This window comes from Pelotomaculum sp. FP, from assembly GCF_004369245.1.
Classification (GTDB): Bacteria; Bacillota; Desulfotomaculia; order Desulfotomaculales; family Pelotomaculaceae; genus Pelotomaculum_C; species Pelotomaculum_C schinkii.
The window spans coordinates 1-57,671 of the sequence record NZ_QFGB01000019.1; the positions used below are offsets into that span (position 1 = coordinate 1).

At 48.7% G+C, this 57,671-nt stretch carries 56 protein-coding genes and 1 riboswitch (1 of these 57 running past the window's edge); of the genes, 13 read left to right on the top strand and 43 right to left on the bottom strand.

Annotation, left to right across the window (positions count from 1 at the left end; genetic code table 11):
• The 14 genes from nifJ to Psfp_RS09425 all read right to left on the bottom strand — a co-directional run.
• Nucleotides 1–1,990 (bottom strand): pyruvate:ferredoxin (flavodoxin) oxidoreductase (nifJ, locus tag Psfp_RS09360; protein ID WP_134218282.1); only part of this gene is annotated, 1,990 nt, incomplete at its 3' end.
• A 241-nt stretch (nucleotides 1,991–2,231) separates the two neighbouring features.
• Complete coding sequence (locus Psfp_RS09365) at nucleotides 2,232–3,635, bottom strand: pyruvate carboxylase subunit B (protein ID WP_134218283.1); 1,404 nt, start codon at nucleotides 3,633–3,635, stop codon at nucleotides 2,232–2,234.
• Between the two features lie 46 nt (nucleotides 3,636–3,681).
• Nucleotides 3,682–4,611 carry a malate dehydrogenase gene (gene mdh, locus Psfp_RS09370; RefSeq protein ID WP_134218333.1) on the bottom strand — a complete coding sequence of 310 codons (930 nt, stop codon included), beginning with the start codon at nucleotides 4,609–4,611 and terminating at the stop codon, nucleotides 3,682–3,684.
• Between the two features lie 100 nt (nucleotides 4,612–4,711).
• Complete coding sequence (locus Psfp_RS09375) at nucleotides 4,712–5,128, bottom strand: biotin/lipoyl-containing protein (RefSeq protein ID WP_134218284.1); 417 nt, start codon at nucleotides 5,126–5,128, stop codon at nucleotides 4,712–4,714.
• Between the two features lie 46 nt (nucleotides 5,129–5,174).
• Nucleotides 5,175–5,372, bottom strand: coding sequence for a hypothetical protein (locus Psfp_RS09380; RefSeq protein ID WP_134218285.1), 198 nt, complete (start codon nucleotides 5,370–5,372; stop codon nucleotides 5,175–5,177).
• A 33-nt stretch (nucleotides 5,373–5,405) separates the two neighbouring features.
• A complete protein-coding gene (locus Psfp_RS09385) occupies nucleotides 5,406–6,944 on the bottom strand; it encodes a carboxyl transferase domain-containing protein (protein ID WP_134218286.1) in 1,539 nt (512 codons plus the stop codon).
• A 15-nt stretch (nucleotides 6,945–6,959) separates the two neighbouring features.
• Nucleotides 6,960–7,361 (bottom strand): methylmalonyl-CoA epimerase, encoded by a 402-nt coding sequence (gene mce, locus Psfp_RS09390; protein ID WP_134218287.1) that lies wholly within the window; start codon nucleotides 7,359–7,361, stop codon nucleotides 6,960–6,962.
• Nucleotides 7,362–7,484: 123 nt separating this feature from the next.
• Nucleotides 7,485–7,877 (bottom strand): cobalamin B12-binding domain-containing protein, encoded by a 393-nt coding sequence (locus tag Psfp_RS09395; protein ID WP_134218288.1) that lies wholly within the window; start codon nucleotides 7,875–7,877, stop codon nucleotides 7,485–7,487.
• A 16-nt stretch (nucleotides 7,878–7,893) separates the two neighbouring features.
• Nucleotides 7,894–9,564: a methylmalonyl-CoA mutase family protein gene (locus Psfp_RS09400; protein ID WP_134218289.1), complete on the bottom strand. Its 1,671-nt coding sequence runs from the start codon at nucleotides 9,562–9,564 to the stop codon at nucleotides 7,894–7,896.
• A 25-nt stretch (nucleotides 9,565–9,589) separates the two neighbouring features.
• Nucleotides 9,590–10,459: a succinate--CoA ligase subunit alpha gene (gene sucD, locus Psfp_RS09405; RefSeq protein WP_134218290.1), complete on the bottom strand. Its 870-nt coding sequence runs from the start codon at nucleotides 10,457–10,459 to the stop codon at nucleotides 9,590–9,592.
• A gap of 81 nt (nucleotides 10,460–10,540) precedes the next feature.
• Nucleotides 10,541–11,659, bottom strand: a complete 1,119-nt coding sequence (gene sucC / locus Psfp_RS09410; protein ID WP_134218291.1) for an ADP-forming succinate--CoA ligase subunit beta — start codon at nucleotides 11,657–11,659, stop codon at nucleotides 10,541–10,543.
• 537 nt (nucleotides 11,660–12,196) lie between these two features.
• Nucleotides 12,197–12,751 (bottom strand): Fe-S-containing hydro-lyase, encoded by a 555-nt coding sequence (locus Psfp_RS09415; RefSeq protein ID WP_134218292.1) that lies wholly within the window; start codon nucleotides 12,749–12,751, stop codon nucleotides 12,197–12,199.
• Nucleotides 12,752–12,806: 55 nt separating this feature from the next.
• The gene (locus tag Psfp_RS09420) at nucleotides 12,807–13,649 is read right to left on the bottom strand and encodes a fumarate hydratase (protein ID WP_282434333.1); all 843 of its coding nucleotides are present in this window, start codon (nucleotides 13,647–13,649) and stop codon (nucleotides 12,807–12,809) included.
• A 273-nt stretch (nucleotides 13,650–13,922) separates the two neighbouring features.
• On the bottom strand, nucleotides 13,923–15,629 hold the full coding sequence (locus tag Psfp_RS09425) for a sigma 54-interacting transcriptional regulator (RefSeq protein WP_134218294.1): 1,707 nt from the start codon (nucleotides 15,627–15,629) through the stop codon (nucleotides 13,923–13,925).
• Nucleotides 15,630–15,816: 187 nt separating this feature from the next.
• Between Psfp_RS09425 and lexA the strand changes: the two genes are divergently transcribed.
• Nucleotides 15,817–16,422: a transcriptional repressor LexA gene (gene lexA / locus Psfp_RS09430; RefSeq protein ID WP_134218295.1), complete on the top strand. Its 606-nt coding sequence runs from the start codon at nucleotides 15,817–15,819 to the stop codon at nucleotides 16,420–16,422.
• An 8-nt stretch (nucleotides 16,423–16,430) separates the two neighbouring features.
• On the opposite strand, the gene Psfp_RS09435 is transcribed toward lexA, so the two are convergent.
• The 15 genes from Psfp_RS09435 to miaB form a co-directional block, all read right to left on the bottom strand.
• Nucleotides 16,431–17,465 (bottom strand): DctP family TRAP transporter solute-binding subunit, encoded by a 1,035-nt coding sequence (locus Psfp_RS09435; RefSeq protein ID WP_243120562.1) that lies wholly within the window; start codon nucleotides 17,463–17,465, stop codon nucleotides 16,431–16,433.
• A 99-nt stretch (nucleotides 17,466–17,564) separates the two neighbouring features.
• Nucleotides 17,565–18,242, bottom strand: coding sequence for a response regulator (locus Psfp_RS09440; RefSeq protein ID WP_134218296.1), 678 nt, complete (start codon nucleotides 18,240–18,242; stop codon nucleotides 17,565–17,567).
• A complete protein-coding gene (locus Psfp_RS09445; protein WP_348981128.1) occupies nucleotides 18,242–19,810 on the bottom strand; it encodes a sensor histidine kinase in 1,569 nt (522 codons plus the stop codon). Before Psfp_RS09445 ends, Psfp_RS09440 begins: the two co-directional genes overlap by 1 nt.
• Nucleotides 19,811–19,990: 180 nt before the next feature.
• Nucleotides 19,991–20,905 carry a selenium metabolism-associated LysR family transcriptional regulator gene (locus Psfp_RS09450; RefSeq protein WP_134218298.1) on the bottom strand — a complete coding sequence of 305 codons (915 nt, stop codon included), beginning with the start codon at nucleotides 20,903–20,905 and terminating at the stop codon, nucleotides 19,991–19,993.
• 96 nt (nucleotides 20,906–21,001) lie between these two features.
• Nucleotides 21,002–22,285 (bottom strand): methionine gamma-lyase family protein, encoded by a 1,284-nt coding sequence (locus tag Psfp_RS09455; RefSeq protein WP_134218299.1) that lies wholly within the window; start codon nucleotides 22,283–22,285, stop codon nucleotides 21,002–21,004.
• Nucleotides 22,286–22,311: 26 nt separating this feature from the next.
• Complete coding sequence (locus Psfp_RS09460) at nucleotides 22,312–23,175, bottom strand: AAA family ATPase (RefSeq protein ID WP_243120568.1); 864 nt, start codon at nucleotides 23,173–23,175, stop codon at nucleotides 22,312–22,314.
• Between the two features lie 209 nt (nucleotides 23,176–23,384).
• Nucleotides 23,385–23,627 carry an RNA chaperone Hfq gene (hfq, locus tag Psfp_RS09465; RefSeq protein ID WP_134218300.1) on the bottom strand — a complete coding sequence of 81 codons (243 nt, stop codon included), beginning with the start codon at nucleotides 23,625–23,627 and terminating at the stop codon, nucleotides 23,385–23,387.
• Nucleotides 23,628–23,676: 49 nt separating this feature from the next.
• Complete coding sequence (gene miaA, locus Psfp_RS09470) at nucleotides 23,677–24,633, bottom strand: tRNA (adenosine(37)-N6)-dimethylallyltransferase MiaA (RefSeq protein ID WP_134218301.1); 957 nt, start codon at nucleotides 24,631–24,633, stop codon at nucleotides 23,677–23,679.
• Nucleotides 24,630–25,451 (bottom strand): class I SAM-dependent methyltransferase, encoded by an 822-nt coding sequence (locus Psfp_RS09475; protein ID WP_243120563.1) that lies wholly within the window; start codon nucleotides 25,449–25,451, stop codon nucleotides 24,630–24,632. Before Psfp_RS09475 ends, miaA begins: the two co-directional genes overlap by 4 nt.
• A gap of 35 nt (nucleotides 25,452–25,486) precedes the next feature.
• Nucleotides 25,487–27,298, bottom strand: coding sequence for a DNA mismatch repair endonuclease MutL (mutL, locus tag Psfp_RS09480; protein ID WP_192895351.1), 1,812 nt, complete (start codon nucleotides 27,296–27,298; stop codon nucleotides 25,487–25,489).
• A gap of 16 nt (nucleotides 27,299–27,314) precedes the next feature.
• Nucleotides 27,315–28,667 (bottom strand): histone deacetylase, encoded by a 1,353-nt coding sequence (locus tag Psfp_RS09485; protein WP_134218337.1) that lies wholly within the window; start codon nucleotides 28,665–28,667, stop codon nucleotides 27,315–27,317.
• Nucleotides 28,668–28,672: 5 nt separating this feature from the next.
• Complete coding sequence (locus Psfp_RS09490; RefSeq protein ID WP_134218303.1) at nucleotides 28,673–30,349, bottom strand: hydantoinase/oxoprolinase family protein; 1,677 nt, start codon at nucleotides 30,347–30,349, stop codon at nucleotides 28,673–28,675.
• Nucleotides 30,350–30,379: 30 nt separating this feature from the next.
• Nucleotides 30,380–32,959, bottom strand: a complete 2,580-nt coding sequence (gene mutS, locus Psfp_RS09495; protein ID WP_134218338.1) for a DNA mismatch repair protein MutS — start codon at nucleotides 32,957–32,959, stop codon at nucleotides 30,380–30,382.
• Between the two features lie 159 nt (nucleotides 32,960–33,118).
• Entirely contained in the window at nucleotides 33,119–33,514 is a 396-nt protein-coding gene (locus tag Psfp_RS09500; RefSeq protein ID WP_134218304.1) for a YlbF family regulator, read from the bottom strand.
• A gap of 255 nt (nucleotides 33,515–33,769) precedes the next feature.
• Nucleotides 33,770–35,092 (bottom strand): tRNA (N6-isopentenyl adenosine(37)-C2)-methylthiotransferase MiaB, encoded by a 1,323-nt coding sequence (gene miaB, locus Psfp_RS09505; RefSeq protein WP_134218305.1) that lies wholly within the window; start codon nucleotides 35,090–35,092, stop codon nucleotides 33,770–33,772.
• 194 nt (nucleotides 35,093–35,286) lie between these two features.
• Here miaB and Psfp_RS09510 point away from each other — a divergent pair, with 194 nt between their 5' ends.
• The gene (locus Psfp_RS09510) at nucleotides 35,287–35,640 is read left to right on the top strand and encodes a hypothetical protein (protein WP_134218306.1); all 354 of its coding nucleotides are present in this window, start codon (nucleotides 35,287–35,289) and stop codon (nucleotides 35,638–35,640) included.
• A 27-nt stretch (nucleotides 35,641–35,667) separates the two neighbouring features.
• Here Psfp_RS09510 and Psfp_RS21600 read toward each other — a convergent pair whose 3' ends face one another.
• Entirely contained in the window at nucleotides 35,668–35,811 is a 144-nt protein-coding gene (locus tag Psfp_RS21600; RefSeq protein ID WP_190238964.1) for a hypothetical protein, read from the bottom strand.
• A 92-nt stretch (nucleotides 35,812–35,903) separates the two neighbouring features.
• Between Psfp_RS21600 and Psfp_RS09515 the strand changes: the two genes are divergently transcribed.
• Both Psfp_RS09515 and Psfp_RS09520 read left to right on the top strand, forming a co-directional pair.
• Complete coding sequence (locus Psfp_RS09515) at nucleotides 35,904–36,098, top strand: hypothetical protein (RefSeq protein ID WP_134218307.1); 195 nt, start codon at nucleotides 35,904–35,906, stop codon at nucleotides 36,096–36,098.
• Nucleotides 36,099–36,242: 144 nt separating this feature from the next.
• Nucleotides 36,243–36,875, top strand: coding sequence for a hypothetical protein (locus Psfp_RS09520; RefSeq protein WP_134218308.1), 633 nt, complete (start codon nucleotides 36,243–36,245; stop codon nucleotides 36,873–36,875).
• A gap of 5 nt (nucleotides 36,876–36,880) precedes the next feature.
• On the opposite strand, the gene Psfp_RS09525 is transcribed toward Psfp_RS09520, so the two are convergent.
• Both Psfp_RS09525 and Psfp_RS09530 read right to left on the bottom strand, forming a co-directional pair.
• A complete protein-coding gene (locus Psfp_RS09525; RefSeq protein WP_134218309.1) occupies nucleotides 36,881–37,312 on the bottom strand; it encodes a universal stress protein in 432 nt (143 codons plus the stop codon).
• Nucleotides 37,313–37,421: 109 nt separating this feature from the next.
• Nucleotides 37,422–38,297, bottom strand: a complete 876-nt coding sequence (locus Psfp_RS09530) for a CoA ester lyase (RefSeq protein WP_134218310.1) — start codon at nucleotides 38,295–38,297, stop codon at nucleotides 37,422–37,424.
• A gap of 151 nt (nucleotides 38,298–38,448) precedes the next feature.
• On the opposite strand from Psfp_RS09530, the gene Psfp_RS09535 reads away from it, so the two are divergent.
• Nucleotides 38,449–38,850, top strand: coding sequence for an Asp23/Gls24 family envelope stress response protein (locus Psfp_RS09535; protein ID WP_134218311.1), 402 nt, complete (start codon nucleotides 38,449–38,451; stop codon nucleotides 38,848–38,850).
• 133 nt (nucleotides 38,851–38,983) lie between these two features.
• The gene (locus tag Psfp_RS09540; RefSeq protein ID WP_243120564.1) at nucleotides 38,984–40,114 is read left to right on the top strand and encodes a DUF362 domain-containing protein; all 1,131 of its coding nucleotides are present in this window, start codon (nucleotides 38,984–38,986) and stop codon (nucleotides 40,112–40,114) included.
• A gap of 223 nt (nucleotides 40,115–40,337) precedes the next feature.
• Here the strand turns inward: Psfp_RS09540 and Psfp_RS09545 are convergent, their stop codons facing one another.
• From Psfp_RS09545 to galT, 3 genes are all read right to left on the bottom strand, one after another.
• The gene (locus tag Psfp_RS09545) at nucleotides 40,338–40,634 is read right to left on the bottom strand and encodes a (deoxy)nucleoside triphosphate pyrophosphohydrolase (RefSeq protein ID WP_205079531.1); all 297 of its coding nucleotides are present in this window, start codon (nucleotides 40,632–40,634) and stop codon (nucleotides 40,338–40,340) included.
• 573 nt (nucleotides 40,635–41,207) lie between these two features.
• The gene (glgA, locus tag Psfp_RS09550) at nucleotides 41,208–42,701 is read right to left on the bottom strand and encodes a glycogen synthase GlgA (protein ID WP_134218312.1); all 1,494 of its coding nucleotides are present in this window, start codon (nucleotides 42,699–42,701) and stop codon (nucleotides 41,208–41,210) included.
• Nucleotides 42,694–43,743, bottom strand: coding sequence for a galactose-1-phosphate uridylyltransferase (gene galT, locus Psfp_RS09555; protein WP_134218313.1), 1,050 nt, complete (start codon nucleotides 43,741–43,743; stop codon nucleotides 42,694–42,696). Before galT ends, glgA begins: the two co-directional genes overlap by 8 nt.
• Before the next feature lie 287 nt (nucleotides 43,744–44,030).
• Here galT and minC point away from each other — a divergent pair, with 287 nt between their 5' ends.
• Nucleotides 44,031–44,660, top strand: coding sequence for a septum site-determining protein MinC (gene minC / locus Psfp_RS09560; protein ID WP_134218314.1), 630 nt, complete (start codon nucleotides 44,031–44,033; stop codon nucleotides 44,658–44,660).
• Nucleotides 44,661–44,719: 59 nt separating this feature from the next.
• On the opposite strand, the gene Psfp_RS09565 is transcribed toward minC, so the two are convergent.
• Nucleotides 44,720–45,286 (bottom strand): NUDIX hydrolase, encoded by a 567-nt coding sequence (locus Psfp_RS09565; protein ID WP_243120565.1) that lies wholly within the window; start codon nucleotides 45,284–45,286, stop codon nucleotides 44,720–44,722.
• Between the two features lie 182 nt (nucleotides 45,287–45,468).
• On the opposite strand from Psfp_RS09565, the gene Psfp_RS09570 reads away from it, so the two are divergent.
• The 4 genes from Psfp_RS09570 (at nucleotide 45,469) to Psfp_RS09585 (ending at nucleotide 49,169) form a co-directional block, all read left to right on the top strand.
• A complete protein-coding gene (locus Psfp_RS09570) occupies nucleotides 45,469–45,912 on the top strand; it encodes an Hsp20/alpha crystallin family protein (protein WP_134218315.1) in 444 nt (147 codons plus the stop codon).
• A gap of 179 nt (nucleotides 45,913–46,091) precedes the next feature.
• Complete coding sequence (locus Psfp_RS09575; RefSeq protein WP_243120566.1) at nucleotides 46,092–47,102, top strand: acyl-CoA dehydratase activase-related protein; 1,011 nt, start codon at nucleotides 46,092–46,094, stop codon at nucleotides 47,100–47,102.
• A complete protein-coding gene (locus Psfp_RS09580; protein ID WP_134218317.1) occupies nucleotides 47,090–48,193 on the top strand; it encodes a CoA protein activase in 1,104 nt (367 codons plus the stop codon). Before Psfp_RS09575 ends, Psfp_RS09580 begins: the two co-directional genes overlap by 13 nt.
• A 22-nt stretch (nucleotides 48,194–48,215) precedes the next feature.
• Nucleotides 48,216–49,169 (top strand): acyl-CoA dehydratase activase, encoded by a 954-nt coding sequence (locus Psfp_RS09585; RefSeq protein ID WP_134218318.1) that lies wholly within the window; start codon nucleotides 48,216–48,218, stop codon nucleotides 49,167–49,169.
• Nucleotides 49,170–49,224: 55 nt separating this feature from the next.
• On the opposite strand, the gene Psfp_RS09590 is transcribed toward Psfp_RS09585, so the two are convergent.
• The 4 genes from Psfp_RS09590 to Psfp_RS09605 form a co-directional block, all read right to left on the bottom strand.
• Nucleotides 49,225–50,409, bottom strand: coding sequence for an aminotransferase class V-fold PLP-dependent enzyme (locus tag Psfp_RS09590; RefSeq protein WP_134218319.1), 1,185 nt, complete (start codon nucleotides 50,407–50,409; stop codon nucleotides 49,225–49,227).
• A 210-nt stretch (nucleotides 50,410–50,619) separates the two neighbouring features.
• On the bottom strand, nucleotides 50,620–51,366 hold the full coding sequence (locus Psfp_RS21605) for a CAP domain-containing protein (RefSeq protein ID WP_192895352.1): 747 nt from the start codon (nucleotides 51,364–51,366) through the stop codon (nucleotides 50,620–50,622).
• Between the two features lie 6 nt (nucleotides 51,367–51,372).
• Nucleotides 51,373–51,606, bottom strand: a riboswitch (cyclic di-AMP (ydaO/yuaA leader).
• Between the two features lie 215 nt (nucleotides 51,607–51,821).
• The gene (locus Psfp_RS09600) at nucleotides 51,822–52,037 is read right to left on the bottom strand and encodes a hypothetical protein (protein WP_134218321.1); all 216 of its coding nucleotides are present in this window, start codon (nucleotides 52,035–52,037) and stop codon (nucleotides 51,822–51,824) included.
• Nucleotides 52,038–52,099: 62 nt separating this feature from the next.
• A complete protein-coding gene (locus Psfp_RS09605) occupies nucleotides 52,100–52,678 on the bottom strand; it encodes a hypothetical protein (protein WP_134218322.1) in 579 nt (192 codons plus the stop codon).
• A 176-nt stretch (nucleotides 52,679–52,854) separates the two neighbouring features.
• Between Psfp_RS09605 and Psfp_RS09610 the strand changes: the two genes are divergently transcribed.
• Complete coding sequence (locus Psfp_RS09610; RefSeq protein WP_134218323.1) at nucleotides 52,855–53,307, top strand: hypothetical protein; 453 nt, start codon at nucleotides 52,855–52,857, stop codon at nucleotides 53,305–53,307.
• A gap of 87 nt (nucleotides 53,308–53,394) precedes the next feature.
• Here Psfp_RS09610 and Psfp_RS09615 read toward each other — a convergent pair whose 3' ends face one another.
• Nucleotides 53,395–53,859 carry a CAP domain-containing protein gene (locus Psfp_RS09615; RefSeq protein WP_190238945.1) on the bottom strand — a complete coding sequence of 155 codons (465 nt, stop codon included), beginning with the start codon at nucleotides 53,857–53,859 and terminating at the stop codon, nucleotides 53,395–53,397.
• A 177-nt stretch (nucleotides 53,860–54,036) separates the two neighbouring features.
• Nucleotides 54,037–55,437 (bottom strand): phage-shock protein, encoded by a 1,401-nt coding sequence (locus Psfp_RS09620; protein ID WP_134218325.1) that lies wholly within the window; start codon nucleotides 55,435–55,437, stop codon nucleotides 54,037–54,039.
• Between the two features lie 288 nt (nucleotides 55,438–55,725).
• On the opposite strand from Psfp_RS09620, the gene Psfp_RS09625 reads away from it, so the two are divergent.
• Entirely contained in the window at nucleotides 55,726–56,352 is a 627-nt protein-coding gene (locus Psfp_RS09625) for a GNAT family N-acetyltransferase (protein ID WP_134218326.1), read from the top strand.
• 39 nt (nucleotides 56,353–56,391) lie between these two features.
• On the opposite strand, the gene guaB is transcribed toward Psfp_RS09625, so the two are convergent.
• Nucleotides 56,392–57,671, bottom strand: the 3' portion of a protein-coding gene (gene guaB / locus Psfp_RS09630; protein WP_134218327.1) for an IMP dehydrogenase. Its footprint extends 184 nt past the window's final position; 1,280 of the gene's 1,464 nt are visible here — the last part of the coding sequence; the start codon falls outside the window, past its right edge — the gene reads right to left on this strand; the stop codon is at nucleotides 56,392–56,394.

Consider the following 57,671-nt stretch of genomic DNA (forward strand, 5'->3'; position numbering starts at 1 on the left):
CTTCCACACCTTTAAAGGCGCTGACGGGAAGCGTATCTCCCTCGTTCCTGGCCATGATCCGCAAGACGTTCTTAATGAAATCGGGCTCGTCTTTTTCTACAACCGGCTCATCAGGAGCGTCAGCCCAGGCGGCGGGAATATCAATTTTCACCAGGCTGCTGATACCGGCATCAACAGAAGCATTGTTCATGTTGACGATCTTATCGCCTTTTTTGCCGTAAGCTTTCATGATCTGGTCTTTCATGTAACCAACAGCTTCGTCAATAGGAATGACTCTTGCCAGTTTGAAGAAAGCCGCCTGCATGATCATATTGGTACGGTTGCCCAATCCAAGTTCCCTGGCGATTTCCACAGCGTTGATTGTAAAGAAGTTAATTTTGTTTTTAGCAAGATATCTCTTAATCTTTGCCGGCAGTTTTTCTTCCAACTCTTCCGGTGACCAGACACAGTTGAGCAGGAAGGCGCCGCCAGGTTTGAGACCTGCAGTTAAATCATAAACGTTCACATAAGACTGGTTGCTGCAGGAAATGAAGTCAGCTGTGTTAATCAGGTAAGGCGCCTTAATGGGCTTTTTGCCAAAGCGCAGGTGGGAAACGGTGATGCCGCCTGACTTTTTGGAGTCATAGGCAAAATAGGCTTGCGCAAAAAGGTCGGTGTGGTCACCAATAATTTCGACAGCCTGTTTGTTGGCGCCGACTGTACCGTCAGAACCTAACCCCCAGAATTTGCACTGGATGGTCCCTTCCGGAGCAACGTCGATATCCTCTCCCCTTTCCAGGGATGTAAAGGATACGTCGTCGATAATGCTGATGGTGAAATTATTCTTTGGTTCATCCGCTTTCAGGTTTTCATATACAGCTACGATATCGGAGGGCAGGGTGTCTTTAGAGCCCAGACCGTAACGTCCGCCAACAACAAGCGGTTTTTCAACATCTGAGTTGAAGAATAAGTTGCAAATGTCGTTATACAGAGGTTCTCCGGGGGAACCCGGGGTCTTAATCCGGTCAAGTACGGCAATTCTCTTGACAGTCTTCGGGTATACGTCAAAGAAGTATTTCGCTGAGAAAGGTCTGTACAGGTGTACTTTGATCATACCTACCTTTTCTCCCTTGGCCATCAGGTAGTTGATGGTCTCTTCAGCGGTATCGCAGACAGATCCCATGGCCACGATGATGTTTTCGGCGTCCGGATCTCCGTAATAATCAAACGGTTTATATTCCCGGCCGGTGATCTTGCCGATTTCCTGCATATACTCATTTACGATATCGGGGACTGGCTCGAAGAACGGGCTGCAAGCCTCTCGGGCCTGGAAGAAAATATCCGGGTTCTGGTTGGAGCCCCTGATAACCGGGCGGTCAGGATTCAAGCTGTTGTCCCGGAATGCCTTGACAGCGTCCATGTCAACCAGTTTGGCAAAATCATCATAATCGATGACCTCTACCTTCTGCTGCTCGTGGGAAGTTCTGAAACCATCATAGAAGTGCAGGAAAGGTACCCTGGACTTGATGGCGGCCAGGTGGGCGACGCCACCGATATCAATAACTTCCTGAACACTGTTGGAGCACAGTAAAGCAAAGCCCGTTTGGACAGTTGACATTACATCGGAGTGGTCACCGAAAATGTTCAACGCATGGGTTGCGATGCTGCGGGCTGTTACGTGCAGCACGCCGGGGAGAAGTTCGCCGGCTATTTTGTACATGCTGGGGATCATCAAGAGCAAGCCTTGTGACGCTGTATAGCTTGTTGTTAACGCGCCCGCGCATAAAGCGCCGTGCATGGCTGCGGCAGCGCCTGCTTCAGATTGCATTTCCGTAACGTCCACCGTTTGACCGAAAATATTTTTCAGCCCCTGTGCGCTCCACTCGTCAACATATTCTGCCATTGGAGAGGATGGAGTGATGGGGAAAATGCAGGCGCATTCGGTAAAAGCATAGGAGACATATGCCGCCGCCTTAGTACCGTCCATCGTCTTCATCTTGTCTTTTGCCATTAATTAGTTAACCTCCTTTGAGTTCCGGGTTCAAGCCAATATAAGCCCAGGAAAATAAAACTTTTGCAATTTCGGCATAGAATTAATACATTTAGTATCTTACCACATGTCAAGGCTGTTGGAACACTATAAATTTTAAACAGTTCGTTTATTCGTTATTTTGAAAAAGTTTTTGCGGACCGCTATACTGGCGGTCCGTCAACCTCCCGTCAGTCTATTGTATATATTCACGAAATTCAAACTAAACAGGATAGAATTCAGAGCTTCTCTTGGCTAGTTCAACATCAACGTTGAGCTTTTTGGACATCCTTTCTTCCAGGAACTTGGGCGCTACCTGCGGGTAAATGGCGCAGGAAATGATATCTTCCTCTTTCTCCATGACCGGAGCGATCATTTCCTTGGCCTTGGGCAGTTCCGGTTCCAGCATGTCGGCGGGGCGGCAGGTAATCGGCTGTTCATCACCAATGATCATCTTGCGTGCTTCTTCATTGATGGGAGCCGGAGGACGGCCGTAATAACCGCGCATGTACTGTTTGACTTCGTTGGTGCACATCTTATAGCGGCCCATGAGGACGTTCAGCACCGCCTGAGAGCCAACGATCTGGCTGGACGGGGTTACCAGAGGCGGCCAACCGAAGTCTTCCTGCACTCTGGGCATTTCCTCAAGCACCTCGGGCAGCCGGTGCAGAGCGTTAGCCTGCTGCAGCTGGGAGAGGAAGTTGGACATCATGCCGCCGGGCACCTGGGATACCAGGATGCCGGCGTCCGGGTATTTCTGCGCCAGATCGAACGCAGCGTAAAGCGGCCGGATGTTCTTCCAATAATCTGCAAGTTCAATCATGGGTTTAAGGTCTAAACCAGGATCATACTCAGTACCTTCAAAAGCTGCACACATGACTTCAATGGATGGCTGCGAAGTCTGTACAGACATAGGCGATATGGCACAGTCAATGATATTGGCGCCTGCTTCTATACCTTTCATATAGGCCATGGCGCCCATGCCGCTGGTATAGTGGCAGTGAATTTGGATCGGTACGGTTATTCCGGCATCCCTCATCCCTTTTACAATATTGTAAGTTATATAAGGTGCAATAATGCCGGCCATATCCTTGATCGCAATTGAATGGACCCCCATCGATTCCAGTTCTTTAGCCAATTTTACATAATATTCAACTGTATGCACCGGGCTGATGGCGTAGCAGATGGTGCCCTGCGCGTGTGCGCCCTCGTCAATAACAGTTTTGATTGCTACTTCCAGGTTGCGGTAGTCGTTTAATGCGTCGAAGCAGCGGAAGATATCCATGCCGTTAAAAACGGCTTTTTTGATGAATTCAATTAGAACGTCATCAGCATAGTTCCGGTAACCGACGATGTTCTGCCCTCTCAAAAGCATTTGAGTCTTGGTCTTTTTAAGGTGACGCCTGATTACACGTAGACGTTCCCAGGGATCATCACCACAAAAGCGCATACAGGTATCGAAGGTGGCCCCACCCCACATTTCCATGGAATAGAAGCCGATTTCATCGTGTTTTTCCGCGATGGGAATCATGTGCTCGGTTTTCATCCGGGTCGCCAACAGCGACTGGTGGGCATCCCGGAATGTTGTATCGGTTATCAAAGCAGCTTTTGGGCCTTTAGTTGCCATCTTATTATCCTCCCCTTTTCTCGCTGGCTGGACTTTAGTCAAGGTACTACAGCCCAACTACCTTCATCAGGTCGCGAACGGCCTGGATGGAATTATCCAGGGCGGCTTTTTCTTCCGCAGTCAAATCAAGTTCATATATCTTTTCTACACCATTGCCGCCGATCAATGCAGGCACACCGGTATAAAGGTCTTTGGCGCCATATTCACCATTCAGATAGCAGGCTACGGGCATAATACGTTTTTTATCTTTAAGCACCGCTTCAGCCATCTGCACGCAGGCAGCAGAAGGAGCATAGTAAGCGCTGCCGGTCTTAAGGAAGCTCACAATCTCCGCGCCGCCGTGAGCGGTTCTCTTGACGATCTCAGCAAGCCGTTCGGCTGGTATTAATTGTGTAATAGGGATACCCCCCGCAAAGGAATGGCTTAGTACGGGCACCATGGTATCCCCGTGTCCGCCAAGCACCATGGCGCTGACATCTTCAAAGGAAACACCAAGTTCCAGCGCCAGGAAGGTGCGGAAACGGGCCGAATCGAGCACGCCGGCCTGGCCGAAAACGCGGTTGGCCGGGAAGCCGGTAGCCTTATAGGCAGCATAGACCATGACATCGAGCGGGTTGGATACGACAATAATCGTGCAGTTCGGTGAATAGCGGGCAATGTTCTCCGCACACGAGACGACAATCTTGTAGTTGATATTCAAGAGGTCGTCCCGGCTCATCCCGGGCTTACGGGCAATACCGGCGGTAATGATGGCCACGTCTGAATCAGCTGTGTCCTCATAGTTATTGGTCCCGGTAATGATGCTGTCATAGCGATAAATTGGAGCAGCTTGCATCAGGTCGAGGGCTTTACCCTGGGGAACCCCTTCGACAACGTCAACCAGAACAACATCGCCCAGTTCCCTTGCCGCTGCCCAGTGAGCACATGTTGCGCCGACGTTACCTGCGCCAACGACGGTAATCTTTTTTCTTTTCATCATAAAATATCCCTCCCAACCTAAAATAAATAGTATTACATTTATCTTGCCGGTGATGCTCCGGCAGAGGCGCCATAGCAGCGCCTCCGACCTTTAAGTTTTAGCCGATTATGATCAGTTGATCTCCACCGTTAACAGCCTGTCCCTTGGTTACCTTGACTTCTTTAATTGTCCCGGCTTTGTCGGCCTGGAGCTCATTTTCCATCTTCATGGCTTCCAGGATCAGCAACACATCGCCAACCTTAACAGCATCGCCCACTTTGACTCTAACATCAAGAATGGTGCCGGGCATAGGGGCGCATAAAGCGCCGCCACCGCCACCACCTGCGGCAGGTTTGGGGGCCGCGGTTGGCGCCGGGGCTGCCGCGGGAGCGGCCGGGGCCGGCGCCGCCGGGGGAGCCGCAACAGGAGCAGGCGGCGGAGCTACCGGGGCTGGCGCTGCTGCTGCGCTTCCACCAATTGCTTCAACTTCAACTTCATAAACTTCGCCATTTACCGTAATCTTAAACTTTTGCATACAGTTTCCCTCCTAAATGGTAGGCCTGTTCTAACTGCCGTATTAATTACATATAGTCCCTGTTTAAATCACGACCTAGCATAATCTCAGTTATGCCGGCTTTTCTCCAGGGGCTCATGCCCTTGGTGACTTTCCTGACCTGATAACCTTCTTGCGCTGAGAAGCCGTAAAGGGCAATTGCCGCTGTTATAGCGGCCAGTACTTCGGGTTTGATACCGGCCTTTGTTTTAGTGGCTGCAGACATGTGTTATTCCTCCTCCTTGCCGGTACTCCAACACTACATGGGAATGTTACCGTGTTTTTTCCGGGGCCTGCTCTCACGTTTGGTTGACAGGTTATGCAGGGCTTCAATAATGTTGGCTCTGGTTTCACGCGGGTCGATTACATCCTGAATGAAGCCTCTGGCACTGGCAATATAGGGGTTGGCAAAGCGGTCACGGTAATCCTGCACCAGCTGTTTGCGCGTTTCAACCGGGTTTTCAGCCGCGGCAATTTCCTTGCGGTTAATGACGTTAACCGCCCCTTCCGGGCCCATCACGGCGATTTCAGCGCTGGGCCAGGCAAATGTGGAGTCAGCCCGCAGTGAGGCTGCGCACATGGCCAGATAGGCTCCCCCATAAGCCTTACGGGTAATAATCGTGATCTTGGGGACCGTCGCCTCGGAGTAGGCGTACAGCATCTTGGCGCCGTGCCGGATAATCCCGCCGTATTCCTGTTGCACACCGGGGAGGAAGCCCGGCACATCCATGAAAGTAATAATGGGAATGTTGAAGCAGTCGCAGAAACGAATCTGACGCGCGATTTTGTCTGAAACGTTGATGTCCAGGCAGCCTGCCAGGACCCTCGGCTGGTTGGCTATAATTCCTACCGATTGACCGTTGATCCTGGCGAAGCCTACGACACCGTTTATTGCATAGAATTGGTGTACTTCCAGTAAAGAACCGGCGTCCACCACGGCATTGATCAGGTTGCGGACGTCATAACCTTTGTTGGCGTCATCAGGAATAACGCTAAGCAAAGTCTCTTTGTCCAAGGCGGGTTCAACTGCCGGGAATACCGGCGGGTCTTCCAGGTTGTTTAAGGGAAGGTAACTGATTAGGGATTTGATTTGGGCCAGGCATTCCTCTTCACTGTTGGCCAGGAAGTGCGCCACGCCGCTAACCTGGTTGTGCGTGGAGGCTCCGCCCAAGGCCTCCTGGCTTACATCCTCACCGGTTGTTGCTTTGATCACCAGCGGGCCGGTAATAAACATCTGGCTGGTTCCGGAAACCATCATAATGAAGTCGGTCAGAGCCGGGGAGTACACAGCGCCCCCTGCGCAGGGTCCCATAATTACTGAAATCTGGGGGATTACACCGGAAGCGACAGTATTGCGGAAGAAGATCTGCCCATATCCGTCAAGAGCGTCTACACCTTCCTGGATCCTGGCGCCGCCGGAATCACAGATGCCGATTACCGGCGCCCCTACTGTCATGGCCATATCGAGTACCTTGCAAATCTTCGCGGCGTGAACGCGTCCAAGTGAGCCCCCTACTACGGTGAAGTCCTGGGCGAAGATATAAACCCTGCGGCCGCCGATGGTCCCGTAGCCGCCGACAACACCTTCACCGGGGTTCTTCACCTTTTTGTATTCAATCTCTGTGTTGGCAAATACGTCGATTTCTTTAAAGGAGCCCGGGTCAAACAATTCGTTGATCCGCTCGCGGGCGGTCTTTTTGCCCCCTTCATGCTGCTTGTCGATCCTTTTCTGGCCACCGCCAGCTTCGACGTCTGCCCTTAGTTTATTAAGCAGATCCAGTTTATCCTGCATACTCATGTGATTACCTCCAATCTAGTCGCGCTCACACAGTTCGATAAGGACACCGAAGGTGGATTTTGGGTGCAGGAACGCTATATTTGCCCCGCCCGCGCCGCGCCTCGGTTTCTGATCAATCAGCCGGACGCCTTTTTCTTTTAGTTCAGCCAATCTTTGCTCCAGGTTGTCCACCCGGAAAGCTATGTGCTGGATCCCTTCACCGTTCTTTTCAATGAACTTGGCGATGGCGCCGTCGGGGGACGTTGATTCCAGTAACTCGACTTCACTGTCGCCGGTGGGTAAAAAGGCTACCTTCACCTTTTGATCTTCCACCACTTCAGTTTCGACTGATTTAAGGCCAAGCATACCTTCGTAAAATGCTAACGTTGCTGCAAGGTCCTTAACCGCAATCCCGATATGGTCCACTTTTTTAATCATCGAGATCCCTCCAAATTTTAGTGGATTTCCTATCCCCTCTATCTCACTCCCAATTCTCCACGGGTCCGGCGGCCGGCATATCGCCGGCCGACCCGCGTTTTATTTTTAATAAATAATAGTAATCTATACGTGTTCCTGAATGTACTTAACCACGTTTTCAAGTGGTGTGCCGGGTCCAAACACTTCAGCCACACCGGCTTCTTTCAATGCCGGGATGTCGTCTTCGGGTATGATCCCGCCGCCAATAACCAGGATGTCACCAGCGCCCTTTTCCCTGAGAAGGTTGACTACCTCAGGGAATAGGGTTCCGTGCGCCCCTGAAAGAATGCTCATGCCTACGACGTTGACGTCTTCCTGCAGCGCTGCCGAGACAATCTGCTCCGGCGTCTGGCGCAATCCGGTATAAACAACTTCCATCCCGGCGTCGCGCAATGCCTGGGCGATAACCTTGGCGCCGCGGTCGTGCCCGTCAAGGCCAGGCTTGGCTACCAATACACGTATGCGTTTTTCACTCATCTGCCTTCCTCCTCCCCTAGAATACGATTTGCTGCTTGTATTCGCCGAAAACGTCTCTCAGGACGCCGCAGATCTCGCCCAAAGTAACGTATTCTTTAACCGCATCGACAAAGACCGGCATCAGGTTGGCGTCGCTCTGTGCTGCTTCCCTGACTGTTTGCAGAAGGGCTGCGACCCTGGCCTGGTCTCTTTCCGCTTTCATTTTCGTAAGTTTCGCCACCTGGCGTTCTCCAACGGAAAGGTCGACTTTCAGCAAGCCCTCGACCGGTTTTTCTTCCATTTGGAACCTGTTGAGGCCGACAACGGTTTTCTTCTTGTTGTCAATAGCCAGCTGGTACTGGTATGCCGCGTTGTGGATTTCTTTCTGCATGTAATCGATGGCTTTTACAGCGCCGCCCAGGGCGTCGATCTTGCCGATATAATCCATGGCTTTTTCTTCCAGCGCATTGGTCAGGCTTTCAATATAGTATGAGCCGCCCAGTGGGTCAACTACATCGCAAACACCGATTTCGTAGCCGATGATTTGCTGGGTGCGCAGGGCGATCATAACCGACTCGTTGCTCGGCAGCGCCAGGGCTTCATCGTAGGAGTTGGTATGCAGGGACTGGGTGCCTCCCAGAACAGCTGAGAGGGCCTCATAGGCAGTCCGCATGATGTTTACCATGGGCTGCTGGGCTGTCAGGCTGACACCGGCCGTCTGCGTGTGGAAGCGCAGAGACATTGATTTCGGGCTCTTGGCGCCAAAACGCTCTTTCATAATCCTTGCCCACAGACGGCGAGCCGCCCGGAACTTAGAGACTTCCTCCAGGAAGTTCAGGTGGGCGTTGAAGAAGAAGGACAGGCGCGGTGCAAAATCGTCGACATTTAAGCCGGCTTTAATAGCTGCGTCGACGTAAGCGATACCGTCCGCCAGGGTGAAGGCAATCTCTTGCGCGGCGGTTGCGCCGGCTTCACGGATGTGATAGCCGCTGATGCTGATCGTGTTCCAGGTCGGGACTTCCTTGGAGCAGTATTCAAAGATGTTGGAAATCAGGCGCATTGAGGGCTCCGGCGGCAGGATATAAGTGCCCCGGCAAATATATTCCTTGATGACGTCGTTTTGGATGGTACCGTTAATTTGCGCTTTGGTAAAACCTTGTTTTTCCGCGCATGCGATATACATGGCCAGCAAAACGCCTGCCGGGGCGTTGATGGTCATCGATGTGCTGACCTTGCCCAGCGGGATCTGGTCAAAGAGGGTTTCCATATCCGCTAAGGAGTCGATGGCCACACCAACTTTGCCGATTTCGCCCCGTGCCAGCGGGTGGTCGGAGTCGTAACCGATCTGGGTAGGCAGGTCAAAGGCGCAACTCAAACCTGTCTGCCCCTGTTCCAGGAGGTAACGGAAGCGCTGGTTGGTCTCTTCAGCTGACCCGAAACCGGCATATTGGCGCATGGTCCAGAGACGGCCGCGGTACATGTTGGGTTGAACGCCCCGGGTATAGGGGAATTCTCCAGGCAACCCGAGGTCCTGTTCGTAGCTCATGCCGGCCAGATTATTTGGGGTATAAACGGTGTCAATTTCAAACCCCGAGTCGGTAGCGAACTTGGCTTCTCTTTCAGGCCGTTTTTTTGTGGTTGCTGCCAGTTTTGCCGCCCAGGCTTCTTTTGTTGCGGCAATTTTATCGAGTTCATCTTTTATAAACAAGATATCTCCTCCTTTCGATCAACAATTACATGCCGAGCATTTCTTTAATCAGACCAGGTACTTCAAAAGGAAGGGTCGCCACTTTGGCCCCGGCGGCTGTTAGAGCCTCCACCTTACCCTGGAATGTTCCTTTGCCCCGCTCAATAATGGCGCCGGCATGTCCCATCCGTTTGCCGGGAGGCGCGCTCTTGCCCGCGATGTAGCCAACTACCGGTTTGCTCATCGTTTTGATATATTCAGAAGCTGTTTCCTCAGCGTTGCCGCCGATTTCACCAATCAGTACGACTGCCTTGGTAAGCGGGTCTTTTTCAAACATTTGTAAAACATCGATAAAGGTTGTGCCTACCACCCGGTCGCCGCCCATGCCTACAACGGTGGTCTGGCCAAGCCCGTTAGCGGTAAGGTTGCCTACGATCTCATAGGTCAAGGTCCCGGAGCGGGCTACTACGCCGACAGGACCTTCCACAAAGTATTTGTTGGGGGGAATACCCATTTTACATTTGCCGGAAGACACGATCCCGAAAGTATTCGGGCCTAGAACGATGGTCCCTCTGCGCTTGGCATAGGCAACCATCTCAATCTCATCATGTACCGGAACTCCTTCGGTGACAACCACAACTACGCCAATGCCGGCCTCAATGGATTCAAGAGCGGCGTCTTTTGTTCCAGCAGCGGGAACAAATATCACTGAAGCGTCAATTTTGTGGTTTGCACAGGCTTCACGGACGCTGTTGTATGCCGGTATCCCTTCAACAATAGCTCCGCCTTTCCCAGGGCTGGTGCCGGCTACAATTTTGGTGCCATAGTCAAGCATTTGCTTGGTGTGAAAGGTACCTTGCCTGCCGGTCATTCCCATGACTAGTACATTCGTATTTTCATCAATGATAATGGCCAATTTAACAATTCCTCCTTGTCAAAGCTTTTCATAAGCCTGCGATTTGCCTTTTAAGGGCAAATTTAGCTCCAGATATTTGTGCTAGCCCTGGGCGGCAAGTTCAACTGCTTTTTTAGCGGCGTCCTGCATGAAATCGAATGCCTCAACACCGACTTCAGCAAGAATTTCCCGGCCCAAATCCTGGTTGGTGCCGACCAGCCGGATCACCACTGGGCAAGGAAATCCTACTGATTCCTTAATATCTTTAAATGCGAGAGCAACTTGATCGCAACGGGTAATGCCACCGAAAATGTTGATGATCATGGACTTGGGATTCTTGGCGATAAGTAGTTTCAACGCCTCCGCTGTTGCTTCCCGTCCGGTTCCGCCGCCACAGTCGAGGAAGTTGGCGGCAGCCCCACCGTAATACTGGAGGGTATCCAGCGTGCCCATGGTAATGCCCGCGCCGTTGGCCATAACAGCGATATTGCCGTCCAGGTCGACAAAGGAAAGGCCCAGGTCTTTGGCGGCTTTTTCAGTAGCGGAGCGCTCTTCAACGTAAGGCAGATCTTTCTGACGGAAAAGGGCGTCGTCGTCGATGGTTACTTTGGAGTCGGCTGCGATTACTTTATCGTCGCTGAATACCAGCGGGTTTATTTCAACCAGTTCGGCGTCTTTCTGTTTAAATATCCTGTAAAGGGTCTGTATAATCTTGACGATTTCTTTGCCGTGAGGACCGCTTAAAGGTATGCCCATCCTTCTTACCACATCACGTGCGATAAAGGGATGCATACCGAGTTCAGGGTCAATGTGCTGCTTAATGATAAACTCCTCGTCAACTTCCTCGATATCCATGCCGCCGTGCGCAGAGGCGATAAGAACAGGCATTTTAGCTGCGCCGTCTACAGTGATGGACATATAGAGTTCTTTATCTATTTTTAATTTCTCTTCAATCAAAAGCCTTTCTACCGGCAGGCCCTGGATGGTCATCCCGAAAATTTCCTTTGCGGCTGTCACAGCCTGCTCAGGAGTGTCGGCAAACTTGATTCCCCCGGCTTTACCCCTTTTACCTGACAGAACCTGTGATTTAATAACTACTGGTTTTCCGATTTCCGCTGCAACAGCGGCTGCTTCTTCCGGGTTGGTGATCATTCTGCCGCTCGGGACTGGAAGGCCGAATTTGGCAAAAAGCTCCTTACCCATATACTCAAACATTTTCACTGGCTGAATCTCTCCCCTCTGGTCATTTATAACCGTGAATACGCTAATCTTTGTCGTTTGGGGTTATGTTGCAATAAGCATAGCTATAATCTCTATTCCCATTCAATAATCACGATAAAGATTTAAAACATAGTTCTGATATTGACAGCTGTTGGTTTCCATATCTCCTTTGGACTTGTTTACAATTCTGCCGCCTTTTCACTCCTTTCCACCGCCTCAAGCAAAGAAATTATATAAATGGCTAAAAGAATAGTGATTGGGGCGGTAAGTTAATTTGTTTTACAAAGATCCTGTGGCCGGGTTATCAAGTCTGTTAATTGTGTATAGCCAGAGTTGCAGCTATAAGCTTTTTAGAAAACAACCTAGCCCAACCTGCTATTCCTTACCGGTCGGGCACTTGTCATAATCCAGGTTTCCTGCTCACAAGTCAGGTTTGCCTGGTACACTATAGCACCATTGGTGCAGTAAAAATATTTTCTAATGCTACCGGGGTAAATTATAGTTATCTTCCTTTAGCAGTTTTTGTTCTACCTACCCCTACTTGGCTGCGTAAATTTTGATGCCCTCGTCATAGAGGTCTCCCCCCAGTGTATCGTTAACAACAATAACTGGGAAATCCTCCACGACCAGTTCATGGATCGCCTCAGCCCCCAGATCCGGATAAGCGATCACCTTGCAGGACTTAATGCTCCTGGAAATTAAGGCAGCTGCTCCGCCAACCGCAGCAAAATATACACCCTTATTTTGCTTCAGAGCGTTGATCACACCTTCCGACCGGCGTCCTTTGCCGATGCTTGCCTTAAGGCCTAACTCATAAAGCTTTGGAGCATAGGGATCCATCCTGTAACTGGTTGTAGGCCCTGCTGAACCGATAACAGCTCCCGGTTTCGCCGGCGTTGGCCCCACATAATAAATGACCTGCCCCTTGGGATCAAAAGGTAATTCCTTTCCCTCCGCAATCAGTTCTACCAACCTTTTATGAGCAGCGTCACGTCCCGTATAGATTGTCCCATTTAAGGAAACCCGTTGACCAATTCTCAGTTTCTCAACATCTTCATCAGTTAACGGAGTTGTTAACCTGATTTGGGTCAATCGTTTCACCTCCCCTTTTTAGTGGTAACATTATGGTGCGAAAACAAAAATATAGTTAGAAAACGGTTTCCTTATGTCGTGCTGCATGGCAGTTAAGGTTAACCGCCACAGGCAGGCTGGCTATGTGAGCGGCATAGATTTCAATATTGACGGCGAGTGCTGTTGTTTTACCACCTAAGCCCTGCGGTCCAATCCCCAGCTTGTTGATTTCTTCTAAAAGTTCTTGTTCCAGTTTAGCTATATCGGGATACTTGCTCTTCTCGCCCAGTTCTCTTAAAAGGGCTTCTTTGGCCAGTTGAGCGCACTTCTCAAATGTACCGCCTATCCCCACTCCCACAACTATTGGCGGGCAGGGGTTGGGCCCGGCCGATCTAACAGTGTCGATGACGAATTTTCTGACGCCTTCTATGCCGTCAGCCGGTTTTAACATCTTGATCTGGCTCATGTTCTCGCTGCCGCCGCCTTTAGGGGCGATAATAATCCGTAGCGTTTCACCGGGCACAATCTTGGTGTGAATTACAGCCGGGGTGTTATCTCCGGTGTTTTTACGCTCCAATGGGTGGCTTACAATGGATTTTCTGAGGTAGCCTTCGGTATAACCCCTCCTCACTCCCTCATGAATCGCCTCGTAGAAGTCGCCGCCTTCAATCCTGACATCCTGTCCGAGCTCCACAAAAATAACAGCATAGCCGGTGTCCTGGCACATCGGAACCAGCTCTTCGCGCGCTATTTTTGCGTTTTCAATCAGTTGCTGGAGTATTTCTTTCCCTGTTACGGAAATCTCCTCATCCAGCGCTTTTTGGAACCCCTCAAGAACGTCTTGCCCGAGGTAATAGTTTGCCTCCTGACTCATCCTTGCCACGGCTTCAGTTATAGCAGTGGTATTAACAGTTTTAATTTTAATTCCCCCCCCTTGCTGTATGGTAGCTACCACTTTTCCTGTTGAATAAAAAAGCAAGATCCATACCATCGCGGTAATGACCTTGTCAAGAGCGTCTTATTTGCGTTTGGTTCTTGTGTAATCCTTTAATAATACAGCATCTTGGTCATGCCGGCTTGAATTATGGCGTGTATCTTATAGATGTGACAAAATATAGAATATTCTAAATTGTAGAATCAACCGGGACTTATCCCTTGAGACAAGCGGTATTTCTTAAATCTATAATAAATTCTAATAATTGTAATTAGTCAGTTTAATCTTTTTTAATTTATTATAGAGGGTTGCCAGAGATATATTCAGAGTCTGTGAGGCTCTTCGCTTACCCTCCACCGTGTTGCCGTACTTGGCCATAGCTTTGCGGATGAGCATTTCCTCCATCTGGTCAATGGGCATCAGGTCAACGTCGCGTTCAGGGAAGATACGCGCCTGATTGACATGTGGGAGAAGATTTTTCTTAACCAGAATTTCCTCATCAGCCGTTACCATTACTCTCTCGATAACGTTTTCGAGCTCACGGACATTGCCTGGCCAGTCGTAACTGTAGAGCACTTCCAGGGCGTCTTTGGAAAGGCTCTTGACCTTTTTACCAAGTTTCCTGTTGAATTTAGTAATGAGGTGGATAACCAGCTCAGGAAGATCTTCCTTGTGCACTCTGAGCGGGGGAATGGTTATTTCCACCACATTCAGACGGTAATACAGGTCTTCTCTAAAAATGCCCTGCCGGATTAGCTCCCTTAAGTTGCGGTTGGTGGCCGCAATGACTCTGACGTCAACTTTGATGGTCTGGTTGCCGCCCACACGCTCAAACTCCATTTCTTGTAAAACACGCAAAAGCTTGCCCTGCAGCAGGAGATTCATATCACCGATCTCATCCAGGAAGATAGTTCCTCCGTTGGCTAATTCAAATTTTCCTATTTTTGATTTAACCGCTCCAGTAAACGCCCCCTTAGCGTAGCCAAAGAATTCACTTTCCAGTAGTGTTTCAGGTATAGCAGCGCAGTTTACCTTAACAAATGGATTCTCGCGCCGCATGGAAGCTCCATGGATGGAGTGGGCAAATAATTCCTTACCTGTACCGCTTTCACCCAAAAGGAGAACTGTAGAATTACTGTGGGCTGATTTTTCAGCCAGGTTGATGCACCGGTTTATTTCCACGCTGTTACCCAGAATGTCATCAAAAGAGTATTTACTGGTGGTTACCAAACCTAATTTGTCAGTAAGGTTCTCAATGATGGTAGTGCTTTTTTTTAGCTCTTCGATCATTTTCATGATATCGGTAAAATGCTGAAATACTACAACCCCCCCCTCCATTTTTCCGTCAATAATAATCGGCGCGGCGTTTGCCACAACTTCAGCTGCGCTTCCACCCACTTTAGTTTTCTGTCCGGACATAATTTTACCTGTTTTTAAAAGGTTGGCGAGTGCTCCATCTGGTGATGCCTGAAAAATGTTCTGGCCGATCCTTTCTTGTTCAGTAATACCGGTTATACGGCAAAAGGCAGGGTTTACGTATTTAATAGTGCCGTTAATATCGGCAACTTCAATAGCTTCCTGCATCGAGTTTAAAATTGTTGAGAGTTCTCCCTGGATTCTTGTCAGCTCCAATAGTTCTTCTTTTTCTCTAAGGACGGTCATCATCAGGTTGGCTGCCTGCGCTTCCATTACTGCGGTGCTGTTAGGTTTAATTTTGAGCAGGACTTCCTGCACCTCTTGGACTCCGGTCGCCTCAATAATCACGTCCAGATCAGGTATCTTAACTATCTCACGGTAATCGTCAGAGACAAAAATACCGTCCTTGGAACCAGCTGCGATGCCTGGAGCCGCAGGATTTATGTCGGCCAGACCAGTAATTTCCACTTCTTCCATCGACTTGAGCATTCTGTAAATTGCAAAACCTCCTTGGCCGGCTCCTACAATTGCCACCTTAAACTTTTGCAACAGATCTGCCCCTTTCCGATTTATTGTTGCTGAAATAAGTATTTCTACAAAAATTAACCAGCTTCCTTCTAAATATTAAAAATAATAAACAAAAATTTCCGGTCAAGCTCGAACAAGTGTTTTACCTTAAAGGTTTTTATGTTATACTAAGATTATAGCAAACCTAATCGAAAGGCTGGTGCAACAAATGGAGGCGGATTTGACTCCAAAGCAGGCGGAGATCCTGAAGGTGATAAAAGATAATCTACGACATAAGGGATACCCTCCTTCTGTACGGGAAATTGGCCAGGCTGTTGGTCTAAGTTCAAGTTCTACCGTCCACGGTTACCTTAGAAAGCTTGAGAAAAAGGGGTACTTGAGAAGGGATCCGACAAAGCCGAGAGCCATAGAGGTTTTGGACCCGGAAGGTGAAACGGTGAAATGTATCAATGTTCCACTGGTCGGACGCGTAGCGGCGGGGTTGCCGCTCCTTGCTGTTGAAAACAGAGAGGAATTATTTACTTTGCCTACTCATTTTACCGGCACTGGAGAATTCTTCATGCTGAGGGTTCAGGGCCAAAGTATGATCGAAGCAGGCATTCTGAACGAGGATATGGTTGTAGTCAGACGCCAGCAAGACGCGAATAACGGCGATATCGTGGTTGCCCTGCTTGAGGAAGAAGCTACGGTAAAAAGGTTTTTTAAAGAAAAAGAAAGGGTCCGTTTGCAGCCGGAAAACAGAGCGATGGAACCAATATATGCGAAGGAGCTTCAAATTCTTGGTAAAGTCATCGGACTTGTACGTAAAATTTAAATATGGATTTACTGCGAATGCATTTTTTCAAGATAGTCTATCATGTCGTTTCCGATGAGATTTTTGAATTCCGAATAAACAGGCTTCAACATAATTGACCATAGTTTCTTTTCGGCCTCCGTCTGTTGGTGGACCTGTACCAGACCTGAATCTACAATTTTTTCCAGGCTTTGTTTGTCCAATATGAAGGCTTGCTCGTGTTCCCATTCAGTGACTTCCACCAGTGTGCTTTCCAGCACATCTCTCACTTCTTCCGGCAGTCCTGTCCAGAATTGTTGATTGGTCAGGACTACGTAACCCATGTAGCCGTGGTTCGATAAAGTCAGGTAAGGCTGTACCTTATATAGATTTTTAGAATATATATTTGACATGGTATTTTCCTGGCCGTCTACTTCATGGGAATCCAGTACCCGGTAGAGGTCGTTAAAAGGACCTTCTACGGCACGGGCGTTTAATCTTTCAAACTCTTTTTTTAAGACCTGGCTGTTTATCATTACCCTGAATGAGAGCCCTTGAAAATCAGCTGGATTGACCAGAGGCCGCTGGCTGTTGGTCATTTGTTTAAAGCCGTTGTCCCAGAAGGCCAGAGCCTGCATGTTGTTCTGTTTTAAGCTATCACACAACCGGTTTCCGATATAACCAGACATTGCTTCGTGTACGGCGTTTACATCCTCAAAGGCATAAGGAAGGTCGAGAACTTGCCATTGGGGATACATTCCGGAAAGTTTTGAGGTGGCTGGAGCAATCATTTGCACAAGCCCATTCTGCAGAGCTTGTATCTCCTCACCATCTTTATATAAGGTGGAGTTCGGAAACACCTGCACCTCGACCCTGCCATGTGTGCGTTCCTTGACCAGTGTCGCAAAACGCTGTGCTGCCAATCCCTTGGGGGTATTTTCAGCAACTACGTGCGAAAACTTAATTACAATTTTTTCTTCCGGGCTTACCTGCTCCAAATCTACAACCCTTTTCCCGCATCCGGTGATGGTTAATAATGAAATGATAAGCAGGAACAGAGTTAACCGGATTTTAATTTTTACCACCACTTCCAGAACAATTGCTGTATACAGCTACAAAAACTTATATGATTGTTGGTCCAGGGCAATGATTGGTTTTATTGGTGATATCTTTGATATGCAATATTACTCAATAGTACGATACCGGTTGACCGGACGGCCAACAGACCCATACTGGAGTTCTAATACAACACGGTTTGACTTTTCCAGAAAATCCAGATAACGCCTCGCCGTTACTCTGGCCAGACCTACTCCTTCCGCTACCTCTTCGGCTGAGAGCGCTCCCCCTTCCTTCAATAAATGAAGGTATACCTGCTTTAAGGTTATTTCGTTTAACCCTTTGGGAACACCTTCATCAAGCTGTTGCCCCCGGCTTAAGGCAAGACTGTCGATTTCGTTCTGATTCATCTGTGTGTGCCGGCGGAATTTACTGTGCAGCGTGGCGTAGGAATTCAAGGCGGTTTTTAAGCGTGCGAACTTAAATGGCTTTACAATATAGTCTATAGCGCCGTAGCGGAACACGTTTTGAATCGTTTCAGCATCATGCGCGGCAGTTACAATAATTACGTCTGTAGGCAAACCAAGTCGTCTAATCTCCTGAAGCGTTGTTACACCGTCCATATCGGGCAAATAAATATCCAGAAGAGCAAGGTCCGGCGTTATCTCTTTAATAATTTCCACAGCTTCCCGGCCGGATGACGCCACCCCCGCGACCCTGAATCCGGGCACAGCGTTGATGAATCCCCGGTTAACTTCAACTACCATGGGGTCATCCTCAACAATTACCACGTCTATTTGGAGCATTATTTTTCACCTTCTTGCTCGCTATTTGTGATATTTACGTCCTCTTTCTTGGGGATATATATATTAAACTCTACTCCACCATCGACAAGATTTTTAAGGGTTATGGAGCCTCCTGCCAGGTGAACGTAGCGCTTTACAAGGAAAAGACCCAAACCTCGGTTTGACGAACCCTTGGTGGAAAAGCCTTGCTGGAAAATGAGCTCATGTTTTTCCTCGGGGATACCGGGTCCCATGTCCCTGACTATTATCGAAAGTGAGTCGTGCTGGTCATACATCGAAAAATAGACCTTACGCCGGGCCGGTTCAACCAACCGGACGGCATCCAGGGCGTTTTCTATGAGGTTGCCGACAATAATTGCCAGGTCACCGGTCTCCAGCCGCGACGGCAACTCTCTTAACCTGGTCTTGTGGTCAATAATTAATTCAGCTCTAAGCTCCTTGGCCCGGGTGTATTTCCCCAACAGGAGGCCTGCTATGCTGTGGTCAAAGATGTTTTTCGTTAAAAGCCCCGTGATTTCCTGCTGCTCTTCAGTGAGGTCATAGATGTAGTCCAGCGCTCTTTCGTATTTTTCCAACTGGATTAGTCCAGCGATGGTATGCAGCTTGTTCATGTGCTCGTGGTTTTGCACCCGCAGAGCCTCAATGAAAGCTTTAACCCCGGTTAACTCCTCGGCCAACCGGTTAGCTTCTGTTTTATCCTGAAACGTGGCCACGGCGCCGACGATTTCCTCCTTAAAGCGGATCGGAACGCGGTTAACCAAAACAGCGGTATCATTGATATACATTTGACTGTTGATTTGGGCTTTGCCTGTACTTAAGACCTCCGGCAGGTTTGAGTTGGGGATCAATTCCATGATGTTGCGCCCTACAATCTCTTCGTTGGTTTTATTAAGGAGATGTTGGACTTCCTTATTGGCTACGGTAATGCGGCTGTTCGTATCAATAGCGATGATGCCCTCGCTCATAGCTTGAAATATAGCCACCCTCTCTTCAAGTAACCGGGCGATTTCCTCGGGTTCCAGACTGAACATACCGCTTTTAATCTTTCTGGCCATGAAAATGGATCCCAGCAGGCCGACCAACAACCCTATGCCTAGCGAGTAGTAGAGCTCGGTTTGAATGGTCCTGAGCAGGAAACTAATAGTGGGAGTCAGAATACCCACCACAACAACACCGACCTGTCTGGTCCCTTCATTTACTTTAACCGGTACAAAGGCCCGGACTGACGGTCCCAGCACCCCTTCGGCACGTGAGATGTACTCATTATTGGCAAGGGCCGGTACCAGATCGCTTTCATTAAATCTCTTGCCGATCCGGTCCTCAACAGGGTGAGAGTAGCGAATACCATCCATATCCACCACAACAATATACTCCACTCCGGTGGCCAACCTGGTACGTTCGGCCAGCGGCTGGATGTAGGATGTTCCGTCAGGTGTCCCGATATTATTTTGGATTTCATCGGATTGAGCCAGGGTCCGGGCGATAGCCATAGCCCTTAAGCCCGTTTCATCTTCAATTGTGGAGGATATTTTCTCCACCACAATTATTCCGCCGGTGGTGATCGCCAATAAAACTGAGCAAAAAGAGAGGATCGCCATTTTTGTGCGGAGAGTATAGAATTTAGGATTTAATAGAAATAATTTTTTTAAGGAAGACAGCATGGAGGTTATTTAGACAAAATACTTTGAATATCCTGCAAGAAGAGAACTAAATCAACATTTTGTTGCGTAAAAAGCAAAAAGCATTTCCTATTTTATTAGGAAACGCTTGCATATTTCACCATTATTAATAAAATTGCAGAAAGCCTCAACAGCGAAGCCACCTATACTCTGATTTTGTTTAATCAAATAAAGGGAGCGGTTGAGATCAAGCCCCTGCACTTTGACTTCAGATATCCTTTTTAATTCCAGAGCGTCCTTTACCGCGCACCGGGAGACAATACTTACCCCCAAACCAGCCTCCACGGCCGTAATAACAGCCCTGGTACTGCCAAGCTCCATCCCATGGGGAATATCTTCCAAAGATAACCCTTTTGTCTCCAATTTTTTTTCAAGGGTCCGCCTTGTCCCTGAGCCTTGCTCGCGAAAGATCATAACTGATGTTTTAAGTTCGGAAATATCAATAGCACCTGATTTGACCCACGGGTGGCTGGGGTTGACAATAAGTACCATCTCATCCTGCATCCAGGGTGAGCATTCTATTCCATCTCCTTCAACCGGAACCCCGGTTATCCCTAAGTCTATCTCTCTCTCACGCACCCACCTCGTTACCAGCCCGCTTCCGGCAACTTTTAAAGTAACTCGAATTCCAGGGTAAGCTTCCTTAAAGCCTCCGATCAAAAGGGGTAAAACATACTCCCCCGGGATGGTGCTTGCGCCTACCACGAGGGTCCCTGTTTTAAGACCTCTCAGGTCGTCAAGACCTGCTTTAATTTTATGATAATGCCGCAGCATCTTTTTTGCCTCAGGATACAATAGACGACCGGCTTCGGTAAGGATTACCTTCTTGTCGCCACGCTGGAACAAATCAGCCTCCAGGTCTTCCTCCAGCGCCTTAATTTGAAAGCTGACGGCAGGCTGGCTCATATACAGTTGCCGGGCAGCTTTCGTAAAGCTCTGCATTTCAGCTACCCACAAAAAGGCCTCAATTTGTTTAAAATTCATGACACCACCATGCTTTCCACGGTGTTTAATAAGTTATTATTATTATTTCGATAAAAATATTAAAAAACCTTTCTTTGACATGAAAATTATAAAATTCTAATAACCGGGGTTGTCACTACTGTCAGGTAGGACCGTGTTCATTATTTCTCTGGCTGCCGATATAATGGCCAGCCTCACATATTCCTTGGAAAGGCCTCCCTGTACATAAACGTTGTAGGGTTCCCGCAGCGGCCCGTCTGCCGACAATTCAAGAGAAGCGCCCTGAACAAAAGTTCCCGCCGCCATTACCACCGGGTCTCCGTAACCAGGCATGGGCTGCGCTTCCGGGCGTACATATGAGTCAACCGGCGAGGCTGCCTGAAGGCCTCGGCAAAAAGCTAAGACTTTTTCCTGGGTGCCAAGCTTGATCAATTGTACCAAGTCATACCGTTGTTCATTAAACATGGGAAGAACCTCATATCCCAGTTTCTCAAAAAATCTGGCTGTAAAAATACTCCCCTTGATTGCTTCGGCAACGATGTGTGGCGCCAGGTATAATCCCTGGAAAAACAGACGCTGGTTATCTGCGGAAGGCCCGACCTCCGAACCTATACCCGGCGCGCTCCACCGGTTGGCGGCCATGTTCACGTATTTTTCCCGGCCGACCACATAACCCCCGGTTGGGGCGACACCACCACCTGGATTCTTAATCAGTGAGCCGGCGGCAAGGTCTGCTCCAGCGTCGATGGGCTCTTCTTCCTCAACAAACTCACCATAGCAGTTATCAACAAATATCACCGTTTCAGGGTTTCGCTGCCTGATATATTCAATAATTCCTTTCAGTTCCTTAATACTAAGTGGCTTACCGGCTCCGTAACCGCACGAACGTTGCAGGAGCACCATCTTGGTTTTGTCGCACAGTGCCTGGTCGACTCTGTCATAGTCGATACCACCTTCAGGTGTGGGTTCGACCTGTTTGTACGATACCATCAAGTCTTTTAGGGAACCGCTTGCATTATCTCTGATTCCTATAATGGCTCCCAGCGTATCATAAGGCTGACCCTGCACAGCCAGGAGCTCATCTCCGGGTCGCAACACCCCATAGAGGCAAAGGGCTATGGCATGGGTGCCGGAGACGATCTGGTTTCGCACAAGCGCCTTTTCAGCATGGAATACCCTGGCGTACACTTCTTCCAGCGCCTCTCTGCCGGCGTCGCCATAGCCGTAGCCGGTGGAGCCTTTCAGGTGGTATTCACTTACTCTGGCCGCTCTGAAGGCATCAAGCACCTTGCCGTGATTAGCGAGCGCTATTTTATCAATTTGTCTGTAGAAAACTTGAACCTCCTCTTCAACTTCATCTGATAGGAGTTCAAGATCATATAGCTTATTCACCAGCCGCATTTACATCTCCTAATTATTAATATAACTTAAATATCATTTGCTTCTCCGATCAGGTCTTCCCTTTTTAGGAGCATCAAATCATCTCGTGTCATTTTATTCCCGGGCTTTAGAAGCCGTACCGCCTGCCTGCGCATGGCCCTCTCAATCAGGTTCCGGACAAGTCTGGCATTGCCGCTGTTTTCATGGCATTTTTGTTCCTTTTCAATCACAAAACGAAGTTCTTCTCTGGCTCCGCTCGATAGTTCATACTGCTTCTTCTTAAGCATCAAATCGGCAATGTCTAAAAGCTCCAGGCTGCTATAATCAGGAAAGGACAGATGTACCGGGAAACGCGAACGTAAGCCCGGATTGGATTCGACAAACCAGTCCATTTCGTCCTGGTAACCTGCCAGGATTAGAATTAAATTGTCCCTGTGGTCTTCCATTCCCTTTACCAGCGCGTCGATGGCTTCCTTTCCGAAATCCTTTTCCCCGCCCCTGGCCAGGGAATAGGCCTCGTCAATAAAGAGTATGCCTCCCAGGGCCTTTTTAATCTGTTCCCTGGTTTTCTGAGCGGTGTGCCCGATAAATTCACCTACCATATCGGCCCGTTCAACTTCAACCAGGTGGCCTTTTGGCAGGACGCCGACCTCTTTAAAAAGCTTTCCCAGAATTCTGGCCACAGTTGTCTTTCCTGTGCCGGGGTTTCCTTTGAAAATCATATGCAACGACAATGGTTCCACGGCGAGCCGCTCAATTTGTCTGCATTTTTGTATTTCCACGAAAGCATAGATTTCTTCGATAAGCTTTTTAACACCTTTGAGTCCGATTAAGGCATTGAGTTCATTGATTATTTCCTTGGCGTTACGACGCGCTGCCTGGTCGTCGGAAGGCCGGGCTGCAATATACAAGGGTTGGCTAGAATAGACAGGTTTATTGGTCCTAACAGGACCTCTGCCGGGGTTTCCTGCATACTCCTGACCATTCCAAATTTTTATTTTCACCCGGTTTTCGCCACCTCTGCTAGGGCATTAAATCATTTAATGTATACGCCAGCGGTGGACATTTACTACCAAAAAATAAGCCCCTCAGATAGAGAGGCAAAAACCAACTCTATTGCTCAGGAGCTCTTGGCTTCGGAAAAAGATGTGCTGACAGGTTTAAGCGGGCTTATGGTTGATATGGCATGCTTATAAACCATCAGCTGTTTGCCGTCGCTTTCCAGGATTACTGTAAAGTTATCAAAGCCCCTCACCATTCCCTTCAACTGAAAACCATTTACCAGGAATATAGTAACGGGAATATTCTCCTTCCTTACCTGATTTAAAAAAGCGTCTTGTAGGTTAATTTGGGGTTTTGTCATTATAGGAGCTACCTCCGTTGGATATTTTTGTTATTATGTTCTACAAACCTTAAAATACTCCTTCTAAACTTTTGGTTATTTCTTTTGCAACCGCCTTTAAACTGCCGAACTCGTCTATATCAAGCCATCTAATCCTGCCGTCCCTGCGAAACCAAGTCAGCTGCCTCTTGGCAAAACGCCTGGTGTTTCGCTTTAAGAGCTCAACTGCCTGCTCCAAGGATATCTCACCAGTAAGGTAGGCGGCAATCTCCTTATAGCCAAGACTGCGCATGGCGTTTAATTCTTTGCTGTAGCCGGTCTCTAAAAGCCGGCGGACTTCTTCCACAAGCCCGGCCGCAATCATGGCGTCAACCCTTTGCTCTATGCGCCGGTAGAGGCTTGCCCGATCCATATTCAGGCCGAACATAAACAGGCGATAAAGCGGCAGGTGGTATTGGTTTCGTTTCATATAGCTTGAAGCTGGTCTCCCGGTCAGATAATACACCTCAAGGGCACGAATAACCCTCCTGGTATCCCTGGGGTGGAGCTTGGCGGCTGCCTCAGGGTCAACTTCCGCCAGACTCCTGTGGAGTTTGTCGTAACCATCTTGTTCTGCTTCAATCAAGAGACGTTCTCTTAACGCGGGCGCACTACTGGTGGCGCCAAATTCATAAGGGTCAATTACAGCTTTTATATACAACCCGGTCCCGCCAACTAAAATTGGCAAATTGCGTCTAAGCAAAATTTCGGTGATTAGATGGCGAGCCTCTTTTTGGTAGCGCGCGGCGCTGTATTCCTGATCTGGTTCCGCAATATCAATCATATGGTGTGGAATGCCGCGTCTTTCCACCAGGGTAGGCTTGGCGGTTCCGATATCCATATGGCGGTACAACAACATGGAGTCTGCCGAGATGATTTCTCCGCCGACATGTTCAGCCACCAGGACGCTAACCTCGCTTTTCCCTGTAGCTGTAGGACCTGTTATTACTATCAGGGGTTCCATTGCATTCTCTGCTTTATCCTTCATACCATACCCTGCCGATCAATTACACCATAAACCACAGGGGCATACCTTCCGCCACGGATTTCCTTGAAGCCCAAACGCTCGAATTCTTTGCTCCACCGTCGTTCTTTCATTACAACCCTTTTATTGCAGATCTGTAAGGCCATGGCTATTGTTTCACGATCAATAGGCTCAGGATTGGCAATATCTCTCATGGCGTCCATGGCGGGTGATTTTTTTCTGGGTATGCGGAACATCGGATCAAAATAGACAACATCGTAACTTCGGGCCGGCAAGCCGGCCAGGTAATCTTTGTGATGGGAATGCGCTACTTCAATCCTCAGCATAGCCTGGTTGATGTCTTCATCCTGGTAGGTTTTCAACCCATGTGCAACAATAGCCGCTATCAAGATCGAGCTTTCTATCCCGGTGACCTTGCCGCTCGTGCCGGATACATAGCTTGCCACGATGGCATCGGTTCCCAGGCCCAGCGTGCAGTCCAGCAAGGTGTCCCCCGCTCCAAGCGACATCGCTTGTATCATTTGGTCAGTTTTCCCATTTTTTAACTCGTTTATGCGGAGCTTGGCAAGCCCGGGATGGAAAAAAAATTCTGAAATTCCGGTAAAAAAGCTGATTCTTTGTGCAGATACAACCATCATACCGATAACCCCGGTATTAGATATCATTGTTTCAATAGATAAATCATTTCTTGGTATGAATGGTACTGAGAGCTCATCAGACAGCTTATTTGCTAGAGAAACCTGAACCGGCGACGGGCGGTGGGAGGTCGTTACGGCAAAATATTGCTGATTGTAGGTGATGCCTGAGTGACAGCCCGTCACTTAATCTACTCCTTCCTATCAGGTTTAAGCGGGATTTACCTTTTAAAGCGTGTAGCCAGGTCCCGGTAGGTGATTTTAATTACGGCAGGTCTCCCGTGCGGGCAAGTAAAGGGGTTCGCCTTTCCGGAAAGGCTTCTAAGCAGCGCTTCCATAGCGGCCAAAGTAAGCTTTTCCCCTGATTTTACAGCGTTCTTGCATGCTAAGGAGGCAGCCAGCACGTGAAAAAATTCAGTACGTGAGGAATCATTTCCTTTTTCCCTGAAATAATCCAACAGGTCGAAAAATATCGTTTTCTCCTGTCCTGCCGGGAAGCGTGAGGGAACTCCCCGCAATAAAAAAGTGTTTCCTCCAAAGTGCTCTATGATAAAACCTGCTTCAGTAAACCAAAGGATCCTTTCGGTGAGAAGAGCTGCTTCCCGGTAGTCCAGTTCCAGTGTTACCGGCCCCAATAAACACTGGCTCTGGGTAGAGCTCTGCCCGGCCAGGAATTCTTCGTATAAAACTCTTTCGTGAGCGGCGTGTTGGTCAATAATGTAAAGGCCGTCCTCCCCCGCTGCAAGGATATATAAGGGGAGCAGCTGGGCTAGGGGCTGCAACTCAGGGAAAGGAACTACCTGGTTGTCGTAGCCTGCCGGTTCCTCTGCGCCGGCTAACCGGCTTTCTGTCAGTTGACCATATGGCTGTGGCGTTGTTGACGTTATGCTTGGGCTGTTACTCTCCGGTATGATTTGAGCGCTGGATTGCGATTGTACCAGCTCGCTGAATCTTTCCTGCCGGACGGGCGTATCAAACTGGGGCATGACGACCAGTCCTGACTGGTACTTTCTATGGGTTGCTGAGGCTGCTGAAGGAATGAGCGCTTTGGTCCTAAGAGCTTCAAGTAAAGCCCGTTTGACCAGCACAGCCATTTTTTCCTCCTCCAGAAGGCGCACCTCCAGCTTGGCGGGGTGAACATTGACATCCAGAAGCTCCGGGGGGATGGACAGCGACAGTATGACAACCGGTTTTCGCCCTTGTGGAAGCAAGGTCTGGTAAGCTGCTTCAACAGCTGCTGTAACCGGTGTGCAACGCACATAGCGACCGTTGATAACGAGCGTGATATGGTTGCGGGTGCTGCGGCTAATACTGGGTTTTCCTACCATGCCGGTAATCGTTATCCTCTCTTCTGTAAAATTCAGGGGTACCATTTCCCTGGCCATAGCTGCTCCGTAAACTGCTGTTGCGGCATCTGCCAGTCGACCTGAGCCAGCTGAATAAAATACATCCCTCCCCTTCACTCTCATTTCGTAGCGTATATCAGGCCTGGCCAAAGCCAGGCGGGAAACCAGTTCCCCACAGAGGGAACCTTCAGTGGCGGGGCTTTTCATGGTTTTCCGCCTGGCCGGCGTATTATAAAAAAGTTCTTTTACAGTCACGGTGGTACCAGGAGGAGCCCCGGCCGGTACCATGGCAACGAGGGCGCTTCCCTCAACCTGCGCCTGGGCGCCGGTCATCGCGTCATGAGTCCTGGTTGTAACCGTTAGCTTAGAGACTGCGGCGATGCTGGGCAAGGCTTCACCTCTAAAGCCTAGAGTATAGATACAGGCAAGATCGCCGGTTGAAGTGATTTTGCTGGTGGCGTGTCGCTGGAAGGCGAGTTCTAAATCATCTCCTTCTATACCACAGCCGTCGTCGGAGACGGTTATCATCGACAGACCGCCGTCCTCGATATCTATGGCTATACGGCGAGCTCCGGCGTCAATTGAATTTTCCACAAGTTCCTTTACCACCGAGGAAGGACGCTCCACAACTTCTCCGGCAGCGATCTGGTCCGCAGTATATTTATCAAGTACGATTATCCTGGCCAAGTTTTGCTCCTCCGTCCTATGGACGCCATTCCTTACCCGCTTTCGTGTCATAACCCAGAAGGTAATCTGAAGACTTATCCTGTAGATAAATATAGTTGTACCCAACTGATTTCTTTGCGCCGGTATACAGGTCCGCAGCCTCATTACGGCATTTTGAGCAGGCGCCGAAAGGCACCGAAAGGCAAAGGACTTTACCGGCCTGGCCAAAACCGTGGGACACCTCTGATTCAATGGATAAGTAACCGGTGCAGTTGCTGCAAATTCTAAGCTTTTCGGTCTGGTGTTCTTCAATATAGTCGGTATCGTAAAAAATTAATTTTTCCCTCTCGTAATATCCGTTTACTGTTTTACCCCGGCCGGTTAAAGTGGTATCACGATTCTTCCAGTGCTTTAATAGTCCGTCCACCAGCCTTTTTAACTGTTCGGTCCGCTGGGAAGTTTCCTTGAAACGGCCCGGCCAGAAGTCAGGTTCCCGTACATTGCTGTAGTCAAGGCCGGCCAGAGCCAGAATAATGGCCATGTTAACGTAAGGCAGAGCGGTTTCGATGGCATAGCCACCTTCCAGCACAGCCAGGTCCGGTCGAAGTTTTTCTGTGAGTCTGGCGTATCCCTGGGCGGTGATACGCATACTCCCGAGAGGATCGGTATAGTGGTTGTCCTGTCCTGCCGAATTTACGACAAAGTCCGGTCTAAACTCCTCCAGGACCGGCAAAATAAGGTTGTCTACGATATACAGCAGGCTGTCGTCAGTTGTGCCTGGCGGTAGCGGGATATTGATAGTGCGCGCGTAGGCGCACGGACCGCCCAGTTCGTAAATGAAACCAGTACCAGGGTACAACGTGCGGCCGTCCTGATGAAAGGAAATAAAAAGAACATCCGGATCGTGCCAGAAAATATCCTGTGTTCCGTCACCGTGATGTACATCTGTATCGATAATGGCAACCTTTTTGATCCCGTGACGGCTGCGCAGGTACTCGACCATAACCGCTTCATTGTTGATATTGCAGAATCCCCGGTTGCCATGTACCACCCGCATGGCGTGATGGCCGGGCGGTCGGACCAGCGCAAAACCGTTATCAATAAGCCCTGCAACTATCTGATCTGCCAGCGTGATGGCCGCGCCGGCCGCAATCAGGTGGGCTTCGGTAGTCTGTGATTCAACCTGCGGGACGCAGAAGTGGGTTCTGGCGATATCATGAATAGAAGCTAGTTGAGGTGTGAATTCAGCTATCTGTGGTAAGTCGATAATCCCTTCCTCAAATATTTGGTCACGGGTGTAGAGGAGCCGCTCTTCCCGTTCCGGGTGGGTGGGGGAAATGGCCCAGTCAAAAGCAGGGAAAAAAATCAGCCCGGTCTGTTTGCACCTGATCTTTCTCACCCTTCTTGCCCCCCTGCTTCAATTCTCCCCGTAATACCCCTGGGAGTTTGTACCGTTATATCTATAAGCCTGCCCTTTGTTTGCCAGTCCCTGACCATATTGAAAACTTCCTGATGGGTTACCTCAAGTTGTTCCGGTTTAACATCCAGTCCATGTCTTGCGGCCATCCGGATTAAGCGCTCTCTTACAATATCCAGGGCTTGTTTCTCATTAAATTGCTTGCTGTCAATTTTCCCCTCGAAGCCTTCTTCCTGCAACAGGTAACTGCCCCGCTCAGTATCAGCCCTCAGGCTGAGCTGCAGGGTGGTTTTAGCCACTGCAGCGCCGACGGCGTTGGCGACCGCAGCGTAGGGAGGTATGATCGAACGGGATCCCAACTTTTCCGCAATCCGGTCTACCAAACCGTTGGCCCCGCCCCCTACTCCTACAACAGTCGAAGGTCGCACCTTTCTCTTTTGCAGTATTTCCCATACCCGATAGGCCGGTTCCAGTTCCCACTCCTGAAACATCTTATTAATCTGGGATGAAATACCATCTACTACCAGGTTAAGAATTTTCTCAGCGATGACACGGCTCCCGTTTCTCTCTCCCAGTATCGCCATTGCCTCCGCAGCCCTGTTTTGATCACCCAGGGTTGTTAAGCCGAGTACCCTTAACGCGTCGGTTGGTGTTGGGACAGGCCCCCCCATGCAGTAGGCCGGACCCATCCTTTTGCCGTGTATAATTATTTCATTTCCCATTCGTTCGAGTACGCTGTCCCCGCCTATGGGAACGGATTTGACTGCCAGTGTGCGCACTTGCGTCAACTGGCCTTCAATACGGGCGCCTTTAGCTGAGAGAAGAGGTTGTCCGTTTAAGATCAGGGCCAGGTCTGTGGTTGTTCCGCCGATATCAGCGATTACCGCAGTTTCACCCGGAGAGGTTAAGGCCAGTGCCCCGAGGGTGCTGGCAGCAGGCCCTGAAAAGATAGTTTCCACCGGTATCTTATCAGAATTTTCCATGGGCAGCGTACCGCCGTCAGCTTTTAAGATCAATGCTTCGGCAGTTATTTGACGCTCGGCCAGGGACTGCCGTACCAGGTTCAAAAAGTGGTGAAAAGACTCACGCGTGGCAGCGGTCAGGTAGGTGGTTACAACCCTTCTTGGAAAGTTTAGCTGTCCACCCGCCAGATGACCGAGTTCAACCTCCCAGTCGGGGTATTTTTCTTTGATTCGCATCGCCAGGCGTTTTTCATGGGATGTATTGCGTGGTGAAAATTTGCCGATTACGCATACTTTTTTAAAGCCCTGGTCAGCTATTTCATCAAGCGCCGCTTCGACCTCCCGTTCCTTTAAGGAAACAGTTTCTCTTCCCCGGTAGTCAATAGTACCGGTTAATATGCGAGTGAAGGTGTTAAACTGGTAATACGTATAGCTCAAGCCGGGACCGGGGATAAGGAGCAAAGCCACCGGATCATATTTTCGCTCGGCAATCAGGTTGGTAATCATGGTGGTGCTGAAAACAATCCTTTTTAAACGGCCGGGGTCGACATCCTGCAAGACTTTATCTAGAGCCTCGAGAATTGAACCAAGCAGGTTTTTTCCGCTTGGCGCCTTGGCACTTGCCTTTATTTGGTTTTTTTCTAATAATACCGCGTCGGTATACGTACCTCCTACATCAACTCCTATGTACATACTATATCCCACCTTCTACCATAATGCAGCTCACTTAAAAATCTGTTTGAGTTCCTGCTGTAAGTGGTATAGTTGGTTAAGCGCCTCCAGTGGCGTCATACTGAGGACATCCAGGCGTCTGAGTTTTTGTAAAAGAGCTTGTTCGCGTTCATTAAGCGTCACTGCCTCATTCTTACGGTGACTCTCCCTGCAGGCTGCTGCCTCTACAGCGCCTTCGCCTGTTTCAAGTCCCCGCAATACATCAGTTGCCCGTTTTACAATTTCGTCAGGCAATCCGGCCAGCCTGGCAACGTGGATGCCATAACTGCGGTCTGATTTACCCGCCACTACCTTGCGTAAAAAAACAATGTTCTCTCCGTCTTCCTTTACCGCTACGTTGTAATTTATGATTCCTTCGATCTGGTCAAGGTCGGTCAATTCGTGATAATGGGTTGAAAACAGGGTCTTGGCGCCTATTCTGGTATGGATGTACTCAACCAGCGCTCGGGCGATGCTGATCCCGTCGTAAGTGCTGGTGCCGCGCCCAACCTCGTCCATAATGATGAGGCTCCTTTTCGTAGCGCCCTGTACAATAGCCCGGCATTCGTTCATTTCCATCATAAAAGTGCTTTGTCCTGTGGCCAGGTCGTCAGCGGCTCCCACCCTGGTGAAAATCCGGTCCACCAGCGGGATTTGGGCTGACGCTGCCGGTACGAAGCTGCCTGATTGCGCCATCATGATGATTAAGGCTACCTGGCGCATATAGGTGCTTTTACCGGCCATATTAGGTCCTGTAATCATGACCAGGCGGCTTTTTTGATTATCCATGATGGTATCATTGGGGACAAACTTCTCTCTCAGTACTTGTTCCAGGACAGGGTGCCTCCCGTCCTTGATGATCAGTTCCCCATCCCCGTCAATTCCCGGTCGCACATACCGGCCCACCGCTGCCGCCTCGGCCAGCGAATAGAGCGCGTCGGCTCTGGCGATCGCTGCAGCTGTCGCTTGTAGCCGTTGGATGGCGCCGGTGAACTGGTCCCGGATCTCGCAGAAAATTTGATATTCCAACTGCATCAGGCGATCCTCGGCGCCCAAAACCAGGTCCTCATATTCCTTGAGTTCCGGGGTGATAAAGCGCTCTGCATTGGCCAGGGTCTGTTTGCGCTGGTAATCCTGCGGGACCTGCTCCAGGTTGGCCCTGGTAACCTCAATATAATAGCCAAATACCTTGTTAAAGCCCACCTTAAGGGATTTTATTCCGGTGCGGGCGCGTTCCTGTTCTTCCAGGCCGGCCAGCATAGATCTTCCTTCCTGTCTGACCAGCCTCAGCCGGTCGACTTCAGCATGAAAGCCTGTTTTGATAATGCCGCCGTCCCTGAGCGACAAAGGCGGGTTATCATTGATGGCCCCCTCCAGCAGTTCGCGGAGGTCTTCCATGGGGTCGATGTCACGACCCGTGTCCTGTAAAAGTGTCGCCTTGTACTGCCTCAAAAGCCCCTGCAAGTCCGGGAGGCAACCCAGTGATTTTTTCAAAGCAATCATGTCACGGGCATTGATGGTTCCGAAGGAAATCCTGCCGGCCAGCCGTTCCAGATCATAGATGCCCTTTAGCAGATCCTTCAGATCGTTGCGCATCAACATCTGCTGCAAGAGCTCATCCACTGCGTCCAGCCGCAGCACAATTTCATCTTTTTCAAGCAGGGGCTGTTCGAGCCAATTTCTAATCAGCCGCCCGCCCATTGCCGTTACCGTATAGTCTAAAACGGCCAGCAGGGTATTGCGGCGGGAGCCGTCTGACAGAGATCTGGTCAGCTCCAGGTTGCGCCTGGTTGAAGCGTCTAAGAGCATAAATCTGCCGGGATGGTAATAGTTTAGCTGCCTGATATGGGACAGATCTCTTTTTTGCGTATCCCGGAGGTATTTGAGAAGGGCCCCGGCGGCTGGAATGATCAACTCAAAGCCCGGGTCTTTGATATTTCCCGGGCAGTCCCGTCCAAACTGGTCTTCAAGTTCACGCAGAGCCTGTAAACGGTCGTAAGCCTCGTCCAGGTAAGCGCTGACTGTTACTGAACCGGCTAGCGCCAGGTCTTCACTGAGACGTTCTGCCTGAGAGAGCGGGAGAAGAACCTCAGCCGGCAGCAACCGGGCCAGTTCCTCAGTGAGCCTTATCCTCCCTTTTTCACCGGCAAAGGCGCTGACCATAAAAACACCTGTGGAGATATCGGTCATGGCAAAGCTGTAGTTGCTTCCATCCATGGCAATGCTCACAAGGTAGTTGTTTTGCTTTTCTTCCAGGAGATGACCTTCCATGACAGTGCCCGGGGTGATTACCCTGGTTACTTCCCGCCTGACGATTCCTTTGGCAGAAGCGGGGTCTTCCACCTGCTCGCAAATCGCTACCCGATACCTTTTGGCCAGGAGTCTGGCTATATAACCGTCCGCCGCATGATAGGGAAAGCCGCACATGGGTACTCGTTCGCTTCCCCCGCCATCCCTGCCGGTCAGAGCGATCTCAAGCTCACGTGAAGCCAGGCGGGCGTCGTCAAAAAACATTTCATAAAAATCGCCCAATCTAAAAAAAAGGATAGTATCCGGGTACTGCTGCTTTATTTCAAGATACTGCTTAATCATTGGTGTGAAATTCACCGGAACACCTCCTGGTGTTCATTATAACATATGGTATTCTAAACCAAAAGAAAAACCCGGTATGGGCTAAATCAAGTCCAAACAGGGTCAAATATATACACAAAATATTAATAACACCATCATAGAAATTACATTAAAGAAAAGTTAACTGCAGCCACACCCGCAGTCGTGGCCGGGGTGACACTCGTCTTCAGAACCACATCCCCCACCAATACCGATAAAGTCGCTGATAATTTTATTAACCTGATCAAGAATTGTTTCAAATTTCTCCTGGGCCTGAAAAAAATTATTGATGTAGGGATTGTTAAACATTCTTTTCTGACAATCCGCAAATTCTATCTGCTGGGACTCTGAAAGGGGCAGTCCCTGGGCCTGCATACTCTGCAAGGCATGCTGCAAACTATAGAATTCCTGGAGGATGCTTTGGGCCTCAGGATTCTGCATCATTCTCATTTCCGCTTCCCTTACGTTTTGGAATTCCTTCGAATTGGATAGTTCAAGGCCCAGTTCCCTGGCCTTGTTCAGGATAGCTTCCGACATGTTTTCACCTCGTTTCTTAAACCTAAAATAAATATTTTCTTTCAGATTTTTCCCCTGCCGATTAAACAGGAGGCAGTGTCACAGAATTCAACTGCTTAGCCATAGGAACCGTTTGGTCAACCTGGCGAATCTGGTTAAGTACCTGGCGTACAACCGAAAGGGGTTCCAGCCAACCACTCTAGTTGCCCTGACCTCCTCGCCCGCGTGTTGTTGCGACGCATCATCGGTTTTAACTGCTAGAAACTTTTTATCCTTTCATTGTTTTATTAATAAACCCTCCAGGTAAGCCAGGTGCGCCCTGGTAATCGTTACATGCGCAGTAGAGCCCGTTAACGTTTTGTCCCCAGCAAAAACAACAGTTTTATTGCCCCTGGACTTGCCGTACAAAAGACCTGGGCCGATGTTGCTTTCTCCTTCGACCAGGACCTCCTGCTGTGAACCCTCCTCCTCCTCATTTTTTTCCATGCTGATGGTGTTTTGCAGCTTAATTAAATCCTGAATGCGCTGCTTTTTTATTTCATCCGGCACCTGTTCCGTCATTCCGGCCGCAGGTGTGCCGGGCCTGGCGTTATATACAAAAGTATAGGAGCTGTCAAAGCGGACCTCCCTGATCAGGTCCATGGTAGCCCGGAAATCGCCGTCGTCTTCACCCGGAAACCCGACCATGATATCTGTGGTTATCGTTGCCGCAGGGATATATTGCCTGATTTTTTCAACTAAGCGCAAGTAATGCTCTCTGTTATAGCCTCTGTGCATTTTTTCCAGGATGCGGCTGCTGCCCGACTGGACCGGCAGGTGAAAGTGCTCGCATACCTTGCCTAGCCGCGCTATTGTGCGAATCAGCTCCTCGTTGAAGTCACGGGGGTGGGAGGTCATATACCGGATCCGTTCAATACCGCTCACACCGTCCAGCTTTTTCAGTAAGCCCGCAAAATCGAGCGGTTTTTTAAAATCTTTGCCATAGGAGTTAACATTTTGGCCCAGCAAAACTATTTCTTTAAATCCGTCCCCTGCCAGACCGAGCATTTCCTTGATTATATCATCCGGCTCGCGACTCCTTTCCCTGCCCCTGACGTAGGGTACGATACAGTAGGTGCAATAGTTGTCGCAACCATGCGTAATGGTGACCCAGGCCCGCAGTCCTTCCTTTCTGGCAGCGGGAAGGCCTTCCATGATTTCATCCGGTTCAGTCAAGATTTCCAGAACGGGTTTTCTTTCAGCTAAAATCCGGTCAATAAAAATAGGCAGCTGTTGTACATTATGGGTTCCAAAAATCATATCCACATAGGGAAAAAGCTGCCGCAGCCTGGCACCCATACCTTCCTGCTGCGGCATACAGCCGCAAACTCCGATAATCATGGCTGGATTCGAACGCTTTCGGCTCTTTAACCGGCCCAGATAAGAAAAGACTTTGTTCTCAGCTGTTGCCCGGATACAGCATGTATTCAAGAGGACCAGATCAGCTGTACCGGTATCTTCAGTTGGACGGTACCCCTTTGCCTCAAGCATACCGGCCAGAATTTCTGAATCGTGCTCGTTCATCTGGCAGCCGAAGGTTTTAATGATATAGGATTTCAAAATGCAATAAAAACCTTCCTTTTCCTAAAGATGCAAAACTATTATACAGGTAAATAATACTGAATGCAAATTAGCTTATCTAGTGATGAATGTAATTAACAATAATGTGTCCTGGTGATAAAACGAGGAATTTTCCATTAATTGAAGAATACCAATTGTAGGTATTACCACAGTGTATGACGGGAGGAGTCGGGATGTTGGAAAAATTAGCGGGAATCATAGTGATTTTAGGGCTAATTTTATCTGTAGTTGGTGAGTTTATTAACTCAAACCAAATCAGAACATATGGGATGCTACTCCTTTTGGCCACGGTCACAGTCGCAGGAATCCGGTATATCCGGTTTCACCTGCACAACCCGGCTGTTGAGTTTGAGGGAGTATGTATTGAATATAAGCGTCTTTCTACGCACTGTGTTCTCTCCATAAGGACCGGATGGTCAGATGTATATTATGGGCAAGCCAGCTTAAAAACAGGCGACGGAATTAAAGTAGGAGATAAAATAAAGGTTAAGGTCAGGGGCAGGTATATCCTGGAGGTGAGCCATTGAAACGGAAACGATTGATGACGGGCAAGCTTAATTGTTGCCCTCGTCAAAAATAATAATTTCGCAGTACAAGTGGCAGCTGCGGCATAATAAATTATGCTGTCCCGGCTCGATCTCAACAACCAGTTCGGTGGAGCCGCATTTAGGACAGTAGTTAAGCAGCTTAGTCGCCATACTAATCACCTCATCTAGAATTTGCACAGCAGGTATAAAAATCACCAGTTTAGGAACACTTCAGTTAGCGTTAAAAGGAGGTGTTTTTAAAATTGGTAGATACCGGTGTTAAGGCTGAAATCCAACACTGTATCAGAAATGCCCAGGACTGTATGATGGAAATGGGAAAAGTTCTGGAGAAGCTTCCTGAGCAAAGCCATAGCGAAAAACCACATTTAATGGAGCTATGTCAAAAAACAGGAGTGCTGTTACAAGAAGCCCAGCAGCGATGTGAAAAGGTATTTTAAGAGTTCCCCGGCAGCGCCGGGGAACTATCTTTTACTCTATCCCCTTTTTCCTGCGATATGATCATGATATAATTTTTTTGTTCAGTTCTTCAAGCGCAAAGTAACTGCTTCAACTGCCTGTGGCCGGGAAGGGAGGGAGTAAAAGTGCTGATAGAAGACCTGGAAGCGGCAAGGCAACTAATTGAAATGCAAATAAAAGATATTGCGCATGTTATCACCAAGGCGCCCTACGGGTTTGAATACACATTCTGGGAGGACTTCACCGCTAAAATTATTGATCGCATATATGGAAATGAATCCTCCCAGCGCCATGGGTTCGAACAGGCCGGCCGGGGAGGTTGTTTTTCTGTTTTCGAGTCCTATTCAGAGCACCAGAGACGTGAGGACTTTATAGAAATTCTCAACTGCAAAAAGGACTACCTGGAAAACCTGATCCGGGAACTGGAAAACCGCCAGCGTTCAAATGCCGGTAACCCGGCTGAAGAAAGCCATCCGGATGGTTCAAGGCTTTTTAATGATTTAGATGCGTTGTTAAATTCAGAGGAAGTCTCGCCCCTGGACCGCACCATAGCTGAAATTTTATCTGGCATACAAGACCCTGCTGTATTGCAGGAAGCACGCCAACACCTCCTCGAACTTCGTGAAGAACTGTTAACGGCGAGCCCTTCCTGGTCCAGGATGAAAAAGCCGATGGTCTGGTTGATTGAGTTTGGCAAAAAAGAATTTTTTGCGATCCTTCCTTTTATTGCTGTCTATATAAGGAAGATTTCGGACTAAGGGAATTACTTGACTAACGTAACCCGGCAATTGGCCTCGTGAATAACTTTATGACTCACACTGCCGATGGCTGTACCGCGGAGTTCGCTTACCCCGCGACTGCCCATGATAATATGATCATAGGCGCCCCGCTCAGCAAATGCGATAATGACTGCGGCGGGGTCACCTTTTTCGATGTAACCCTGTACATTCTGGCCCTCACTGGTGAATATCCGGACCGTATTGTCCAAAATATCCTTACCTTTGGCCTCAATAGTCCCGTCAATAGTCTCAAACATATCCTTCGTTTGATTGTTAAGACCTTCCTTTTCCGGAAGAACAACCAGGACATCAAGCTTCATATCCGGGTTGAGTTTCATCAATCGCGCAGCGTAGGCTGCAGCCTTTGCCGCAGTGATCGAACCGTCACTGGGCAGCAACACCTTGCTTTTCAGCATAAGGGCCTCCTCCTTGTGAGTCTTCTTACTTTTGCCAAACTCTTGTGATAAACGCAACGGACAAGGATATTTTACCCAGAGACTACCTGAAATACCAAACTATATTCGTTTACTCGCGCTTATTTGCCAGCAGTTCAGCCAGTTGGAGGATTCTGCGGGCACGGTTGGCGATAGGGTATTCAATCATTTTCCCGTCCACCTGTAAAATAGCCTGTCCCTTGGCTTCGGACTCGTCAAAAACAACTACAATCTTTTTGGCCCAGGCAATTTCCTCCGCCGTGGGGGCGAATACTTCGTTTAAAGGCGCGATTTGTCCAGGGTGGATGGCAAGTTTGCCTTGGAAGCCCATCTGGCGCACTAATTTGGCGTCCGCCACCAGACCTTCAATATCCTTAAAATCCGGATAAACCGTATCAATGGGAGCTTCTATGCCCGCCGCGCGGGAAGCCACGACAAGCTGTGAACGGGCGTAAAAGAGTTCTGAACCGGCTTTGGAAAAGCTGGTTCCGATATCCTGGACATAGTCGACTCCTCCCAGGAACATCCTGCTGACACGCGGGGAGGCGGCGGCAATGGCATAGGCGTTCATAATCGCGTTAGCGCTTTCGATAAAAGGTATTATTTCCAAGGCGCCTGGCGGGAGTCCTCTTTCCTTTTCAAACAATCTCATCAGCCAATCAATTTGACGGATTTCCTCGGCGGACTCGGATTTTGCCAACACAACGCCTTTTATACCTTGAACCACCGATGCCTGGAGGTCGGCCAGGATAAAATCAGTTTGGGCGCTGTTAACCCGGATGAATACATCCCCCCGGCGGGGTAATGTAAGGGCTTCTTTAAGCGACTGCCTGGCATGGGCCTTTTCGCTGATCGCCACGGCATCCTCCAGGTCGAGCACAACCCCATCGGCGTTTAACATCAGCGCCTTGCCCGCCTTGCGCAGGTTGTCCGCGGGTACAAATAACATGGTACGGTAAAGTGACACGGCTATACCTCCTCCTAAGGATTCTTTTACTGAATATTCTCCCCGATTATGCCCTTTCCTTTTTCTGCCTGAACTTTTAAGAGTCTTTTTATGGACATAGATTTAATGTGAATGATATAATTGAACTTGAAAATATTGGGAGGTGAAAAGGTTGGAAGACCAAATCAACCAGCTTATTATAAAGGGTAATGATAGCGGTTCCGTTAAGATATCCGATGAAGTGGTCAAAATCATTGCAGGCATGGCCGCCATGGAGATCCAGGGTGTAAGCGGAATGACCGGGGGAATAGCCGGTGGACTTGCCGAGAAACTGGGACGCAAAAACCTGTCCAGGGGAGTTAAAGCAGAAGTTGGCGAGCAAGAAGCAACTATAGATATTTTTGTTATTGTTGAATACGGCGCCCCTATCAAAGATGTGGCCTGCCAGATTCAAACAAAAGTAAAAAACGCCGTGGAAAGCATGACCGGTTTAAGAGTCCTGGAAGTCAACGTAAATGTACAGGGTGTTTCCTTTGGCACAGAGAACAAGGATGAAGACGGGCGGATAAAATAGAGATGATTTTCCCGAAGATGGTTAGAATCAGGCAGACCTTGCCGAGCCTGCCGCTGGCTGTGATCCTGCAGCAGAAGTAAGAAAGACGCTGGTTGACGCGGGCTTTGCGTCTAAAATCAGGCCGGGCGCGCTGGTGGGTATCACTGCCGGCAGCAGGGGGATCAGAAATATTGCCTTAATCCTGCGGCAAGTTGTTGATCTGGTAAAATCTCTGGGTGGAAGGCCGATTATACTTGCCGCCATGGGCAGCCATGGCGGCGGCGTCCCGGAAGGACAATTAGCGTTGCTTAATTCACTCGGCATATCGGAAGACAGGTTGGGAGCTCCCCTGGATTGCACAATCTATTCGCTGGTTGTCGGCAGGGCCTTTTACGGGGATGTATTCATTAACAAAAGTGCGCTGCAATGTGACGCTATTGTTGTTGTTAACCGTATCAAGCCTCATACCTCATTTCATGGAGACCACGAAAGCGGTCTACTGAAAATGCTGGCCGTAGGTCTGGGCGGGCCGGCGGGGGCCGCTTCCCTGCATGGCTGCGAGCCGGGACTCCTGTCCAGAGCGGTGGCAGAGGGTGGTCTGGTAGTATTGAATAATGTTCCGGTGGTACTGGGACTGGCCGTGCTGGAAGACTCCTACGAACAGACGCGCAAGCTGGTTGCCCTGCAACCGGAAGATTTTTTGCATGGCGAAAAGAGCCTGCTGGAGGAAGCCAGACAGTTTTTGCCGGGTCTTCCGACGGCTGACCTGGATGTCCTAGTTGTTGATCAAATAGGTAAAAACATCAGCGGCACAGGAATGGATACAAATGTCATCGGCCGGTTAAGGATCCAGGGTTCAACAGAGCCGCAAATCCCACGTTTTAAAAGAATCGTAGTCCTGGACATAGCGCGGGAAGCGCACGGCAACGCTTATGGTATAGGATTGGCTGACTTCACGACAGAGCGCCTGGTGGCCAGTCTGGATCGCCGGGTTGTAAATCTCAATGCTCTTACCAGTACCTTCGTCCAGCGGGCCATGATCCCCATGAGCCTGCCCAATGACCGGGACGCGATTGCAGCAGCGATCAGGAGCCTTGGCGTGAGGGCTGGCGCTGAGTTAAAGATAGCCCGTATCTATAACACCCTGCGCCTGTCCGAGATGCTTGTTTCTGTAAAGGTCCTCCAGGAGATTGAACACCTGCCTTTCATTCAGGTTCTAGGAGCGCCGGAAGAGATTGCTTTTACTGCAGAAGGAAACCTAACTCCTTTTTGTTCGTTCTTTTAGGTGACAAGTAAAAGCCTGGTGTGTGTTTTCAGCACTGCAGTCAACTTTAGTTCGGCTGCCGCCGTAAAACCACATGATATGATGTAGATTAACCGGGCAACTGATGAATAGTGCGTGACGCCATTAACCAGATCCTGCTTGCGCTGTTAAATAACTTACCACCGGTTGATCCGCTTCGGCGAAATGGAAGCTTTTTAAATCCCCGGCGCCCACCCATCTGAAGTCATGGCAATCCTTTGTCTTTGCCTCTCCTCCCTGATAACTGCACCGGTAAGTGTAAAATCACCCTTAGTTCTTTGTACTGGTGTTCTACAATCATCAAGCGATCCCCAACCCGGATATCAAGGTCTAGCTCCTCCTTGATTTCCCTCCTCAGGCATTCCTCCGGGCTTTCGCCAGGCTCAATCTTGCCGCCGGGGAACTCCCACTTAAGACCCCTGTGGGCACCTTTTAAACGTTGGGATATTAGTATCTCACTGCCTCGTTCAATGATTGCGGCGGTAACGTTTAATGTTTGCATTATTAGGGTAACCGGCCCGGCGGTTACCGCTTCCCCCCTACCATGCTTTCTTCAATACAGTGATAGTCTTCAAAGCATATTAATTCTTATTTCAATATAATTAGCCATTAGCCCTGCTTTAAAAATAATACTCTGGATGCCTTTAAAAAACTGTGGGTGCGAATTAAATGTGAAAATAGTTTTGCAGCCAATATAAATTTGAGTGTATCGCAATGGTAAAGGTCATTATTCACTGGTTTTCGAAAAGCCTTTGGGGTAGTGGGCTTGGGGTTATCCTCCGCTCTCTTCGCAATTCTCCATTTGTGCAACATGAGCGTTATACCGACCGCATCTACAGACTGCCATCCGGTAGCTACGCGCTATTTAAGCTTTGATGCATGCAATGCACGCGCTAAGGAACGCACCCAGGTGCTCCGCTTGCTCCGGAAAACCCCAAGCCCGCAAGTCAAGCCTTTTCGAGCAATATTCTTGAGACAGGTGAGCGGCATGATTACCCACTACTATATAAATTTTGCCTTATCTAGACCGAAAAAACAATAAATGCCCTCCCGTTGGGAAGGGCATTTTTGGTTTTTAAGCAATTCTTTGCATGTCCAGATGCCGTGTTATGGCCTCCTGATAAAGCTGGAGGTATTCCACCCCCGAGCGGGCCCAGGAAAAGTCCAGTTCCATAGCATTTTTAACCAGATACTGCCATTGTTCCGGTTGCTCCCGGTACAGCTGTAAGGCCTTTTTTATAGAGTGAAGCAGGGCCATACCTGCATACTCAGAGAAGCCGAAGCCGTTTCCGGAACCGGTGGCGGGATTGTAATCGTTAACCGTATCGGCCAAACCACCGGTAAAGCGTACTATTGGTATGGTTCCATAACGAAGGCTGATCAATTGACCCAGCCCGCAAGGTTCAAACCTGGACGGCATCAGGAACATGTCCGAACCCGCGTAAATCCGCTGCGCCAGTATAGCGTTAAATCCAATATATAAGCCTATTTTCTCAGGATAGCGGCTTTTAATATTTTCAAATAGCTGTTCATAATGTGGTTCTCCGCTTCCTAAAACAACAATCTGGATATCTTCCTGCATGAGCCGGTCTATTATCTCGCTGATCAGGTCCAGTCCCTTTTGGTCAACCAGCCTCGTAATTAAGCCAATTACCGGGATATCCCTCTCCGGCAGCCCCATCTCCTTCTGGAGCGCAAACTTATTTTCTTTTTTATTAGAAACGCTGAACTGATCAAAATTGCGATGGATCCGTGGATCTGTCCGCGGATTAAACTCATGGTAGTTAATCCCGTTAACAATGCCAAACAAGTCGGCAGAGCGCTTACGGAGCAGCCCGTCCATTCTTTCACCCAGATCGGGTCGCTGAATTTCTGCCGCATAAGTGCGGCTTACGGTGTTGATGATATCCGCATACAGAATGCCGGCCTTCATATAGCTAACGCTGCCAAAGAACTCAAGGAGGTCCGGGTGAAAATATTCCTCCCCTAAGTTCAGCAGTTTTAAGGTATCTTTCGAAAAATTACCCTGGTATTGCAGATTGTGAATGGTGAAAACCGTAGCTATCCGGTTGTAGAAAGGATCCTGGCGATAGTGGGTTTTTAAAAGAAGTGGTATCGGCCCGCTTTGCCAATCATTGCAGTGGATGATATCAGGCTGCCATTCCAACTTGGGGAGCATTTCCAGGACAGCCCGGCAGAAGAAAGCAAACCGCTCCGCCTCATCATCGAACATATACATTCTATCACGATAAAAGTAATGATAGTTTTCAACCATATACACGGGAATTGTTTTATGTGCGCCCTGGTAGTGAGATTCAATAGAGCTTTCTTTAATGATGGCGGTTTCATAGCGGTTCTTAAAGTGCACGGGAAAATCAAGACGGTAGGCAGCGCCTTCAATTTGGCGGTAACGGGGCATAACGACTCTGACGTCATTGCCGGCATTGTCATTTCCAACCAAAGCAAGTGCCTTAGGCAGCGAACCGGCTACATCGGCAAGTCCGCCTGTTTTAGCGAACGGGACAACTTCTGAGGATACTAACAGGATTTTTAAGGGACGATCAAACATACCGGGGTACCTCCAATTCAGATTCTTTTTGTAAAGGATAGAACTCCTGTATTTCTCGCAAGGCCTGGGCAGCTATCTCAGGTGGGGTGGGGTTGATATAATATCCCGTACCCAGTTCAAAACCGGCTATAGTAGTCAGGCGGGGCAGTATTTCCAGATGCCAGTGATAATTTCCATGGTCATCCTGTACGTTAACGGGTGATGTGTGCAGCACTATGTTATAGGGTATGTTCTTAATCATCAAGGTCATTTTGCGAACAACAGACCTCAGCATAGCCGCCAGGTCCTGCACCTGTTGTGCTCTGATCTGCCCGAAATCGGACTGGTGTTCAGTAGGGACAATCCAGGTTTCAAAGGGAAAACGTGAAGCAAAAGGCGCAAAGCAGACAAAATGCCGGTTCTCAGCAACCAGTCTTTCCCCTTCCCTCAACTCCTGCGCGATAATATCGCACAGGGCGCATCTGTCATGTCGGTTATGGTATTCATTCATCCCGGTTATTTCCGCATTGACCTCGCTCGGTATCTGAGGTGTCGCAATCAGCTGCGAATGGGTGTGTTCCAGTGAAGCGCCGGCCGTGTGGCCGGTGTTTTTAAATATTTGAATATATTTCAACCTTTGGTCTTTGCGAAGATCCAGGGATCGATCACGCCAGCCCCAGACGACCTCCTCCACCTGTTTCACTGATTGCGTATCAAGCCCTGGCTCATGTTTGGTTGACTCAACGATAACCTCATGCGCGCCCACCCCGCGCATGAACTGGTAAACACCGCGTTCCTGCAGGTAGGGTTGGCCCTCGATGTCAACTGCGGGAAACTTGTTTGGCACTACCCGCATCCACCAGCCGGGAGTGTCCCTGCCGGTTCCCTGTTCGCGATAAGCGATTATTTCCGGAGGGGTCTCTTTTTCGTGGCCTTCGCATAAAGGACATTCGCTGGAACTCTTTTCATCCCTGATCTCTTTGTAGTTGGAAGGGCGTTTGGAGCGTTCTGTGGCGATGACAACCCACCGGTCAACGATGGGGTCCTTCCTCCATTCGGACATTTTAGTACCTCCCGCAAAATAAGCTTAAATTGACACTAAACATTATAGTCAGCCGCAAAATCAATTGTGAACCAGTTACTACCAGTTATGTAGCGCTATTGATCTATTTGTTTTGCCGGGCACAAGGGACAATTAAGTGCACTTAAATTGAGATTGCCGCAAAAGTGATCTTTTTATGCAGGGTGCGATTTTTTTATTGATAATATTTCTGAATTTTAAAGGATTAAGTCAAGTAAAATCGAATTAAAACAAGGTATTGAGAAAATTGTGGAAAGAGGCGGTTACCTTTGGGCAGTCAAATGGTTAGTTTTAAAGGAACAAGGAACGGCTTGGTAATTGTCCTTGACCCAAGCCGAGAATTTGAAGATATCAAAAATACACTGCGCTCAAAGATGGAGTCGGCCAGGGGGTTTTTTAGCGGCGCCAAGTTTTCCATAGCTGACATTCACCAGAAAATCCCCACCAGCCAAAAGGATGAGCTTGAGGATATCTGCCGGCAATACGGAATGGTCCCCAACCCTGACGGCAGTGTTGTGACACGCTCTAAAGCGGCCCGGCAGTACCAGAGCCAGAGCGCAATTCCTTCGCCGGTTGGTGATGGTGAAGCCGCGCTCATGGTCAGGCGTTCACTGCGTTCGGGACAGCGTATCGTTTATGCGGGACATGTTGTTGTACTGGGCGATATCCACCCTGGCGCAGAGGTGATGGCAGGCGGCAACGTGCTGGTGTTGGGGAACTGCCGGGGGGTAATCCATGCAGGTATTGATGGAAACAGCTCCGCCAAGGTGGTGGCCATACGGCTGTCTCCAACGGTATTGAGCATTGCGGGCAAGAGGTTCACTCCCGACCTTACCGGACAGCATGCCGGTTACTGCCGTACTGCCCGCTTGTCCGGCAAGGAATTTGTTTTTGAATAAGATCATTCGAAGAATGATTTTTAGCTAGTTTGACAATAAAACCGGCGGAGCATTTTGGCTCACAGCCGGTTTTTCATATAGCTGTCCACGGCCAGAATACCGGCCACTGACGCGGCATCACAGATTTCACCCGACCAGATCATCTGAATTGCATTTTCCCAGGGTACCGTTAACACCTCAACAAATTCGTCGTCATCAAGGTTTTGGTTTAGAAGGGTCAAGCCTGATGCAAAGAATAGGTGCAATTCCTCATCAGAGAAACCGGGAGTACTGAAAAAGCTGCACAACCTGACTAACTCTTTAGCTTTGTAACCTGTTTCCTCTTGTAGTTCCCGCAGGGCTGCTGACTCCAATTCTTCTCCCGGTTCGATATTCCCAGCCGGTAGTTCCAGGGCGGTCCTGCCGGTAGCGGATCTGTATTGTCTTACCAGAAGCAGCTCACCATCCTGTTTTACCGGGACGATGATCACGGCCCCCGTGTGTTCCACAATCTCCCTTTTTGCCGTACGGCCGTCGGGTAATTCTACCGTATCAACCCTGAGGTTGAGAATTCTACCACGGTATATTATATTCGAGCGAAGGACTTTTTCGGTAAGATCGCTGATCATAATCACTCCAGTACACAATTGTTTTGCTCCTACTTATTCGCCTAACCGATATCATTATCCTGCCGTGCCTGCCAATATAAGCCGTAAAGAGTTCTTCCATATCAAAATATCTAATATGGCGTACGCCCGCATTCATGCAGGTATAAATATAAGCAATTTGCAAAATATTAATTTAAAACATTTCATCCGGGGGTGAAAAAATGAGTATAGTACGTTGGGATCCTTTTGGGGAAATCAGCAATTTGCGTAACCAGATGAATAAAATTTTCGATCACAATTTTTTAAAACGGGGCCTTATGACTGCTACCGAACAGTTTGGACCGAGAGTTGACCTTTACCAGACCGATCGGGAGGTTGTTGCAACAGCTGAACTACCTGGTATTGAGTCCAAGGATGATATTGAAGTCGCGGTAACTCCTGACACACTGAGTTTAAAAGGCGAGTTGAAAAGATTTAAAGAAGTTGACGAAGATAACATCTTCCACTCCGAGAGATACTATGGTACTTTTAGCAGGATGCTGCCCTTGCCGGCGGAGGTAAAACCCGAAGAAACCCTGGCCAACTATCACAACGGACTGTTGGAGATCCGGATGCCTAAGACTGAAAGAGGTCAAAAGAAAATGCACCGGGTTAAAATACAGTAAAGAAAAACCAAAGGGCCGTCCGGCAGAGGCGGCCTTTTTCGTTGTCAGGCTCTTTTTTTGTTGATTATTGCTGGAGGAATTTCCCTAGAAATATAGAATTTTAAACGAAAAAAGGAAGGGGCATAACCTGTCCCTGCAGCCAGTATAGTAATAAGAACTCAATATCAACTAAGGAGGCTATGACCGGTGTGACTATTAAGGTTGGCATTCCGGGGGCTCTTTTATATTATCTTTACTACCCTATGTGGCGGACCTTTTTCAATGAACTCGGCGTCCAGGTAGTAACATCCGGCAGGACCACCAAAAGTATTTTGGATCAAGGGACTCGTGAGGCGCTGGCTGACGCCTGTGTACCTGTTAAACTATTCTACGGCCATGTTATGGATATTAAAGACAAGGTCGATTACCTTTACATCCCAAGGGTGGTCTGCCTGAACCGGAGAACAGTTTACTGTCCCAAATTTCTTGGCCTGCCCGATATGATCCGGTATTCTATTGAGAATGTACCGCCTATTATCGATGTCCGCATGGATACAAGACAAGGCCGCTTTGCGGTTGTAAAAGCTTACCTTGCAATCGGTAAGCGCCTGGGAGCGCCAATATTATCGGTACTCCTTGCATATTTGAAAGCCGTGGGGGTTTTGCACCGCTATAACAGACTTTTGAGAAAAGGATGGAGCCCCGTTCAGGCCATGGATTTCCTGGAGAACCAGACCGGGGGGGCGGATTTTGACGGTTCTGTCAAGCCCAGTTTGAAGTTTGCCGTACTTGGTTATCCCTATGCTATTTACGACAGTTTCATTAGCGTGAATTTGATTGATAAGCTAAGGAAGTATGGGGTTAGAGTCATCACGGCCGAAAATATTCACCCGGCCTTACTGGCCCTTCAAAAAAACTGCAACCTGCCAAAACGACTTTTCTGGACCTTCAGTGACAGGGCGCTCAAGGCGGCCCACTTTCTTTTTAACCAGAACAAAATTGACGGGGTCCTGCACTTAACAGCCTTCGGTTGCGGTCCTGACTCCCTGTTGAATAAATTAATCGAAATGGAAGCCAAAAAACACAGTGATATTCCTTTTATGACCCTGATGATTGATGAACAAACAGGAGAAGCAGGCATGACCACCCGCCTGGAGGCATTCGTTGATATGGTCAGACGTAGGAAGGAGGCGCTTGCTTGTCGAAAGTGACTTTTCCAAGAATGGGTGAATCGTGGCGAACATTTAAAATGCTCCTGGAGGACCTCGGTAACGAAGTGGTGCCCCCCCCCCGTCCCAGCAAGCGCACGCTCGATCTTGGCGTACGGTATTCACCCGAATTTGCCTGTTTTCCACTAAAAATCTTAATGGGAACTTACCTGGAATGTATTGAAATGGGCGCCGATACCATTGTCACGACAGGCGGTGTGGGCCCTTGCCGGGCAGGGGAATACGCCATGCTTCATCACAAGATCCTGAAAGACATTGGTCATGATATAAAAATGATCGTATTCGAGCCCCCCCGCCATTACCCTCTAAACTTCATCAGAAACGTATTGGCGCTTAACAAAGCGCGTGTTTCCATAAGAGGCATTATTTCCCACATAAAGCGAGCCTGGCGCAAACTACAGGCTTTGGACAACGTAGAAAAAATGAGCCATGTGACCAGACCGCGCGAACTAACCAGCGACAACACCTCCAGGGTCTACCGCAAGGCGCTTGAGTGGATTGACCAGGCTTACACCACGCCGCACATTATTGAAGCTGAAGCGGCTGCTCTGGAAGCCTTGAAAAATATCCCGCAGGATCCCCAACGTATGGTACTGAAGGTCGGTATTGTTGGGGAAATCTACGTATTACTGGAGCCTGCCAGCAACCTGGAGATTGAAGAAACACTCGGCAATCTGGGGGTTGAAGTAGAAAGGTCCATGTTCCTTACAGGGTGGACCCGGGATAACACCTGGAATGAAACAACTGAAGGAATGACTGTCAAAGAAGCCGCCGCCCCCTATCTCCCTGAACTGGTAGGAGGACATGGCCGCGATTCAATCGGCAACACCATTCTTTGCGCCAAGCGCGGGTTTGATGGCATGATCCAGCTGGCCCCCTTTACCTGCATCCCGGAAATTGTCGCCCGCACCATCCTGCCCAGGGTCAGCAGGGATTATGATATTCCCGTACTTACTTTTTTCCTGGACGAGCAGACCGGGAAAGCAGGCATGTCTACCCGGTTGGAGGCATTTACCGACCTGATGAGAAGGAAAAAACTCTTGCCGGCGAGAAGAAATTGTTTAACCGGTTAAATAGTTACAGAAAGGATTTGTCATGAAAGCATATTTAGGCATTGATGTCGGGTCAGTCAGTATAAATATTGTTGTAATGAGCGAGGCCGGAGATGTCCTAACCGGCCTTTACCTTCGTACCATGGGCAGACCTATAGAGGTTATCCAGGAAGGTCTTAAAGAAGCGGCGGCGGCAGTGCCGCCGGACATTGAGATAGCCGGCGCAGGTACGACCGGCAGCGGTCGCTACCTGGCAGGAGTTATGGTGGGCGCCGATGTTATAAAAAATGAGATTACCGCCCATGCCGTCGCTTCTTCCATGCTTGTGCCGGATGTCCAGACAGTTCTGGAGGTAGGCGGCCAGGATTCCAAAATTATTATTATGAGGAATGGCATCGTTACTGATTTTGCCATGAACACAGTATGTGCCGCAGGAACCGGTTCCTTTCTGGATCAGCAGGCTGCCCGCCTCAACATCCCCATTACCAGTTTTGGCGAACTTGCTCTTAATTCCCAAGCCTCTGTGCGCATTGCCGGGCGCTGCACTGTTTTTGCCGAATCGGACATGATTCATAAACAGCAAATGGGTTATGGACTCCCGGACATTGTTAAAGGGCTGTGTGACGCGCTGGTTCGCAATTACCTTAACAATGTGGCCAAAGGCAAGGAAATATTACCTCCGGTGGTGTTCCAGGGCGGTGTTGCCGCCAATGTAGGGATTAAGACGGCCTTTGAAACAGCCTTGGGTTTGCCGGTGATTATACCCGAATACTTTAATATAATGGGTGCAATCGGAGCCGCGCAGTTGGCCAAGGAAAAGACAGCGGGAGGTAATAGTACCAGTTTTAAAGGATTTGCTGTAACCGGTCTTCCCTATCGCACTGGAAGCTTTGACTGTAACGGGTGCTCGAATGTATGCGAGATAGTTGAGATTTATGAGAATGAAAAAGTAATTGGCCGCTGGGGATCCCGCTGTGCAAAATGGGACGTAATTTAGCTCCGGTAAAAGGCGATGAGAATCGAGTTTTTGATACCGGTTTTTTCCCCAAATTTCAGCAGCCGCAAGATTTATCCTCACCCTTGTTAAACTCCCCGGGCGGTATCTCAGCAATCTCGGCCAAAGAACGAATGGCAAAGTCAACTTCTTTTTCAGTGTTAAAATAGGAAAAACTGAAGCGTACCAGTCTCTGCTCCAGGGTACCCAGGGTCCTGTGCGCATCAGGCGCACAGTGCAGGCCTGCCCGGCAGGCTATTTTATATTGCTGGTCCAGCGCATACCCCACTTTCCCGGACGGTTTTCCCTCCAGGCTGAATGATACGACAGGCGCGCGGTTGTAAAGCTCTTCCGGTCCGTACAACGTGATACCTTTCAGTCCGGAAACTCCCTCCAGGAAGCGCTTGGTTAAGTCCATCTCGTGTTTTCTAATCCTTTCCATTCCTTCCATCCGTATAAATTTTAAACCTGCCGCCAATCCGGCAATACCTACCGAGTTAACCGTGCCGCTTTCATAACGCTCCGGCAATACTTCCGGTTGTCCGGGCGCCTCGGAATAACTGCCTGTGCCTCCTTCTTTCAGGGGCGTCAACTCCAGCCTCTCGTCGATATAAAGGCCGCCTGTTCCGGTAGGCCCGTACAGCCCTTTATGGCCCGGAAAAGCAAGCAGGTTTATACCCATGAATGAAACATCCAGGTCAAAAACCCCGGCTGTTTGAGCGGCGTCAACAATCAGACAGAGTCCCTTTTTCTTGGTGAGTTGGCCAATCTCACCGATCGGCATTATCGTCCCGGTAACGTTTGAAGCGTGTGTGATTACTACGGCAGCGGTGTTCGGTTTAATAGCCGACTCAATATCTTTGACGCTGATCGAGCCGTCTTTAGCGCAGGGAACCTTGGTGACTTCGACACCTTTACCCTGTAACACATAGAGCGGCCTGGTTACCGAGTTATGCTCCATAGAGCTGGTGATTACATGCTGGCCTTCCTTGAGCAAGCCTTTAATGGCAAGGTTAAGCGCCTCCGTGGCGTTCATGGTAAATACAATACGATCAGGATTCTTGATATTGAACAGGGCGGCCAGAAGTTCTCTGGCTTCATCTACGAGGCGTCCCGCCTCCAGTGCCATTTGATGTCCTGACCTGCCTGGGTTGGCTCCTACGAATTTTATACAGTGCTCCATGGCTTCCCAGACTTTAGAAGGTTTCGGCCAGGAGGTGGCCGCGCTATCGAAATAAATCAAATTGTATCCCCTTTCTTGGTCCAGGCCCTGTTTTCATTCAAAGCTGGCAGGGTTTATTCTGTTTGGTATAACTATATTTTATTCTGTACCATATGATTCGTTTCTATTTCCCCGTGGAGGCAGCAAAAAAAACAGGCACGCTCTCGCGTGCCTGAAGAATAATGATTATACCTTTGAAAAATTTCTGAGGTTTTAATTTTAGTCAGTTGTTTAGTCACCACTGAACAGTTGGGTGACAACTACCCCGCTGCCTGATTTGGTGATGCCTATACCAATTGAGTCGTGGAGGGGATTGAGAATGTTGGCTTTATGCCCCTCACTGCCCATAAACAGTTCATGTGCCCGTGTCGTTGTCGCCGCCTTGGCGATGTTCTCCGCACCCATGACCCTGGCCGAATAGCCCGCTTGTCTTTCCATGTTTAGCGCTGAGCCATATGTTGGTGATGTGTGGCTGAAATAATTGTTCTGGTACATATCCTGACTTTTCATCCTGGCCAGTTCCGTCAACTTTTGATCGAGTGTGAAAGCCGGCAGTCCGGCTTTTACCCTTTCCTGGTTGACCAGATCGAACATAAGCGCCTCGTCGGCTGTTAATCCGCTGGTCCCGGAAGGGGTGGTCGGTGTCGTAGGAGTTGTTGGAGTTGTTGGGGTCGTAGGTGTAGTTGGTGTAGTTGGTGTAGTAGTGACCGGTTTCTGGTTAAATCCAGTTCCATAGTACTTGTTCCAATAAGACTGAAGCGGGTTCGTTGCGGCAGTTGTTGGTGTCGCGGCAAGTACGGCCTCATTTGTAGCGGTTGGATTGCCGTAACCATAGTAATCATTGTAGCCATAAATATCGCCCCAGTTTGAACTTACCTCACCTTGATCTGATGGCGCTGCCATAGCTGCCGGTACGGCGACCAAAATTAATAATAAACAAGGGACGAGCACGAACAGTAAACGCTTGATGCTTGTCAACAGGATTGCCCCTTTCTTAGCGCCTCCGGGGTTAGCTGGCGGGTTCGGTGAAAGATACCCTACCCATTTTGCCAAATTAGTGTGTTGTGGCGCCCCATGGCTACTATCAACCAGAAATAACGGGCAGGCTTGTCCTCTTTCACACTAATATTACACGCATGGCGCAAATGGGATTCACCCCAAGTAATTGGTTCCCCCGTACCCAGTATAAATATTACTGGGATTCGGCATTTTTAATACTATTACTGTCAGATTATATTTTTTATGATCAATATAGACAAAATCGTTTTCAAACGATGAATGGGTCTGTAGTTTAATAAAATATTTTTACCTTCAAATAGATATGAGAAGTTGAAAATTAAAGTAAGATGGTAATATTTATCTAAAACAAAGGTTGGGCTTCTCTAGAAGCCCAACCTTTGTTTACCCGGCAACTACCGTGTCTAGCACTTTCCTCATCCACCGGGCGCTCTTAAACCTAAACTGCTCATAATAGAACTGAATACACCGGGCATTGCTTTAGTGGGGTCATAGGTTATACTTACCCTGTTCAGTCCTGTTATTTCTACCTTATTAACCCCTTCTATGCATAAAATGGCCTTTTTCATCTTATTTACTTTTTCTAAATCGCCCAGACCCGTTACAGTAAAATGCGTCTGATAGAGCAACATCCTTTGCCTCCTTGCGTGCATGCCAATCCGGAAGGGAAGGGAGTTATGCCCTGCCCCTTTCTTTAGCAGAGCGGTTTGCACTGCGGCGGGAATAGAGTAGGCGGACAGACGAACGGGGGTTGGGGCGAAACCTGTTCACACATGGCCGGCGTGCAGAATCCGAAGCTCGGTATAAGCAATTTGACTATAGCCAGGGATTGGATGACCAAGCAAAGATCGAAAGTACAGCAAATCTGGTTGCCGAGAATCAGGCAGGTACATGCGGAACTGACAATTTCACAGTTGGTAAAGGTACCAACCGGTGCGCAGAGAACTACAGTTTTGGTGAAGCTGAACATCAGGTCTTCAAACTCGCAAACTATCATTCCGCCAGCATCCAGGACCTGCAGTGTATAAGTGACCGTTACAGCGAAAGTGACATTTGCCCGTCCTGTTTTATCGGGTGTGCTCCTGCCAACTTCAGAACAAACGGCGGAGTTGATGATACAGTTGACCGTGGCGCCTTCAGGCGGACAGCATTGACCTAAGGGCGTGCAGACGTTTTCACGTCGTTCTGCCTGAAAGCAGAAATCGTATACCTTCGGGACTTCAATGCAAACGGTCTCAAATGGGGGGAATGGCCTTAAGCCTTCAGTTTCCATAAATTAACCTCCTTAGGGAACTAACAATAGACCGGATTACCGTTAGTCCCGTATAATTATATTTTTATTTCATAAATATGTCAGTATATATAAATTGGTGAAGCTTTTGGAATTTAGTTTAAACTATTTACCTCTTGGTAAACTTTTGCATACTATACTTTAGGAGGTGAGAGGCTGTGAACTGGAAACCATACTTTTATTACCGCCAGCAGTTTACTGGGGAAAGTCAGTCCAAAGAAGGCGTTATCCAGGATGAGCCTGAAAAAAAACCCAGCAAAGATGCAGCTGGTGGGGAAAATAAAGTGATTGCAGTTACAGATCGTACAGTTGAAGAAGAGAAGCAAGCCGGCCAGTCAAAGGGTGAGCCGGTTAAGGATAAGACTCTGGAGCCAGTGGCGCCGTATAAACACTCCCGTTTTCAAGAGGTAGCGCCCGGGGTTTTTCAATTCAAACACCACCGTCCGGTTACTGCTCCCTACCTGCCGGTTCCTGAGACCTATCAGTACGGGCATGAATATTGGGGACAGCAGCTTCAACCGGTAGGAAAACCGGAGGAAGAAGGATTCGTTAGGGTTGGCGCATTCCCCGGAGCCACTCAGTACGGGCTGCCGGTATACCAGTTCACCTGAAAGAAGAAAATAATTCCGGTCGGTGGCCGGCTCGACTGAATTACCAAGGAAAACAAATAAGCAAAAGCCTGTTACATTAGCAGGCTTTTACTTATCTAGTGTGCCAAGGAAGAGTTGGGTTGCAATAACCCCATACACGCTCCTGTGTACTCCAATGCCGATTGTATCATGCAGAGGGTTCAAAATATTGTCTCTGTGCTCCCTGCTGCTCATTAACAAGGTATGAACCCGCAGGGCTGTTTTAGCCTTGGCTATATTTTCGGCGCCCATGACCCTGGCCGTTATACCACTTCTTTTTACCATGTCAAGCGCAGTACCGTAGGCTGGTGAAATATGGCTGAAATAATTTTCTTCGAACATTTCATTACTTTTTATACGGGCTAACTCAACCAATTTCTGGTTGACTGACAACAGTGGTAAACCGGACATAGCTCTTTCCTCGTTGACCTTGCTCAACAGCAATATTTCGTCAGCGTTTAATTCCAGATCATCAGGATTGCAACTGAATTGAACTATGGGGACAAAGGATATCATGCTGTCATATCGTCGCAAAAACGGCCCTCCCATACAGATGCTATGGATTTTGACATAAGCAATCCATTACTTACCAATCCATACTATGCTGTATCAGGATATTTTTGTTACTGCCAGGTATTTCCCTCTTTATTGTCATAGCAGCTTTGACATTCTCTTTCCTCTGCGCAGCGTTATGCGCCAATATTGATAGTTCTATATGGTTGTTTTAGCATGCTTCCGGTTTAAGAAAGAACATATTTTGATGACCATTCTGACCAAAGGATTTCTCAGTTGATATTCCATTTCCTGGCAGTCCTCTTTGGCTGCTGCCAATTCTTGCTGGGCCATCAGGAATGAACGCTGCTGTTCCTCTTCAACTCTGAGAGATTTTTTTAAGTCATTGCTCAGTGAGTTGATTTCTTCATGGAGCCGGCGTTCTTCTATTGCCGACATCTCGCGTATCCGCTCGATCTTTTGTTTCAATTCTACAATTTCTGTTTGAAGCTCGGCCACCCTGGTGCTGTGCTGCTCCTTCAACTCGGAGATCCTCACCTTGTTTTCCCTATCTTTTTCCTTATATTGCTGAAGCTTGGTAAAAAGACCCTCCAGACTCCCCTGGTTTTTGGCCAGGAGTTCTTTTTGCCTGGTAATTTCCTCCTGCGCCTCCCTTGCGCGTTTCACCCAAAGCCGGCACTGGTATAGAATGCTGTTGGACTTGGACTCCAGCTTATTGATATGCTCCCGGTAACGGAAAATTTCTCTTTTTCGCAGGGAAAGCAGCAAGTCCTTTTCGGCCATCTGTGTCAGGAGGTAATCATGCTGGTTGGTCAGTTCCATTTTTTCAGCCAGAGCTGCCGCCACCTCCCTGTGCCCGGCCATAACTTCCTCCAGGTTGTTTTGCAAAAGGGCCGATTTGTTTTTCCAGTTATTCCGGTCGCGATGCCATCTTTGTTTTTGCCTGTCGATCATGCTTAGGAATTTCTTGAGCAGTTCTTCATAGACAACCCTTACCGTTGGATTGTAGCTCCAGACGCCCTCCCCCACTGTTTCAAAATATGGAAACTTATTGAGGACCCCTTCAAGCGTCTTGCTGTCGGTTTCCCGCCAGGTATTCAACAACTGGTGCAATTGCTGAATAGAAAGGCCGCCGGGATGAATCTTCATAGCCTTTATAACCAAGTTTTTAAGAGAGTAGTGGCTGGTTTCAACTTCCCACTCAGTTAAACCCCAGTACCCGTTTTCCAATTGAATAAATCTTCCGTCTGAAATCAGGCCGGCTTCCTCCGAAAAAAGCTTCTTAACCTTTTTTCTTTTCACGTTTATATTTTTGGATATTTCCCGGAGGCTTTGAGGCTGGCCTTTTTTGAGCAGCAGTGAGTAAAATTGATCGTTGTCTTTATTGCCTTCAAGGTTTAAACGCCAGTATTCTTTTTCCCTGTAAAAGCATTCATTTTGTTTGAGGCAAAGTTTTACCTTTTCTTCCACCTGCTGCAGGGTGTAATCTTTGAGCATCCTCCTGTGGACGTGTGGAGCCAGCTCGCCTACTGACAGGGCTTCGAAAAAGAATAATGTTTTCTTTAAAACGTCTGTAAGGGAATTTAATTTACCGGCCATTTTCAAAAGTTCACCTTCCTTGTGCTTATTACTGTAACTGTACTTATTAATTCATCATGGAAAAGTAGTTTCCTTTTAATGTAAATAAATAATTGTAAATTATTTCCTGCATTATTCAACAATATCCGTTTGCTCCATGAAATAGGGACATGAGCGAATATTATTATTGATTAGAAAGTCCCACATGCATATAATAATTGTGAAAGGTTAAATATTTACCCTGAATGGTCGATATTCAAGTTCCAATGGTAACCGGGGGTTTTCAAATGTCTTGTGGGGGGAGCCTGTATGAGCACAGCATGTTGCGCAGTCGAATCGCTAAAGACCTCCCTGGGAGAAATATTAATAGAAGGTCCTCTGGAAGCAGCAAAACTTGAAGAGCTTAGTATGAATAATAAGCTGACGGTTTTCCGCCCGCCTGCCAAACAGAAGGAAGCCCTGGCAGCTATCGCCAGGCTGCCCGAGGGGATGGTCTATATTGCCAGGTATGGTCGTGAGATCGCCGGTTATGTTACTTTCCACTACCCGGATGGTTTTAGCCGGTGGAGCAGACACCCCGCAGTTTTAGAGCTCGGCGGTATTGAGATCAGCCCTGACTGGCGCCAACGTGGGATTGGAGTTGCGCTGTTGCGGGAAGCGTTCAGCAATCCGGTTATGGAAAACCACATTATCGTTACCGTTGAGTTTTGCTGGCATTGGGACTTAAAATCGAGTGGTTTGGACCTGTTTATGTACCAAAAAATGCTGGCCAGACTTTTTGGCTCGGTAGGCTTGAGCAGGCGTGACACTGACGACCCCGATATTGTTGAACACCCGGCTAATGTTTTAATGGTTCGGGTAGGGGCAAATGTAAGCTGTGAGGATAACATGAAGTTTGACAACATGCTATTCGAGGATAGCGGATATAAAATATAAAAAGAAGCCTGCAGCGTGAAACTGCAGGCCTTTTTTTGCTTAGAGACTATAGTTTGGGGCTTCCTTGGTTATGACCACATCGTGAGGGTGGCTTTCTTTCAACCCTGCCGGAGTGCAGCGTATAAACTGTGTTTTTGTTTTCAACTCGTAGATATTCCCGCAGCCCGCATAGCCCATGCCGGCTCTTAGTCCGCCAATCAGTTGATACACCGTATCGGAGAGGGAGCCTTTAAAGGGTACTCTTCCTTCAACACCTTCAGGCACCAGCTTGTTATCGCTTTCCGTTTGCTCCTGGAAGTAGCGGTCCTTGCTGCCTTCCTTCATCGCCGCCAGTGAACCCATACCGCGGTATACCTTGTAACTGCGCCCCTGGTATATTTCAATATCCCCGGGGCTTTCTTCCGTACCGGCCAGGACGCTTCCAAGCATTACAGCATCTGCTCCTGCCGCGATGGCCTTGGTTATATCCCCGGAGTATTTAATGCCGCCATCAGCAATAATGGGAATTCCGTAAGCTGCCGCCGCCTGGGCGCAGTCATAAATAGCCGTAATCTGTGGAACACCGATTCCGGCAACCACCCGGGTGGTACAGATGGAACCGGGTCCGATCCCAACTTTGACCGCGTCAGCGCCCGCCTCAATGAGTGCCCGGGTTCCTGAGGCGGTAGCGACGTTGCCGGCTATAATCGCGGTTTCCGGGTGTTTTTGTTTTATTTTATAAACCAAATCAATTACTCCCCGGGAGTGACCATGCGCCGTGTCAACCACTATTGCGTCCACACTGGCTTTTACCAGGCCCTCGATCCTGGCAAGGGTATCCGCCGTGACACCGACTGCCGCAGCTACCAGCAGGCGCCCACGTTTGTCCTTGGCGGAGTAAGGATACTGGCGGGACTTTTCGATATCTTTGATGGTAATTAGGCCTCTTAGGTTAAAATGTTCGTCAACTATCGGCAGCTTCTCGATTTTATACTTCTGCAGAATTTCTTTGGCCTGATTCAAGTTTGTCCCCACAGGCGCTGTTACCAGGTTGTCTTTGGTCATAACTTCACCAATTTTTTTAGTGAAATCAAGCTCAAAGCGAAGGTCGCGGTTGGTCAAAATGCCAACCAGTTTCCCATTAACCGTGACCGGAATACCGGAGATCCTGTACCTTTCCATCAGTACCAGCGCGTCGCTTACGGGGTGATCAGGAGACAGGTAGAAGGGGTCCGAGATTACCCCGTGTTCTGAACGTTTGACCCGGTCAACCTCAAGGGCCTGGCGTTCAGGGGGCATGTTCTTGTGAATAACACCGATTCCGCCTTCCCGCGCGATAG

Coding starts and splice junctions, on each gene's coding strand:
- Psfp_RS09365 (WP_134218283.1), bottom strand. CDS start 3,635: ATGGCAACTAAAGGCCCAAAAGCTGCTTTGATAACCGATACAACATTC.
- glgA (WP_134218312.1), bottom strand. CDS start 42,701: ATGTTTGATCGTCCCTTAAAAATCCTGTTAGTATCCTCAGAAGTTGTC.
- lexA (WP_134218295.1), top strand. CDS start 15,817: ATGGAGGCGGATTTGACTCCAAAGCAGGCGGAGATCCTGAAGGTGATA.
- Psfp_RS09440 (WP_134218296.1), bottom strand. CDS start 18,242: ATGCTCCAAATAGACGTGGTAATTGTTGAGGATGACCCCATGGTAGTT.
- Psfp_RS09585 (WP_134218318.1), top strand. CDS start 48,216: ATGAAAGCATATTTAGGCATTGATGTCGGGTCAGTCAGTATAAATATT.
- Psfp_RS09545 (WP_205079531.1), bottom strand. CDS start 40,634: ATGCAAACATTAAACGTTACCGCCGCAATCATTGAACGAGGCAGTGAG.
- Psfp_RS09570 (WP_134218315.1), top strand. CDS start 45,469: ATGAGTATAGTACGTTGGGATCCTTTTGGGGAAATCAGCAATTTGCGT.
- hfq (WP_134218300.1), bottom strand. CDS start 23,627: ATGACAAAACCCCAAATTAACCTACAAGACGCTTTTTTAAATCAGGTA.
- Psfp_RS09620 (WP_134218325.1), bottom strand. CDS start 55,437: ATGGCCGGTAAATTAAATTCCCTTACAGACGTTTTAAAGAAAACATTA.
- Psfp_RS09600 (WP_134218321.1), bottom strand. CDS start 52,037: ATGTTGCTCTATCAGACGCATTTTACTGTAACGGGTCTGGGCGATTTA.
- Psfp_RS09500 (WP_134218304.1), bottom strand. CDS start 33,514: ATGTCGGAAGCTATCCTGAACAAGGCCAGGGAACTGGGCCTTGAACTA.
- Psfp_RS09625 (WP_134218326.1), top strand. CDS start 55,726: ATGAGCACAGCATGTTGCGCAGTCGAATCGCTAAAGACCTCCCTGGGA.
- Psfp_RS09525 (WP_134218309.1), bottom strand. CDS start 37,312: ATGCTGAAAAGCAAGGTGTTGCTGCCCAGTGACGGTTCGATCACTGCG.
- Psfp_RS09385 (WP_134218286.1), bottom strand. CDS start 6,944: ATGAGTATGCAGGATAAACTGGATCTGCTTAATAAACTAAGGGCAGAC.
- mdh (WP_134218333.1), bottom strand. CDS start 4,611: ATGAAAAGAAAAAAGATTACCGTCGTTGGCGCAGGTAACGTCGGCGCA.
- miaA (WP_134218301.1), bottom strand. CDS start 24,633: ATGAAGGATAAAGCAGAGAATGCAATGGAACCCCTGATAGTAATAACA.
- Psfp_RS09395 (WP_134218288.1), bottom strand. CDS start 7,877: ATGAGTGAAAAACGCATACGTGTATTGGTAGCCAAGCCTGGCCTTGAC.
- Psfp_RS09450 (WP_134218298.1), bottom strand. CDS start 20,905: ATGAATTTTAAACAAATTGAGGCCTTTTTGTGGGTAGCTGAAATGCAG.
- galT (WP_134218313.1), bottom strand. CDS start 43,743: ATGTCCGAATGGAGGAAGGACCCCATCGTTGACCGGTGGGTTGTCATC.
- Psfp_RS09605 (WP_134218322.1), bottom strand. CDS start 52,678: ATGGAAACTGAAGGCTTAAGGCCATTCCCCCCATTTGAGACCGTTTGC.
- mce (WP_134218287.1), bottom strand. CDS start 7,361: ATGATTAAAAAAGTGGACCATATCGGGATTGCGGTTAAGGACCTTGCA.
- mutS (WP_134218338.1), bottom strand. CDS start 32,959: ATGATTAAGCAGTATCTTGAAATAAAGCAGCAGTACCCGGATACTATC.
- Psfp_RS09455 (WP_134218299.1), bottom strand. CDS start 22,285: ATGCGGCTGGTGAATAAGCTATATGATCTTGAACTCCTATCAGATGAA.
- Psfp_RS09380 (WP_134218285.1), bottom strand. CDS start 5,372: ATGTCTGCAGCCACTAAAACAAAGGCCGGTATCAAACCCGAAGTACTG.
- Psfp_RS09575 (WP_243120566.1), top strand. CDS start 46,092: ATGACCGGTGTGACTATTAAGGTTGGCATTCCGGGGGCTCTTTTATAT.
- Psfp_RS21600 (WP_190238964.1), bottom strand. CDS start 35,811: ATGGCGACTAAGCTGCTTAACTACTGTCCTAAATGCGGCTCCACCGAA.
- Psfp_RS09510 (WP_134218306.1), top strand. CDS start 35,287: ATGTTGGAAAAATTAGCGGGAATCATAGTGATTTTAGGGCTAATTTTA.
- Psfp_RS09490 (WP_134218303.1), bottom strand. CDS start 30,349: ATGTACATAGGAGTTGATGTAGGAGGTACGTATACCGACGCGGTATTA.
- Psfp_RS09375 (WP_134218284.1), bottom strand. CDS start 5,128: ATGCAAAAGTTTAAGATTACGGTAAATGGCGAAGTTTATGAAGTTGAA.